The following is a 54,650-nucleotide window of genomic DNA, read 5'->3' as shown; positions in this document are numbered from 1 at the left end:
TCACCGACGAACAGGCAATGCTACGCGACACCGCGCGCGATTTCGTCGCCGAACATGCGCCTGTCAGCCATATGCGCGCGCTGCGCGACGCCAAGGACCAGACCGGCTTCAGCCGCGACCTCTGGAAGCAGTTCGCGGAGCTGGGGCTGACCGGCATTTTGATCCCGGAGGCTCAGGGCGGGCTGGGCCTCGGCCATGTCGAGGCGGGCGTGGTGCTGGAGGAAATCGGGCGCAACCTGTCCCCTTCCCCGTTTCTCGCCACTTCGGTCGGCGCGGTCGAGGCGCTGAAGGGCAGTGCCCACGCCGATCGCTGGTTTCCAGGCATCGTCGCGGGTGACATCGTGGCGGCGCTCGCGATCGACGAAGGGCCCAAGCATACGGGCCGCATCGCGATGAAGGCCGAGCGCGCCGGCAACGGCTTCCGCCTGACCGGCGCCAAGCAGTTCGTGGCGCATGGCCATGTCGCCGATCTGCTGCTGGTGGCGGCACGCACCGATGGCGGCACGACGCTGTTCGCGCTCCCACGCGACAGCGCGGGGCTGGTCGTCACGCCCGAACGGCTGGCCGATGCGAGCATCGCGGCACGGCTGGAGTTTGACGGCGTACAGGTCGATGCCGACGCGGTGGTCGGCGACGTCGACCACGGCGACGCGCCGCTTGCCCGGTTGCTCGCCGGCAGCCGGGTCGGCGCTTCGGCCGAGCTGCTCGGCGTGGGCGGCGGCGCGATGGACCGGACGGTCGCGTACCTCAAGGAACGCAAGCAGTTCGGAACGCTGATCGGCAGCTTCCAGGCGCTCCAGCACCGCGCGGCGCACCTGTACAGCGAAATGGAAGTCGCCCGCGCCGCCGTGCTCAAGGCCCAGCAGTTGCTCGACGCCGCCGACCCGCTCGCCGATCAGGCAGTGTCGGTCGCCAAGGCGATGACCAGCCTAGCCTCCACGCTGGCGGTGCAGGAGGGCATCCAGATGCATGGCGGCATCGGCATGACCGATGAATATGACATCGGCTTCTTCATGAAGCGCGCGCGCGTGCTGGCGGAGCTGTTCGGCGACGCCAATTTCCACGCCGATGCGCTGGCCCGGACGGCGGGCTATTGATGGCGGAGGATCTGCCGCCCGATGCGCTGGTCGCGCAGCTGACTGCGTTGCTCGATGTCGAGGAAATCGACACCGACCTGTATCGCGGCCCGCGCCTGCCCGGCGGCGTCGGGCGCGTGTTCGGCGGCCAAGTGATCGCACAGGCGCTCCAGGCCGCGCAGCGCTCGGTCGAGGGCGACAAGACCGCCCACTCGCTCCACGCCTATTTCATGCGGCCGGGGGATGAGAATCATCCGATCATCTACCGCGTCGTCCATGATTTCGACGGCCGCAGCTTTGCCAATCGCCGCGTGATCGCGATGCAGAAGGGGCAGCCGATCCTCAACATGATCGCCAGCTTCCAGCGGCCGGCAGAGGGGTTGCACCACCAATCCGACATGCCGGACGTCCCCGACCCGGACACGCTGCGCTCCGAGCGCGACCTGCGCGAAGCGATCCGTGACGAAGTGCCGGAGAAATTCCGCCGCTTCTTCCTGCGCGCCCGCCCGGTGGAGATCCGCCCGGTCAATCCGCGCAACTGGTTCCGCCCCTCGCCGCAGGAGCCCGTCCAGCACAGCTGGTTCCGCGTGGTCGCGCCCTTGCCCGACAAACCCGCGCTCCACCGGGCGATGCTCGCCTATGCCACTGACATGACGCTGCTCGGCACGTGCATGTTGCCGCACGGCTTCAGCTGGATGACGGGGCAGGTGCAGACCGCGAGCCTGGACCATGCCATCTGGCTGCACGAGCCGTTCCGCTTTGACGAATGGCTGCTCTACACCACCGACAGCCCCTGGTCGGGGCATAGCCGGGGCTTCAATCGCGGGCGCATCTATTCGCGCGACGGACGGCTGGTGGCAAGCGTTGCGCAGGAGGGGCTGATCCGGCTGAAGCGCGACGCGGACGAATAACGTCCGTCGAGCGCCCGGCTCGCTTCGACGAAAACGCGGATCAAATCGGCACCCGCCAAGTTCCTCTTGCAGCGGGCACAGGCGAAGTTCGTCGCAAATCCCCATTCCCCGACTAGGAATCTGTTCCGCCGGTTGTGGGATGGGGTAAAGTGCGGTCCCGCGCTGGCTGATGGAGGGTTGCCATGGTTCCTGCGTTTGCACTGCCGAACACCCTGTCGCTGGTCACGATCGGCGAACGCCAGTCCGCTCCGTTCAAGGTCCTGCTGTCCAGCGGATCGAAGGAACATATCGCCTATCGCGCCGATACCCGGACCGATCGCAACATCCTGGCCGCGAAGCTGGATGCGGCGGTGACGCAGGCCGATCGCGCCGTGCTGCTGGTGGCGCAGGGTGCGAGCTGCTTTGCCGCCGCATGGTGGGCGCGGCTGTCGCCCGCATCCTATGTCTCACGCGTCAGCGGCGCGGTATTCCTCCAGCCGGTGGAGGAGGAACAGGGCGGTATCGACCAGCTGATGCGCCTGTTCGCCTCGCCGCGCATTCCCCTGCCCTTCCCCTCGATCGTTCTCGAAGGCGACAAGGCCCGGGGCGACCTCTCCGAACAGGTCCGCCGGCTGGCCGAAGGCTGGGGCAGCGGCCTGGCCGCCGACCCCGTCGATCATGCGGCGCCGCGTCGCCCGTGGAGCCTCACACGCCGCGCCATCGAACGCTTCACCGCGGGCGTCGTCGAGCGCGACGTGCAGAAGGCCGAGCGCCTGATCGGACTGGTCCGGCGTTAACGCCCTTGCCAACTGTTGATATACCCGCCGCCGCGCGGTCTTTGGAGAATACGATGCAGACGCCCCTTTCCCGCCCCCTGACGACCCGCCGGGCGTTCCATGCGACGGTGATCGCGCTGGGCGTGGCCGCGCTGTCGCTGGGGGGGTGCTCCGGCAGCGACGGTGCCAAGGGCAATGCCAAGCAGCTGCTCAACGTCTCCTATGACCCGACGCGCGAGCTGTACCGCGACATCGACGCCGCGTTCGCGGCGAAGTGGAAGGCCGAGCATAACGAGGACGTGCGCATCAACCTGAGCCATGGCGGATCGGGTAAGCAATCGCGCGCCGTGATCGACGGGCTCGAGGCCGATGTCGTCACGCTCGCGCTGGGCTATGACATCGACGCCATCGCCGAGCGGACGCCGAAATTGTCCAAGAAATGGCAGCGCGCGCTGCCGGACAACAGCTCGCCCTATACCTCGACGATCGTGTTCCTGGTTCGCAAGGGCAACCCGAAGGGCATTCGCGACTGGGCCGATCTGGTGAAGCCGGGGGTTCAGGTCATCACGCCCAATCCCAAGACGAGCGGCGGCGCGCGGTGGAACTTCCTCGCCGCCTGGGCCTATGGCCGCACGCTCGGCAAGTCGGAGGCCGGCGCCGAGGACTATGTGAAGCGGCTCTACGCGAATGTCCCAGTGCTCGATTCGGGCGCGCGCGGCGCCACCACCACCTTTGTCGAACGCGGTATCGGCGACGTGCTGATCGCGTGGGAAAACGAAGCGTTCCTGGCGCAGAAGGAAATCGGCAAGGGCAAGTTCGACATCGTCGCCCCCTCGATCTCGGTCCTCGCCGAGCCGCCGGTGGCCGTGGTGTCGGGCAATGCCCAGAAGCACGGCACTGCCCAGCTTGCCGAGGCGTATCTCCGCTTCCTCTACACGCCCGAGGGGCAGGAAATCATCGCCCGCAACTATTACCGTCCGCGCGACGCGACGGTGGCCGCGAAGTACAAGGGCGTGTTCCCGGAGTTGAAGCTTGCGACGGTCGACAAGGATTTCGGCGGCTGGGCCTCCGCCCAATCGCGCTTCTTTGCCGATGGCGCGGTGTTCGACCGTATTTTCGCCGCGACCAAGCGTCGGTAAGCGATGGCATGGGGCACGCTCGCGCGGCGGCGTAATTCGATCGTACCGGGGTTCGGGCTGACGCTCGGCTTCACGCTGATCTGGCTGGGGCTGATCGTACTGATCCCGTTGGGCGCGCTGTTCCTGCGCGCCGCGGGGCTCGGCTGGACGGGGTTTGTCGAGGTCGGTCTGTCGGACCGGGCAATCGCCGCCTATCGGCTGAGCTTCGGCGCGGCGCTGCTCGCGGCGGCGATCAATGCCGTGTTCGGGCTTCTGATCGCATGGATTCTCGTGCGCTATGATTTTCCGGGCAAGCGCATCGTCAGTGCGATCGTCGACCTGCCCTTCGCGATCCCGACCGCCGTGGCCGGCATCGCGCTGACCGCGCTATATGCCCCCAATGGCTGGCTGGGCGCGACGCTGGTGCCGCTGGGGATCAAGGTCGCGTACAGCCCGCTGGGCGTGACGGTGGCGCTGGTGTTCATCGGCCTGCCCTTCGTCGTCCGCTCGGTCGAGCCGGTGCTCGCCGACCTCGGCGCGGATGTGGAGGAGGCGGCGGAGTCGCTGGGCGCGAGCCCGCTCGACACGTTTCGCCGCGTGATCCTGCCCGCGATCCTGCCGTCGCTGCTCACCGGCTTCGCCATGGCGTTTGCGCGCGGGGTGGGTGAATATGGCTCGGTCATCTTCATTGCGGGAAACATGCCCTATGTCTCCGAAATCGCGCCGCTGCTGATTGTGACGCAGCTTGAGCAATATGACTATGCCGGGGCGACGGCGATCGCGGTGGTGATGCTGCTGGCGTCATTCGCGATCCTGCTGGGCATCAACCTGCTCCAGGCATGGACGCGCAGCAGGATGGCCGATTGATGCGCGCGCGTTCTCCCTGGCGCTATGCGCTGCTGGCGCTGGGCTTTGCCTATCTGGCGCTGTTCCTGCTGATGCCGCTGGTGGTCGTGTTCACCGAGGCGCTGAAGGGCGGCCCCGGCGCCTATCTTGCCGCGATCACGGACCCCGACGCGTGGTCCGCGATCCAGCTGACATTGCTGGTCGCCGCCATCGCCGTGCCGCTCAACCTGGTGTTCGGCGTCGCCGCCGCCTGGGCGATCACCAAGTTCCAGTTTCCGGGCAAGAGCTTCCTCATCACGCTGATCGACCTGCCCTTTTCGGTGTCGCCGGTGGTGTCCGGCCTCGTTTTCGTGCTGCTGTTCGGCGCGCAGGGATGGTTCGGCCCCTGGCTGAGCGCGCACGGCGTCGAGATCATCTTTGCGGTCCCTGGCATCGTGCTCGCCACGGTGTTCATCACCTTCCCGTTCATTGCGCGCGAGCTGATCCCGCTGATGACCGAACAGGGCCGCACCGACGAAGAAGCGGCGCTATCGCTTGGCGCCAGTGGCTGGCAGACCTTCTGGCACGTCACGCTGCCCAATATCCGCTGGGCGCTGCTCTACGGCGTGCTGTTGTGCAACGCGCGCGCGATGGGCGAATTCGGCGCGGTGTCGGTCGTGTCGGGCCATATCCGGGGCAAGACCAACACTGTCCCGCTCCAGGTGGAGATATTGTACAATGAATATAATTTCGTCGCGGCCTTCGCCGTCGCGTCGCTGCTGGCACTGCTCGCGCTGGTGACGCTGGTGCTCAAAAGCGTGCTCGAATGGCGCTACGACGTGCATGGGAGGGCCGGACATTGAGCATCCGCCTGGACCATGTGACCAAGCATTTCGGCGAGTATCCCGCGATCCGCGACGTGAGCCTGGAGGCGCATCGCGGCGAATTCCTGGCGCTGCTCGGCCCCTCGGGCTCGGGCAAGACCACGCTGCTGCGGATCATCGCGGGGCTGGAATTCGGCGACGAAGGCACCGTGTCGTTCGACGACGAGGACGTCACCGGGCTGCGCGTGGCGGACCGGCATGTCGGCTTCGTGTTCCAGCATTACGCGCTGTTCAAGCACATGACCGTGGCAGACAACATCGCCTTCGGCCTGAACGTGCGCAAGCGGCGGAACCGCCCCGCCCGTGCCGCGATTGCCGCGCGGGTGGAGGAGTTGCTGGCGCTGGTGCAACTCGCGGGCCTCGGCAAGCGCTATCCCGCGCAGCTTTCGGGCGGCCAGCGGCAGCGCGTGGCGCTGGCCCGCGCGCTGGCCGTCGAGCCACGCCTGCTGCTGCTCGACGAGCCCTTCGGCGCGCTGGATGCGAAAGTGCGCAAGGAGCTGCGCGGCTGGCTGCGCGCGCTGCACGACCAGGTGGGGCTGACGTCGATCTTTGTCACGCATGACCAGGAAGAAGCGCTGGAGCTTGCCGACCGCGTCGTGGTGATGAGCAATGGTCGGATCGAGCAGATCGCGCCGCCGCGCGAAATCTATGAGCGGCCCGCCAACCCCTTTGTGTTCAAGTTCGTCGGGGAATCGAACGAAGTACCGGTCACGGTCGCGAACGGCACGGTGCGCTTTGGCGAGACGGTGCTCGACATTGCCGCACCGGCGGGCGTCGAGGGTGTGGCGAGCCTGTATTTCCGACCGCACGACGCGGAACTGGTCGAAACCGGCGCGGCGCTCTCGGCAAAGGTCACCGCGATCCGTCCGCGCGGCGGCACGCTGCGCGTCGAGGCGAGCGTGGAGGGCCTAGGCCAGCCGCTGGAGTTCGACACCCCGCGCGATGCCGCGCTGTCGATCGGCCAGACGGTTCTGGTCCGGCCGACCCATGCGCATGTCTTCGCTGCGGGCGGCTAGAAGGCGGTCTTGCCGAACACCTGCCGGGTGACCGGATGGCTGGACGAAAGCCCGCCATCCACCACCCATGCCTGCCCGTTGACATAGCTGGCATCGTCGCTGGCGAGGAACAGCGCCACCCGCGCGATTTCCTCGGGCACGCCGGCGCGGCGCAGCGGGTTGAGCTGGCCGAGCTTATCTTCCTTGCCCGCCTCGCGCGCATAATCGAACGCGCGCTGCGTCATCCCCGTTTCGATCAGGCCGGGGCAGATCGCATTGACGCGGACGTTGGAGGTCGCAAGCTGCTGCGCCGCCGTCTGCACCAGATTGATGACCCCCGCCTTGCTCGCGGAATAGGCCGGGCCGCCCGCGCCGGAGCGCAGCCCAGCGACGCTGGCGGTGCACAGGATCGCCCCGCCGCCCCGCGCGACGATGTGCGGCGCGGCATGCTTGATCGCCAGAAACGGCCCGATCAGGTTGACGCGCAGCACTTCGGTCCACAGCTCGACCGAGGAATCGAAAATCCCATCGGCCCCGCCCGAAATGCCCGCATTGGCGTAGAAGACATCGAGCCCGCCAAAGCGCGCGCATGCCGTCGCGACGAGCCGGTCGACATCGGCCTCATTGCCGGCATCCATCCGCACCGCGATCGCGCCATCGATACCGGCTACGGTTTCCTCGACGCTCTCGCTCAGGTCCGCCGCGACGATCTGCCCGCCCTCGGCTGCGAACAGCCGGGCGGTGGCGCGGCCAATGCCCGACCCCGCGCCGGTCACGATGATGGTCTTCCCCGCGAACCGCATCAGATCGTCACTCCCCCGTCGATCACCATCGCCTGTCCCGTCATGAACGCGCTGGCCGCACTGGCCAGATAGACCACCGCGCCGGCAATCTCCTCCGGTTCGCCGATGCGGCGCAGCGGGGTCGTGGCGTTCACCGCCGCCGCCCGCTCAGGGTCTTCCCACAAAGCGCGCGCGAAATCGGTGCGGATCAGGCCGGGCGCGATGCAATTGACGCGGACGTTATCCGGCCCGAACTCGACCGCATAGTTGCGCGCAAGCTGGAAATCCGCCGCCTTGGAGACATTATAGGCGCCGATCACCGGCGATCCGCGCAGGCCACCGATCGACGAGACAATGACGATCGAGCCGGAACGCCGGGCGCGCATTTCGGGCGCCACCATCTGGATCAGCCAGTGGCTGGACAGGATGTTGTTGTCGAGGATCTTGCGGAACTGCTCGTCCGCGATCCCCTCCATCGGGCCGTAATAGGGATTGGATGCGGCGTTGCAGACCAGCACGTCGACCGCGCCGAACGCCGCGCGGGTGGTGTCGACCAGCGCCTGCAATGCCGCCTTGTCGGAGATATTGGCCGCCACCGGGATGGCCGTACCCGCGCCGAAGCGGTCGTTGATCGCCGCCGCCGCAGCGTCGCACGCCCCCTGCTTGCGGCTGGAAATCGCTACCCGCGCCCCTGCTGCCGCCAGCGCCTCCGCCGATGCCAGCCCGATGCCGCGCGACGATCCGGTGACGATCGCCACCTTGCCCGTCAGGTCGAACAACCCGCTCATGCCCCTGCCTCCTGTGCGAAATGCCATGCTGCGGCGGCCAGGCCGGGCAGCTTCTCCACCGTCGCCGCCGCCTGGTCGCTGGAAGCATTGCCATCGAGGATGCGCTTCTTGATCCCCTGCACGATGCCCGTCAGGCGGAACAGGTTGTAGGCGAAATACCAGTTGAGGTCGGGCACGCCGTCGCGGCCGGTCGCGGCGCAATAGCGGGCGACCACCTGTTCCAGCGTCGGGATGCCCGTTTCGGCCCCGGTCAGCCCCTTCACCCCCGACCGCCCCTCCGGCTCGGTCACCCAGCTCATCAGGAAGTAGGAGAAATCGGCCAGCGGATCGCCGAGCGTCGACAGTTCCCAGTCCAGCACCGCCAGGATGCGCGGTTCGGTGGGGGCGAAGATCATGTTGTCGATGCGGAAATCACCGTGCACGATCGCGGTGCGCGTCTGTTCCGGCACGGTGCGCGGGAGCCATTCGATCAGGCGTTCCACCTCGGGCACCTCGTCGGTCTGGCTCGCCCGATATTGTTTGGACCAGCGCGCAACTTGTCGCTCGAAGTAATTGCCGGGCTTACCAAATTCACCGAGACCCGCCGCCGCATAGTCAATCGAATGGAGCGCGGCGAGCGTATCGACGATCGCCTCATAATGCGCAGTCCGGGCCGCCGGGGTCATGTCCGGCAGCGCGCCGTCCCACAGCGTCCGCCCCTCGACCATCTCCATCACGTAAAAGGGCGCGCCGAGCACCCCCGTATCCTCGCACAGCCCATAGGATCGCGCGACCGGGAAGCCGGTGGGATGGAGTGCCCGGATCAGCTGATACTCGCGCTCCACGGCATGGGCGGAGGGCAGGATGGGCCCGAACGGCTTGCGACGCAGGACATAGGATAATCCATCTGCATCAATGCGATATGTCGGATTGCTCTGCCCGCCTGGGAACTTGGTGACTGTGAAGGGGCCCGCAAAGCCCGCCACATTCGCCGCCAGCCAGTCGCCCAGCTTCGCTTCGTCCAGGTCGCTCATGCGAATTCGATCACCGAACGCACGCTGTGCCCGTCGCGCAGCTTTTGCAGCGCATCGTTCACCCCGCGCAGCGGGATGCGCTCCGCGACCATCGTGTCGAGGTCGAGCAGCCCGTCGAGATACATTTGCACCAGACGCGGCATGTCGATCGGGAACCGCGTGCTGCCCAGCAGCGACCCCTGGATTTTCTTGCCGGTCAGGAACGTCGGCCCCGGCAGGCTGACGCTGTTCCCCGGCGCAATCATGCCCAGGATCGTCGCCGTGCCGCCGCGCCGCAGGATGTTCCAGGCAAGCTCGGCGGTGTTGGGCCGCCCGACCGCCTCGATCGCGTAATGCACGCCGCCATCGGTCCGCTTCAGCACGTCCTTGACGATGGTCTCGTCACCGGGGTCGAGCACGTCGGTAGCACCCATTTTCCGGGCGAGTGCGCGCTTCTCCGGCATGGGGTCGATCGCCAGGATCTGCCCCGCGCCGGCGATCTTGGCGGCATTGATCGCCGCCAGCCCGATGCCACCCGCACCGATCACCGCCACGCTCTCGCCGGGCCGCACGCGGCTGTCGTTGAACACTGCCCCCGCGCCGGTAATCACTGCGCAGCCCAGCAGCGCCGCACGATCCAGCGGCATGTCCTTGCTGATCGCGACACAGGCATTTTCGTGCACCAGCATCATCTCGGCAAAGGCCGACAGGTTGAGGAACGGCGCGAGCGGCGTCGTGCCCAGCATCAGCCTGGGGTCCGCACCCGGCGGGCGCCGCGTCGAGGGATCGATGCACAGCGACGGGCGCCCGGTGACGCACATCTCGCACGATCCGCAGAACACCGTGAAAAAGGTTATTACATGGTCGCCCGGCTTCAGATGCGCGACGTCGCTCCCCACCACCTCGACCACGCCCGCGGCTTCGTGCCCCGGCACGGTCGGCACCGGATGCGGGAACGCGCCGTCGACGAAATGCAGGTCCGACCGGCACACCCCCACCGCCGCCGTGCGGATCAGCACTTCGCGCGGGCCGGGCTTGGAGACCTGCACCTCCTCGATCTGGAGCGGCGTCCGGGCCTCGAAGAGGACGGCGGCCTTCACCGGCTGACGCCCAAGTCGCCCGAGCTGGGCCGGTCGGCCTTGGCATCGCCATGCTTGCCGAATTCGGCGCGGGCGATGGCCCGGTTGTGCACTTCATCGGGCCCATCGGCCAGCCGCAGCGTGCGCACGCCGGCCCAATCATCGGCAAGGTAAAAGTCACCCGACACCCCCGCCCCGCCATGCGCCTGGATCGCGTCGTCGATGATCCGCAGCGCCATGGTCGGCGCCTGGACCTTGATCATCGCGATTTCCAGCTGGGCAACCTTGTTGCCCGCCTTGTCCATCATGTCCGCCGCCTTGAGGCACAGCAGCCGCGTCATCTCGATGTCGATCCGTGCGCGGGCAATGCGCTGTTCCCATACCGAATGGTCCGACAGCCGCTTGCCGAAAGCGACCCGGCTGACGAGCCGCCTGGCCATCGCTTCGATCGCCTCTTCGGCCACGCCGATCGTGCGCATGCAGTGGTGGATGCGCCCCGGCCCCAGCCGCCCCTGCGCGATCTCGAACCCACGCCCTTCCCCAAGCAGGATATTGTCCGCCGGCACGCGGACATCCTCCAGCACGATCTCGGCATGGCCATGGGGGGCGTGATCGTACCCAAACACCGAAAGCATCCGCTCGATCTTCACGCCCGGCGCGTCGAGCGGCACCAGGATCATGCTTTGCTGGGCGTGACGCGCGGCGCCGAAATCGGTCTTGCCCATCAGAATTGCAATCTTGCAGCGCGGATCGCCCGCGCCCGACGACCACCATTTGCGGCCGTTGATGACATAATCGTCGCCGTCGCGCGTGATCCGCGTCTCGATGTTCGTAGCGTCGGACGAAGCCACAGCAGGCTCGGTCATCAGGAAGGCGGATCGCATCGCGCCCTCCATCAGCGGCGCGAGCCAGGCGTCCTTCTGCGCGCGGGTGCCATAGCGATGCAGCACCTCCATGTTGCCGGTGTCGGGTGCGGAGCAGTTGAAACACTCCGACGCCCAGCCGATCCGCCCCATCTCCTCGGCGCACAGCGCATATTCGAGGTTGCTCAGCTGCGTGCCGGTGAATTCGAAACTGTCATCGACATGCGCGCGCCCCGACTGGGGCGGCATGAAGAAATTCCACAGGCCGGCCGCCTTGGCCCTGGCCTTGATCTCCTCGATCACGGGCAGGACTTTCCAGCGCTCGCCCTCCGCCTTTTGCGCGTGATACTCGCCATCGCGCGGGCGGATTTCCGCGTCGATGAACGCCTTCACCCGATCGCGGAAATAGGTTTCGCGATCATTCAGCGTGAAGTCCATGACATCCCTCTCCGACAAGCTTTGGGTCCGGCTTAAAGCGTACCGGATATTCGGTAAAGGGTCTTGGACACAGATCAACGCACGAAATCCGCAGCGTTTGGCCAACATTCCCGAATCCCAAAAAATGCGTTTTCGGTTTGTGACGTTTTGGCTAAGCTGCCCGCATGACTCCCGATGACACCCCGCCGACCGAGCGCAGCACCAAGCGGTTTCAGGCGAAGCGCGACGCGATCCTCTCCGCCGCGGCCGAGGCGATCAACGAACAGAGCGCAAAGGGCATGACCTTTGCCGACGTGGCGCGCCGGGTCGGGCTCAACACCACGTCGGTCACCTATTATTTCAAGCGCAAGGAAGACCTGGCGGCGGCGGCGTTCGACCACACGCTGGGGCGGCTGGACGCAATGCTCGACGAAGCGCTGGAAGAGCCCACGCCCGAGGCGCGGGTCGCGCGCTATCTGAACATCAACATGGAACGGCTCGCCCGCATCCGTCGCGGCGAGGAGCGCGACTTTGCGATCCTGTCCGATCTGCGGGCGATGGAAGAGCCGATGAAGAGCCAGCTCATGACCGGCTGGCGCAACGTCTTTCGCAAGACCCGCAGCCTGTGGGGCAAGGAGGGCTCGCGCGCCGAAACCGACCTGCGCGGCGCGCGGGCGCATGTGCTGCTGGAGAACACCTTCTGGCTGACGGCGTGGCTCCCCCGCTACGAAGTCGACGAGTATCCGCGCGTCGAAGCGCGACTAATGGACGTGTTCCGCTCGGGCATCGCCGCGCCGGGGCAGGTTTGGGCGCCGGAGATCTTCGGGCTGGAGCATGACGAGCCCGAGCCGGGGCGCGAGGCGTTCCTGCTCGCGGCCACCCGGCTCATCAACGAACTGGGCTATCGCGGCGCATCGGTGCAGCGCATCGCGTCGGAACTGAATGTCACCAAGGGCAGCTTCTACCACCATCTCGACGCCAAGGACGACCTCGTCACGGCCTGTTACAAGCGCAGCTTCGACATCATCGCCGATGCCCAGCGCCTGGCCGAAAGCCATGCCGGGTCGCATTGGGACCGGCTGGAAAGCACGATCGCGACGCTGCTCGACGTCCAGTTTTCGGAGCGCGGGCCGTTGCTGCGCACCACCGCCCTGTCCGGCCTGCCGCTACAGGTGCGCAGCACGATGATCGATCGATCCAACCGGATTGCGCGCCGCTTTGCCGGCATGTTGTCCGACGGCATCGCCGAAGGATCGATCCGGCCGATCGACCCGCTGGTCGCGTCGCAGGCACTGATGGCGCTGCAGAACGCGGCGTTCGACATGCGCAAATGGGCCGGCACGATGCCGCGCGATCGCGCGGTCGCCTATTACGCATCGACGCTGGCGTTCGGGCTGTTCGACGATCGCGCGCTGGCGGCGTGATCCGCCGACTTGCGCTTCGGGCGCGGTGCCGCTAGGTGGAGGCGCAGTTGGGGAGTAGCTTCCGGCGGATGCCGGGGTAGCGTCAACATACTCGCGCTGCGGCGCGTGGCGCACCGACGGCGATATGCCGCTTAGCAAGACCAGCGCGTTCGGGGCCGAGCCGGCCGACCCGAGTGCGCTGAGCCTTGTCCGGTGGAATCCTGCCCATGACTCCCGTTTCGCTCGCCGTCCTCGCCTTCAGCATGTCCGCCGATGCCTGTGCCGCCGCCGTCGCGCGCGGCGCCGCGCGCCGCCCCAGCATTGGCCAGGCAGTGCGCGCGGGGCTGGTGTTCGGCGCGGTGGAGACCGTGACGCCGATCATCGGCTATGGGCTGGGCTTCCTCGCGGCGGGGCTGGTCGCTGCGGTCGATCACTGGATCGCATTCTTCCTGCTCGCGGCAGTGGGCGGCAAGATGATCTGGGAAGCCGCACGCCGCGATCCCGATGCACCAGCGGAAGAAGGCAGCAAGGCGCGCGGGCTGATCGGGCTTGTCGCCACTGCAATCGGCACCAGCATCGATGCCGCAGCCGTGGGCGTGACCCTTGCGTTTCTGGGGGCGGATATATTGGTGATCGCGCTGGCGATCGGTTGCGCCACCTTTGCCATGGCGACGCTCGGCATGCTCATCGGGCGCGCGGTCGGCGTCCGCTTCGGGTCGGCGGTAGAGTTGCTGGGCGGCGTGGGTCTGATCGCGATCGGCGCGACTATCCTGGCCGAGCACACCGGCTTCCTCGGCTGACGCGAAAACGGGCCCGCGGTTTCCCGCAGGCCCGTCTTGCGCTGGCGTTCAGGTCAGAAGCGCGAGCGCAGCGTCACGCCATAGGTGCGCGGTTCGGCCAGATAGGACGAAAAGATCTGGCGGCCGCCCGGATATTGCGGGTCGGTGAACGGCGCGCCGGTGGCGCCCTCCTGGAACGGCGAGTTGAACGCGACCTGCTGGTAATTCTGGTTGAGCAGGTTTTGTGCCCACAGCTCGATGGCCCATTTCTGCTCGGGCCCGCGGATGCCGATGCGGCCATTCACCAGCGCATAGCTATCCTGTTCCTTTTGCGGGAACAGGTCCGAGCCGGTGTTATAGTCGTCGGTCAGGCGGGTGTCGAAATAGACCAGGCCGCTGAGCCCCGAGCCGCCAAGGTCCGGCGTCCACGACACCGAAGCCGTCGCGACGAATTCCGGCGCGTTGGACAGGTTGTCGCCCGGCAGCTTGCGCAGCGCCTGGTCGAGCGGCGCGCCCGATGCGTTGCCCACCAGCTGCTCGCGATACTTGGTGTCCGAATAGGTCAGGCCAAGCCCGACGCGAAGATCGCGCGCCGGAACCAGCGAGGCTTCGAGTTCGACACCCTGCGACAGCACGCCATAGCCGACATCGCCCGAGCTGCACGCCCCTGTCGTGCCCGCCGCAGCGTTGTAGTTACCCGCCGTGGTGAACTTGCTCTGATCGCGGTCGCCGCCGTTCAGGCCGGTCGTGCAACCATTGATGTTCTGCACCAGGAAGACCGTGCCGTTGAACGTATTGAGCTGGAAGTTCTTGAACTCCTGCCGGAACGCCGCGACGTTGAGGCTGAACGCGCCGGTCGAGTATTTCGCCCCGATTTCGAACGCGTTGACTGTCTCCGGATCGAACTGCAGGCCCCTGGCCAGCGCCTGCGCACCGCCGGCCGAGGCGAAGGTGGCGATCGGCGCCTTGAGCGCGGAGCGATCGAGGTTGAAGCCGCCCGCCTTATAGCCGCGCGAATAGCTGCCGTACACGAGCAGGTCGTCGATCGGTTTCCACGAGACCACGGCGGTGCCGGTGAACTTGTGCTCGCTGCGGCGATCGTTGATCGAAACGCCGTTCAGCTCCGCCGTCGAATTGCCCTGGCACGATAGCCCCACGATCGCATCGACGATCCCGGTCAGTGCCGCGGTGGAGCGTAGCGGCAGCAGCGCCGCCTGGTTCGCGGTGCAGCCAACATTGTCGTTGCCGAAAGTCGCGTCGAACTTCTTGCGCTCATTGGTGTAGCGCACGCCCAGCGTCAGGTCGAAATTCTTCGCCAGATGGACGATGTTGTGCGTGAACAGCGCCCAGTTGCGGCTGTTCTGGAAATAGCGGTCGCTAGTCGTGCCCTTGTTGTTGATCGCGTCCAGCCGATCGAACGCCGCATAGACCAGCGGCGACGCTGCACCGAATGCCGCCGGCCGCGCCGCAAGGCACCCCGCCGACGTTGGGGAATAGAGCGCCGCCAACGCGCTGCCCGAAACGATGCGGCACGTGGCGAAGCGGCCATACTGGTTGCCGAAGCGGAGATTGTCGGTGACGGTGAGGTCCTCGTTCGCGAAGTACCCGCCGATCAGCCAGTCGAGCTTCTCGTCGAACGCCGTGCCCTGGAGCCGCAGTTCCTGGCTGAACGTCTTGAACTCACGCGCATTCCCGCCATCGGCAGCGCGATACAGGATGTCGACATAGCTATAGTCGGTGTCCGAACCCTGGTCCGAATGATATTTACGATAGCCGGTAATCGACGTCAGGTTGGCGCCGCCCAGGTTCCAATCGACCTGGACCGAACCGCCCCAATCCTCGGTCTTGCCGGAATAGCTGCGACCCGGCGTGACATAGATGTCGCGATTATAGCCGTTGGTGAATGCCGCCATCGGCTGGCCCAGGTCGCGCAGCACGCGCACGATGCTGTTCTGCGCCGGATCGTTCAGCCCGCCGATGAACTGGTTCATCGACCCGTTCACATAGGTCGCGGCACAGCAATCCTCGTCGCGCTTGGTATAGTCGCCGATGATGCGGATGCTCAGGTCGCTGGACGGCTCGTACATCAATTGCCCGCGCACGAAATAGCGGTTGCGGTTGTTGATGTCGTTGCCCGTGGGCACGTCGTTATAGAAGCCGTCGCGCTTGTTGTAGACGCCGTCGATCCGCGCGGCGAGCGTGTCGCCCAGCGGCGCGTTCACATAGCCGGACAGGCGGATATTGTTGTAATTGCCATAGGTTGCCTCAGCACCCGCACTGAACGTGGGGGCCGGCGCCTTGCTAACGATGTTGATGAGACCCGCCGAGGCATTGCGCCCGAACAGCGTGCCCTGCGGCCCGCGCAGCACTTCGATGCGCTCGATCTCGCCCAGTTCGTTCAGGCCGATGCCCGAGCGCGAGCGATAGACGCCGTCGATGAACACCGCGACCGAGCTTTCGAGGCCGGGATTGTCGCCCACCGTGCCGATGCCGCGGATACGCGCCGAACCATTGGCTTCGCTGCCGGTCGAGGATACCAGCAGCGAGGGTGCGATCTGGTTGAGTTGCCGGATGTCGTTCGCGCCGCTTTGTTGCAGCGCCTCCGCGCTGATTGCCGACACGGCCAGCGGCACATCCGCCAGGACCTGGGCACGCCCCTGCGCGGTGACGACGATATCGTTGGTATCATAGGTCTCGGGCGTCTGATCCTGCGCCGACTGGCCCCCGGCGGGGGTGGTCTGCGCATGTGCGGGCGCTGCGAGCGCCATGATCAATGCCGGGACCGCACAGGCCGACAAAAGGCGTAGCCGCATAATAGTCTCCTCTCCACCAGGGCTGGAACACTCGACGGGTTCCATACCCTATCCTCGAATAACAACCCTTTCGCTCTATGCCGTCAAGCGTAACAAAGGTTGCAAACTGGGACCTACGTAGAGATGTTGCCTAAAAGACACGGTCGTATCAGGATAAATACAGTGGTTTGTCCGCGCTTTGCCGCTCAATAGCCGTTGAGGCGCGCGAAACGGTCGCGATGCCATGCCGCGTTACCCCACATCGCCTCCAGCACGCGGGCCCGTTTCAAGTAAAATCCCGCGTCATGCTCGTCGGTCATGCCGATTCCGCCGTGGAGCTGCACCATTTCGCGACTCACCAGGTGCAGCGTCTCGCCCGCGACCGCCTTGGCGAGACTGACGTCCTGCCGGACATCGGCTTTCCCGGAATCGATCGCCTCCAGCGCCGCCTCGACCACCGAGCGCATCAGTTCGAGTTCAGTGAACATCTTTGCCATCCGGTGCTGAAGCGCCTGGAACGACGCGAGCACCTGCCCGAACTGGACGCGGGTCTTCAGATAGTCGTTGGTCTGCTGGAACGCGGCCTCGGCCATGCCGAGCATCTCGGCGCAAAGTGCCGCCGCCGCGCGATCGGCGACCCGGCCGATCAGGTCCACGCCGCCTGAAAGCGGCTCGGCCGGCGCCGCATCGAAGCGCAATTCCGCGTGGCTCCGGGAATCGGTGAGGTGGCGGGGCGACCGCGACACACCCGTGTCGCCGGTGACGAGGTACAACCCGTCGGTCGCCGCGACGACGAACAATTGCGCGCTATCGCCCTCCGCGACGAACGCCTTGGTGCCCGACAATTGCCCATTGTCGACCCGCGTGGCGATCTTGTCGGGCGCAAAGCGCGGTCCCTCGTCCACCGCCAGCGTGGCGACGACGTCGCCGGCGGCGATCCGGGGCAGCCACTGCGCCTTCTGCGCCTCCGATCCGCCCAGCAGGATCGCGCTGGTCGCCGCCGCCGTCGCCGCCAGCGGAGTGGCGGTAAGGGTGCGCCCCAGCGCCTCCAGCACTAGACCGAGCGACAGATAGCCCATGCCCGATCCGCCCTGTACCTCTGGCACCAGGATTCCGGCCCAGCCCATTTCGGCCTGTGCGCGCCACGCCGCCGCATCATAACCCGCAGCGGCGCCGGCGTTGCGCATCTTTCGGAATGCAGTGACCGGCGACTCATTGTCCGCCCATTCGCGCGCCATGTCGCGCAGCATCGTCTGTTCTTCGGTCAGGATGGCCATGGGTATTTCCTTGGGTGTCCCGGCCGCGCCGGGAATGCGTTCGACGGGAGCCGCTGGCGCCGGGTTACTGGTGGTCCAGCATCCCCAGGATGCGCTTGGCGATCACGTTGTTCTGGATCTCGCTCGACCCGCCATAGATCGACACCGCCTTGCCGAAGAGCCAGCTGCGGACATCGTGCAGTTCCTCCTCGGTAAAGCCATCGCCTTCCCAGCCGAGCCCGGCGAGTCCGCGGATTTCGATCAGCAGTTCGGACCGCTCCTGCATGATCCGCGCGCCGACATTCTTCATGATCGAGGTTGCCGCCGAGGGCCCCTGGTTGGACTTCGCCTCCTGCGCCGCGCGGCGCAGCGTGAGCATGAAGGCGCGCAGGTCCATGTCGTGGCGAATGATCCGGCTGCGCAGATCGGCATCCGCCAGCCGGCCCTCCGCATCCTCGCCCAGATAGTTTTTGGCGACCTGCGACAGCGGCATGCCCGCGAACATCCGCCCCGCAGCGCCGCCACCACCCGACAGGCTGGACCGTTCGTGCTGGAGCAGCCTCTTGCCGATCGTCCAGCCCTGCCCCTCCTCGCCGACGCGATTGGTCTTGGGTACCTTCACATTGGTGAAGAAGGTCTCGCAAAAGGGCGAGGAGCCCGAAATCAGCCGGATCGGGCGCACTTCGACGCCGGGCGTGTCCATGTCGACGAGCAGGAAGGTGATGCCCTCATGCTTGCGCGTCTTGTCGGTGCGGACGAGCATGAAGCATTTGTCCGCCCATTGGCCGCCACTGGTCCAGGTCTTTTGCCCGTTGACGACATAATGGTCGCCATGGTCCTCGGCAAAGGTCTGGAGCGAGGCAAGGTCCGATCCGGCGCCGGGTTCGGAATAGCCCTGGCACCAGCGCACGGTGCCGTTGGCGATGGCCGGGATATGTTCGCGCTTCTGCGCCTCGCTGCCATATTCGAGCAGCGTCGGGCCGAACATCATCACGCCCATGCCGCCGATCGGGTTCCACGCCCCGATCCGCGCCATTTCCTCCTGGAGCACGCGCGCCTCGGCCCGGCTCAGCCCGCCGCCGCCATAGTCGCGAGGCCAGGTGGGCACACCCCAGCCCTTCTCGCCCATCGCCGCCTGCCACGCATCCTCTTCGGGCGAGTTTTCGTGCGGCCCCTCGACCGCCGACATTGCATTGTCCTTACCCTTCAGCGAGGGCGGGAAATGCGCCGCCAGCCATTCGCGCACATCCGCACGAAAACCGTCGAGCGCGTCGGCCGGCGCTTCGGCATCCAAGGTGGTGGCCATCCTGTCTCTCCCGGAGTCTTCGGTTTAATTAGAAGTTGCGGTATGGCAGCCGCGCCGTCAAGCGCCGTAATTTCCATGGGCCCCGTCCTAACTGCCGCAACCGAAGATGTGCGACTTGCCACTCTATTTTCGAGACTGGCGTATGGAAATCGCCGCACCGCTCGCGTACGCATTGCCGCACCGCTGCGACCAAGGGACCAAGTTTTGACGCCGATTGCAGAGATCATCGCCGCCGCCGAACCCTGTGAAAACGGATTCCGCACGACGGTCCAGCCCGATTGGATGCAGGGACGCACCGCGTTTGGCGGACTGTCCTCCGCGCTGGCGTTGCACGCCGCCACGGCGATCGAGCCCGATTTGCCGCCGCTGCGCTCGGCGCAGGTCGCGTTCATCGGGCCCCTGGCAGGCGACGTGACGATTACCGCGACCCGGCTGCGGCGCGGGCGCAACGCCGCGTTCCTTCAGAGCGATGTCGCGTCCGAGGCGGGGCTGGGGATGCGCGCAACCTTCGTCTTCATGGCGGCGCTGCCCTCGGTGCTCCAGCACGACACCACGGCCGCCGCCCCGATCGCGGCTCCCGCGCCGGATACAGAGGTGTACACGGGGCCGGACAATTTCTTTACGGGCAACTTCAACTTCGTCGATCGCCCGGAGGGGCTGGGACCGGCCGAATGGCTGCGCTGGGCGCGGCTGCGCGGGCGCGAGGGGCTGGACCCGATGGTCGAGCTTATGGCGATCGGCGACGCGCTTCCGCCCGCCGCGTTCAAGCTGATCGGCGATTTCCGCACACCGCTCAGTTCGCTCAACTGGCAGATCAATTTCCTCAACCCCGCACCCCAGACCCGCGACGGCTGGTGGCTGCTCCACGCCCGCGCGGATGCGGCGCATGACGGGTATAGCAGCCAGCGCATGGCGATCTGGAGCAGCGATGGCGAGATGGTGGCCGAAGCGATGCAGGGAGTCGCGATCTTCGGGTAACATGGCGACAAATTGCGACACTTTCCCCCGCGACTGACAAACTGCTGAGACGGAATGCCCCCAGAAAGGCATCCGTCGCGGAAACACCGCCAGTAGAAGACAGGAGTTTGGTCGCATGAAGAAAGCTATGGTCGCAGCGCTGCTGGGCGCATCGCTGCTCGCGGGGAGTGCGAGCGCCTCCCAGACGACGCCCGGCGCTGCCCCCGGAAACCGCCCGCCCCGCCCCGATCCGATGATGCGCGCCGACGCCAACAAGGACGGCATCCTGACGCGCGACGAAGTGATCGCCGACGTCACCGCCACTTTCTCGCGGATCGACGCCAACAAGGACGGGACGATCAGCCCGGACGAGCGCGAAGCCGTGCTGGCGCTGCTCCATGCCGGTCCCGGAGGCCCGCCTCCCGGTGGCCCGCGCGGTCGCCGCGGTCCGGGCGGCCCCGAAGGCCCCCATGGGCCAGGTGCCCCGGATGGCCCCGGCAAGCATCGCATGGACGGCCCCCCGAAGCCCCCCGTGCTGACGATCGAAGAGGCAAAGGCGCAGGCGCTGCGCCGCTTCGACCGGATCGACACCAACCATGACGGCAAGATCGACGCGGCAGAGCGCGAAGCCGCCCATCAGCGGATGCGAGAGATGCGCATGCGCCGCGCCGATCGCGGCCCGGGCGACATGCCCCCGCCGCCGCCCCCGCCCCCTCCGGCCGACGCCTCGAACTGACCGTAGGCCGGATTTTGCCGGGCGGGTCCACTCCTCGATCCGCCCGGCACTTTCTTCCTGCCCATGAATTGGTACGTTGCCCCGATGTCAGACCTGCCCCACCTCCTCCTCGTCGATGACGAGCGCTCGATCCGCGAACCGCTGGCTCAATATCTGAGCAAGCAGGGGTTTCGCGTGACGCAGGCAGGCGATGCCGAGGGCGCACGCGCGCGGATGAGCGCCTATGCGATCGACCTCGTCATCCTCGACATCATGATGCCCGGCGAAGACGGGCTGAGCCTGTGCCGCCACATTCGCGCAACCAGCGAGACGCCCGTGATCCTGCTGACCGCGCGCAGCGAAGAGACGGAGCGCATCGTCGGGCTCGAAATGGGCGCCGACGATTATGTGGTGAAGCCCTTTTCCCCGCGCGAGCTGGCCGCGCGGATCAAGGTCGTGCTGCGCCGCATGGCCGCCGGCGGGACCAAGCAGCACGCGCCCGAAAGCGGCAGCTTTGCGTTCGCCGGATGGGTGCTCAAGACCGGCGAGCGTGCGCTGGTCGATCGCGAAGGCGTGTCGGTGCCGCTGTCCACGGGCGAATATAATTTGCTCCACGCTCTGGTCACGCGCCCGCGCCAGGTGCTGACGCGCGACCAGCTTCTCGACCTGACGCAAGGGCGCGAGGCGGCGGCGTTCGATCGCGCGATCGACAACCAGGTCAGCCGGCTGCGCAAGAAGATGGAGGCGGACGCCAAGAACCCGTCGATCATCAAGACCGTATGGGGCGGCGGCTATACGCTCGCCGCCGAAGTGACTCGCCTGTGAGCGCGCTGTCGGCGGCACCGCCGATGATCCGCCGCTTTCTTCCCACCAGCCTGGCCGGACAGATCGCGGTCCTGGTCGCGATCGCGCTGTTTGTCGCACAGGCGATCAATTTCGGGCTGTTGCTGCGCGAGCGACGCAATGCGCGGTTCGCCCAGTTCATCGTGCCCACTGTGACGAGGCTCGCCGACGCGTCCGAACGGATGACGCTGCCGCCCGAGGGGCCGGGCGCGCCGCCGCTGCGGATCGAGCGCGAGGGCGCGCGCGTGTTCCGCTCCGATCCGCGTACGCGGGTCCAGATCCATGCCGAGAATCCGATCCCGCCGCCCGCGCCGCGCCGCGCGGACCTGGAGCGCGATGTCCGCCAAGGCCTCACGGACGCCGGGATAGGCTTTGGCGACGTGATCGCGTCTGTACGGCCCGTCGACGAACCGCAGCTGCGCCGGATGAACCCGGTACGCGCCGAGCGCCTCCGCCGGCTGGGCGCCGAACTGGAAATCGCTGTCGAAATCCCCGGCAAGGGCTGGCTGGCGCTGCGAACACCCTGGCCGCGTGTCGAGGGGTCGCTGATCTGGCAGCTGCTCGCGCAGACGCTGATACTGTATATCGTGGTGCTGATCCCGGTGCTGGTCGCCGGGCGCCGCATCGCACTGCCGCTGCGCAGGCTGGCAACGGCGGCGCGGGCATTCCGCCCCGGTGACGGCACGCCGCCGCTCGCCGAGGAGGGGCCCGGCGACGTGCGCGCAGTGATCGGCGCCTATAACGCGCTCAGCCTGCGCGTGAACGCGATGATCGACGAAAAGGACCGGATGCTGGGCGCGATCGGCCACGATCTGCGCACACCGCTGGCCGCACTGCGCGTGCGGATCGAATCGGTCGAGGATGACGACGACCGCAATCGGATGGCCGACACGATCGACGAAATGAACCGCACGCTGGACGACATCCTGTCGCTCGCGCGGCTGGGCCGGCCCAGCGAGCCGCCTACCGATGTCGATCTGTCGGCGCTGATCGACGCGGTGGTCGAGGATTTTCGCGATCTCGACCACGCAGTGAGCTTCGAAGAAGCGCCGCGGCTCAAGATGCGGATGCGCCCGTCGCTGATGCGTCGCGCAGTGCGCAACCTGATCGAGAACGCCGTCAAGTATGCCGGCGGGGCGGAAGTGCGGCTGGTTCCCGGCGATACGAGCGTCGCGATTGAAGTCACCGATCGCGGCCCGGGCATCCCTGCGGACAAGCTGAACGCGGTGTTCGATCCGTTTACCCGGCTTGAGACGTCGCGGAATCGCGACACCGGCGGCATCGGGCTGGGGCTGGCACTTGCGCGGGCGATCGTGTCCGACGCCGGCGGCGAAGTGACGCTCGCCAATCGCGAGGACGGCGGCCTGCTGGCCACGATCCGGCTGCCGCGCAGCTGAGAGGCCGTTTGAAATTCGCGAAAGAGCGAATTTCAGCGCGGCGCCGGCCCGCTCCCCCACCCGGCCACCCAACACCAGTATCCTATGGGTGGCCGGGTGGGGGAGCGGGCCGGCGCCGCGAAATGCGCATCAGCGCGTGTCCAAACAGACTCTGACGCGCATACGAAAAGGGCCGGGAAACCCCGGCCCTTTCCTGTTCTGTCGATGCCGCTCCGAATGGAGCAGGCGCCGGATCAGCCGACGATTTCTTCCGGCTTGAAGAAGAACGCGATTTCGATCGCGGCATTCTCTTCGCTGTCCGAACCATGGACCGAGTTCGCCTCGATCGATTCGGCCAGTTCCTTGCGGATCGTGCCGGGCTCGGCGTTCGCCGGGTTGGTCGCGCCCATGATGTCGCGGTTCGCTTGCACGGCGTTCTCGCCTTCCAGAACCTGCACGACCACCGGGCCGGAGATCATGAACTCAACGAGGTCGTTGAAGAAGGGACGCTCACGGTGCACGCCGTAAAAGCCCTCGGCCTGTTCGCGGGTCATCTGGATGCGCTTGGAAGCGACGACGCGGAGGCCCGCTTCTTCCAGCATCTTGGTGACGGCGCCGGTCAGGTTGCGGCGGGTTGCATCGGGCTTGATGATCGAAAAGGTCCGGGTCGCGGCCATGGCCGTGCGGCTCCTGTGTTTTAAGGTTGGGAGAAAGTCGCGGCTCCCCTAGTCCGCAGGGCGATCGGATGCAAGCGGCACCATCCCGCGCCCTTCGCCGACATGTCCCATCAGGCGACTTTTTCCCATTTGCCGGAGTCGTTCTGCTTCCAGTAATTGCGCTCCGCCTCGGGATGTGCGGCCAGCGCCCGCCACGCCGCGCGCGCCTCGGCGATGCGGTCCTCGTCGAAAAAGTGAAAGACGCGGTCGAAACTCAGGGCGTCGTCGCGCCAGACGCCATCGGCCAGCGCGACGTTGCGCGCGCCGTTGGCGGCAGTCACCGCCTCTGCGATCAGCACCGGCTGGCGGGCATCGTCCTCGCCCCCCTCCTGGGCATGGGGCAGGAAGCTCTCCGCCGAATAGGTCCATAAAAGCTGGTCGAGCGCCGCGCGACGATCTGCGCTGTCCGCAACAACCAGCAACCGGCCGCCGCCAGCCACGACTTTTTCGGCGATTTGCGGCAATACCCGTTCGAGCGGGCGCTGGGTGAGGTGGTAGAAATCGACTTTCATGGGCTCCTGTTAGCCTTTCGGAGCGTTCGGGCCAACGCGCACGACATTGCGGTGCCGCAACCGCTGCGATAGGGCGGGTATCCGCGTGCCGGGGAGTAGAAGAAAAGGTGGGAATGGTCGTTTCGCGCAAGGCCTTGATGGTGTCGGCCGCGCTTGGGCTGTGCCTTGCGGCACAAGCCCGGGCTCAGGAGACGGCAGACCCGCGCCAGTCGCCCGCCCGGCAACCCGATCTGGCGCAGGCGCCCGCGCCGGCGCAGGACGTGCCCGCCGCGGATCTCCAGGATCGCCCCGCCGATCCGGCGCCGCCGCTGGCGACCGCCAGCTCGGACGATCCCAACGAGATCCAGTTCAACGCCGACCAGCTCGATTATGATTACGAGAACGAGGTCGTCACCGCGAATGGCGACGTGCGCCTGTATCGCCAGAGCGACCGCCTGCGTGCAGACCGCGTGGTGTGGAACCGCAAGACCGGCCAGGTGGTGGCCGAGGGCAATATCGTCATCATCAATCCGGAAGGCGACGCCGCCTATGGCGACCGGATCGAACTGACCGACACGCTGAAGGACGGTGTGGTCCAGAACATGCTCGTCGTGCTCGACGCCGGCGGGCGCATCGCCGCGCGCAGCGGCCGCCGCGACAACGGCATCGTTACGGTGGAGAACGCCGCCTACACGCCCTGCGCCGTTACCGACACGACCGGCTGCCCCAAGGAGCCGTCGTGGAAGATCACCGCGAAGCACGTGGTCTACAATCCGGCCCGCGGCCGCATCCGCTACACCGGCGCGCGCATCTCGGTGTTCAACATCGCGACGATCCCCCTCCCTGCCTTTTCGCACCCGGTGGGCGGCAAGAGCGACGACGGATTCCTGACCCCGGACCTGCGCTACAGCCGTACAAACGGCTTTCAGATCGCCCTGCCCTATTTCTTCAGCCTTGCGCCCAATCGCGACCTGACGATCACGCCGCGCGTGTACAGCGGTACGCTGCCGATGCTCCAGGCCGAGTATCGCGCGCTTACGGGCTCGGGAGCGTATCGGATCACCGGCTACGGCACGTACAGCCGACGCGCCGACGACCTGACCGTACCCGTCACGGACGCCACTTCGCGGAACGACTTTCGCGGCTATCTGGACGCCGTGAGCCGCTATCAACTCGATCCGAACTGGAGCGCCAGCGCGTCGTTTCGCCTGACCACCGACCGGACGTTCCTGCGCCGCTATGATATCTCGCGCGACGACCGGCTGCGGAACAACCTGCGCGTCGAGCGAATCGACCAGGACAGCTATTTCTCGATCAACGCCTGGGCCGTGCAGACGCTGCGCGTCGGCGACAGGCAGGGTATGCAGCCGGTGGCGCTGCCCGAAATCGATTATCGCCGCAGGCTGGACGAGAACATCGTCGGCGGCCGCATCGAGCTTCAGCTCAACACGCTCGCGATCGCGCGCTCGGAAGGCCAGGATTCGCAGCGTGCCTTTGCGAGCGCGCAGTGGAACCTGCGGCGGCTCACCGCGTGGGGCCAGGAAATCACGCTGACCGCCTATGGCCGGGCGGATGCGTACAACACGCATGACACCTTGCTGACGACGGTGGAGAGCTATCGCGGGCTCGAGGGATTCCAGTTCCGGGGCGTCGGTGCAGTGGCCGCCGACATGAAATGGCCGTTCGTGGGCGATTTCCTGGGCGGCACCCAGCGCATCTCGCCGCGCGTGCAGATCGTCGGCGCGCCGCGCGTCAAGAACCTCGAAGTGCCGAACGAGGACGCCCGTGCGGTCGACCTGGAGGATTCCAACCTTTTCGCGCTGAACCGCTTCCCCGGTTACGACCGGTTCGACGATTCGAGCCGCGTGACCTGGGGCCTCGACTACGCACTGTACCTGCCGGGGTTCAGCATCGACGCCAATGTCGGCCAAAGCTATCGCCTGACGACCTCGCCCGGTGTGTTCCCGGAAGGGACAGGGTTGTCCGGCCGGGTTTCGGACATCGTCGGGCGTACGGTGGTGCGGTTCCGCGACTTCATTTCCTTCACGCACCGATATCGGCTCGACAAGGACAACTTCGCCGTCCGCCGCAACGAGATCGACGCCACGGTCGGCTCGCGCAACACCTATGTCGAAGTCGGCTATCTTCGGCTCAACCGCGACATCGACGCGTCGCTGGAGGACCTGCAGGATCGCGAGGAAGCCCGGCTTGGCGCCCGCGTCCAGCTTGCCCGCTTCTGGTCCGTCTCCGGCTCGATCCTGATCGACCTGACCAATCGGCAGGAAGACATATTGTCGCAATCCGACGGGTTCGAGCCGGTGCGCCATCGCCTGGGCGTCAGTTACGAGGATGATTGCCTTCGCCTGGGCCTGACGTGGAAGCGCGACTATGCGACCACCGGCGATGCCCAGCGGGGCAACAGCTTCCTTTTGTCGCTGGCGTTCAAGAACCTTGGCCGCTAGTTTCGCGGTCGCAAGGAGCCGCCGCTAAGCCTTGGTTCAGGCACAATTGGCAAGTAAGCGGCTCGATCTCCGGATGGATGAGGGTACGGGTTCACGTGAACATTGGTGTTGCAAAGGCGGCCCGCTTCGGCCGCAAAGCCGTTCTGGCACTTGGCGTTGCGGGTCTCGCGTCGATCGGCATGGCCCAGACTGTGCCGGATCAGCAGGTGCCGAACACCGGCCTTGACCTGCCGGCGAACCTCCAGATCTTCGGCAAGGCCGACCCCAACATCCGCAAGCCGACGGCGATCGTGAACGACCTGGTCATCACGGGCACGGACGTGGACCAGCGCGTCGCGCTGATCGTCGGGCTGAACAAGCTCGCCGTGAAGCCGGAGGAGCGCGATCAGCTGCGCCTCACCGTGCTGCGCCAGCTGATCGACGAGACGCTCCAGATCCAGGAGGCCAAGGCCAACGAGATCACCGTCGATCCCAAGGAAATCGATTCCAGCTTCTCCAGCGTCGCCAAGCGTTTCAACAACACGCCGGACCAGTTCCGTGCGATGCTGAAGCAGATCGGCTCGTCCGAACGCTCGGTGCGCCGCCAGATCGAGGGCGATCTTGCCTGGAACCGCCTGCTGCGCCGCCGCGTCAACGTGAACGTGAGCGAGCTGGAAGTGAAGGCGATGATCGATCGCATGATGGCCCAGAAGGGCAGCGACGAATATCACGTGTACGAGATCTACATGAACGCGACGCCCGATCGCGAGCAGGAGGTCTTCACCGCGATGCAGAAGATGATCCAGCAGATGCGCGAAGGCGCGCCGTTCGATTATCTAGCCAAGACCTATTCGGAGGCATCGACCAAGTCGGTCGGCGGTGATCTGGGCTGGATCCGCCCCGGCATGCTGCCCGACGCGCTGGCGCAGGCCGCGCAGGAAATGCAGGCTGGGCAGGTCGCGGGGCCGATCAAGCTGCCCACGGGCTTCTCGATCCTGTACCTCGCCGAAAAGCGCCAGGTGCTGATGCCCGACGCGCGGGACGCCAAGCTGAGCCTGCGCCAGCTGACAATCACCTTCCCCAAGGGGATGACCGAGGCGCAGGCGACCGGGCGCGCCGGCAAGTTCGCGGAAGCGACGCGCACGATCAAGGGCTGCGGCGACGTCGCCAAGGTCGCGGCGGCGGAAAATGCCGAAGTCGTCGACCGCGACGGCATCGTCATCCGCGACTTGCCGCCGGCGCTCCAGACGCTGATCCTGCCGCTCCAGATCGGCCAGTCGACCCAACCCTTCGGCTCGGTCGAGGATGGCGTGCGCGTGCTGGTGATCTGCGGGCGTGACGATCCCAAGGACGTCAACATGCCGTCGGTCGAGGCGATCCAGTCGCAGCTCGAAGAAGAGCGCGTGAACCTGCGTGCCCAGCGGATGCTGCGCGACCTGCGCCGCGACGCGCTGATCGAGTATCGCTGACATCGTGGCCGAGCGGACGCTGATACGCCCGCTCGCCATCGCGATGGGGGATTCCGCCGGAATTGGTCCGGAAATCACGGCCAAGGCCTGGGCCGCCCGCGCGGCACACGCGCTGGCGCCTTTTTGCGCGGTCGGCGACCCTCGCGCGGTGGAACAGGTGTGGGGCGGCCCCATCGCCCGCGTCGGATCGCCGGAGGAAGCCGCCGCAGTCTTTGACGAGGCCCTGCCGATCATCTCGGTCGGCGCCGGCGGCGCGGTTACGCCCGGCAGGCCCGACGTGGAGGGCGCCCGCGCCGCGCTGGAATCGCTGGAACTGGCCGTGGGCCTGACGCGGTCGGGCGCAGCCGGCGCGCTGGTCACGGGGCCGGTGGCGAAGTCGCAGCTCTACGCGATCGGCTTCACGCACCCCGGCCAGACCGAGTTCGTCGCGGAGCGGTGCGGCGTGTCCGGCGAGAATGCAGTGATGATGCTGGCCGGCCCGACACTCAGGGTCGTGCCGATCACGATCCATGTGCCGCTGGCGGATGTGCCCGGCATGATCTCGCACGAGCTGATCCTCGCCAAGGCGCGCGTCACGGCGCGCGGGCTGCTGCGCAATTTCGGGATCGAGCGCCCCCGGCTCGCCTTTGCCGGGCTCAACCCCCATGCGGGCGAAAGCGGGGCACTGGGCCGCGAGGAAATCGACATCGTGGCACCCGCCATCGAGCAGCTGCGCAGCGAAGGCATCGACGCCGTCGGGCCATTCGCAGCCGACGGCATGTTCCATGCCCGTGCCCGTGCCGGCTATGACGCGGCGATGTGCCTGTACCATGACCAGGCGCTGATCCCGATCAAGGCACTGCATTTCGACGATGGCGTCAACACCACGCTGGGGCTGCCGATCGTGCGGACCTCGCCCGATCATGGCACGGCGTTCGGCATCGCCGGCCGCAACGAAGCCAACCCGGGCGCGATGATCGCCGCGATCCGCATGGCCGCCGCCCAGGCGGAACAGCGCGCGCAGGCTGCCGCTACAGGAACCTTGTGACTCCCCTTCCCCCGCTCCGCGACGTCATCAGCCGGTACGGACTCAGCGCGAGCAAGGCGCTGGGCCAGAATTTCCTGTTCGACCACCAGTTGCTCGCCCGCATCGCCAAGGTGCCGGGCGACCTCGAGGGTGCGGACGTGTTCGAGGTCGGGCCCGGCCCCGGCGGGCTGACGCGCGCACTGCTGGGTGCGGGCGCCAATGTCATTGCCGTCGAGCGCGACCGGCGGTGCATCCCCGCGCTGGAGGAACTGGGCGGCTACTACCCCGGCAAGCTCAGCGTGATCGAGGGCGACGCGCTGGAGGTCGACGCGCCGGCGCTGTTCTCCACCAAGCCGCACATCGTCGCCAACCTGCCCTATAATGTCGGCACCGCGCTGCTCGTCGGCTGGCTGTCAGCAGCGTGGGAGCCGTGGTGGGCCAGCCTGACGCTGATGTTCCAGAAGGAAGTCGCCGAGCGGATCGTGGCGCCGGCGGGCAGCGATGCCTATGGCCGGCTGGCCGTGCTGGCGCAGTGGCGGTCGACGCCGCGCATCGCGATGACGGTCCATCGCTCCGCCTTCACCCCGCCGCCCAAGGTCATGTCGGCGATCGTCCATATCGTCCCCGCCGAGGCGCCGCAGGGCGTGAAGATGGCCGTGCTGGAGCGGATCACCGCCGCCGCCTTCGGCCAGCGGCGCAAGATGCTGCGCCAGAGCCTGAAGGGGATGCCCGGCGCGATCGAGGCGATGGAGACGCTGGGGATCGACACCAGCCGCCGCGCGGAGACGGTGTCGGTCGAGGAGTTCGTCGCGCTGGCCCGCGCGCTCAGTTGAGCTTCGGCGTGGGGGTCGGCGTCCCTGCCGGCGAGGGCGTCGCGGTCGCGGCGGGCTCGGCGGCGACGGTGACGGGCGGGCCCTTGGCGATTGCGGCGGCCAGCACCGTTGAATCCGTGCAGGCATTCGCGCAGATCGTATTGATCTTGGCCAGGTTTTCCTTCGCCTTCAGGATCGCGCCCTTGGCCACCAGCGCTTCGCCCTGCCCGCGTAGTGCCGCCAGGTCGTTGGGCTCCAGCGTCAGCGCCTCGCGGTAGAGCCGGATCGCCTTGCCCGGCAGCCCGCGCCCGCGCGAGATGTCGGCCAGCACGACGAAAGCCTCGCGGTTGCGCGGATCGGCGGCCAGCGCGCTTTCCAGCGCGTCTTCGGCGGCGTCGACATTGCCCGCCGCCTGCGCGGCCCGCCCCTGTTGCAGCAGCGCCAGCGACCGGGGATCGATCGCGTCATCGGGACGCTGCGCCATCAGCGAGGTGGAAACCGAAAGCGCCATCAAGGCGAAGGCAGCCGAAATCGCAGTGACGCGCATTGTTTTCTCCGAGAGCGAGAGCGTTCCGGCTATCATGGCCGCACCATCTTCGCGACAAAAAAGCCATCGGTCGAGTCCGCCAGCGGCGTAAGGCGCACGCCCGGCCCCCGCGCATGGCCGACGCCGAGCGCCAGCGGATCGACCCGCCAGCCCGGGTGCCGCGCCAGAAACGCTTCGGCCTGCCCCGCGCCTTCGTCGTCGAGCAGCGAGCAGACGATGTGCACCAGCACCCCACCGGGGCGCAGCAAGGTGGCTGCGAGATCGAGCAACGCCGCCTGTACGCCCGCCGTGCGCGCGAGGCGATCGGGGGTGAGCCGCCAGCGCGCCTCCGGGTTACGGCGCCACGTGCCGGTGCCCGAACAGGGCGCATCGACCAGCACGAGATCGGCGCGACCGACCTGATCCGCCAGCGCTTCGGCCTCGCGATTGGGGTTGAGCAGCCGGGTCTCGGCGATCGTCACCCCGGCGCGGACCGCGCGCGGCGCCAGCCGCGACAGCCGGTTGCGATCGATGTCGCACGCAAGGATGCTGCCCCGGTTCGCCATCGCGGCGGCCAGCGCCAGCGTCTTGCCGCCGCCGCCCGCGCACAAATCGATGACATGCATGCCCGGCGTCACCCCCGCCGCGAGCGCCACGGCCTGGCTGCCCGCATCCTGCACTTCGATCCCGCCATCGGCAAAGGCCGAGAGCTTCTCGACATTGGTATCGCCCGGCAGGCGCAGGCCATCGGGCAGGAACGCGATCGGCGCGGCTTCGGGCAAAGCGGCGCGGATCGTCGCCATGTCGGTCCGAAGCGTGTTGACGCGCAAGTCGAGCGGCGCGCGTTCGAGCAGCGCCGCCTGTTCGGCTGCACCCAGCCCCGAGCGATCGAACGCCTTTGCAAGCCATGCGGGCAGCGCCCCGGCCTTTGCAACCGGCTCGCCCGCCACGATCGGAGCGGGGCCATAGGGCGATCCGTCGAACGCATCGGCAAGCTCCGGCCGCTGCTGGACCAGCGCGAGCATCGCCGCCCGCCCGCTATCGGGCCGTTCCCCACACAGCCGGATCGCGTCGTAGATCAGGTCGCGGATCGCGCGCCGGTCCTTCGACCCGGCATAGCGCCGCTCGGCAAAGCCTCGTGCGATCAGCGTGTCCGCCGCCGCGCCCTGATCGCGCGCGGCGGCGATGATCCGGTCGAGCAGGTCGATCGCGGCCTGAACGCGCGCGCCGGGCGTCATGTTCGCGCCCGCGACGCGCCACCAGCGCGCCAAATATGTTTAGGAAGTTTAGGCTCCCCCCCAGGGCCCTCCGCCGGATCGGCACCGTCCCAGCAGCGCAGGGCAATCGTATAGGGGAACAGGCCACCATCAACGCCGTCATCCCAGCGCAGGCTGGGACCCATTTGGCGCTCCGTTACGGCAAATAGCGCAGGCGGAGAGGAGAATGGATCCTGACTTTCGTCAGGATGACGCCGTGCTTCCCGCCACGATTGCCCCGCCCAGCGAGGTGCGCACGCTGATTCGGGCTGAGCTTCGACCATCATGGATGGAACAAAAGCAGATCAAATCCTACTTGAAAAGCCCCTTTCACCGCGTTGGGTAATTCGGCGCTTCGCGGGTGATCGTCACGTCGTGGACATGGCTTTCGCGCAGGCCCGCATTGGTGATGCGGACGAAGCGCGCCTTTTTCTGGAACTCGGGGATGGTGCCCGCGCCGACATAGCCCATCGCCGCCTTCACGCCGCCGACCATCTGGTGGATGATGTCCTTGGCCGGGCCCTTGAACGGCACCTGGCCCTCGATCCCCTCAGGCACCAGCTTGAGCTGGTCCTTGATGTCCTGCTGGAAATATCGGTCCGCCGAACCCTTGGCCATCGCGCCGACCGATCCCATGCCGCGATAGGATTTGTAGGCGCGCCCCTGATACAGGAACGTCTCGCCCGGCGCCTCTTCGGTGCCGGCGAGCAGCGATCCGACCATCACCGCGCCCGCGCCCGCCGCAATCGCCTTGGCAATGTCGCCCGAGGTGCGGATGCCGCCATCGGCGATCACCGGCACGCCGGCCTTCTGCGCTTCCTTGGCGGCGTCCATCACGGCGGTCAGCTGCGGCACGCCGACGCCCGCGACGACGCGCGTGGTGCAGATCGAACCGGGGCCGATGCCGACCTTGATCCCGTCCGCGCCGGCATCGATCAGCGCCTTGGCCGCGTCGCCGGTGGCGATGTTGCCCGCGATCACCTGGACGCTGTTCGACAGCTTCTTCACGCGCTCGACTGCGCGGCTCACGTCCTTGTTATGGCCGTGCGCGGTGTCGATCACGATGCAGTCGACGCCCGCATCGACCAGCGCCTCGGTGCGGGCAAAGCCCTTGTCCCCCACGGTGGTCGCGGCGGCGACGCACAGGCGGCCGGCGGCGTCCTTGGTCGCGTTGGGCGACGTGACGGCCTTTTCGATGTCCTTCACCGTGATGAGCCCGACGCAGCGATAATCGGCATCGACGACGATCAGCTTTTCGATCCGGCGCTGGTGCAGCAGGCGGCGGGCATCGTCCTTGGCGAAATCGACGGGGACAGTCGCCAGATTTTCGTGCGTCATCAGCTCGGACACCGGCTGATCGGGGTTCTCGGCGAAGCGGACGTCGCGGTTGGTGAGGATGCCAACCAGCTTGCCGCCGGCCTCGATGATCGGGATGCCGCTGATCCGGTGCTGCGCCATCAGCGCCTGCGCCTGCGCCAGCGTGCCATCGGGGCGCATCGTGATCGGATTGACCACCATGCCGCTTTCAAAGCGCTTGACCTGGCGGAGCGCCGCGACCTGCTCTTCGACTTCGAGGTTGCGGTGGATCACGCCGATGCCGCCCAGCTGCGCCATGACGATCGCCATGTCCGCTTCGGTCACCGTATCCATCGCCGACGACAGCATCGGGATGTTGAGCGCCAGCGTCTTGGTCACGAAAGTGCGGGTATCGGCCATGCTCGGGACGATTTCGGACTCGCCCGGATAGAGGAGGACGTCGTCGAAGGTAAGGCCGAGAGGGATTTCCATGGGTGCGCCAGCAGTCCTGAGTCGGAGGATGGCGGCCCATGTAACCGCGAGGGTGGCAAAACGCTAGTGGGCGAGCGCAGCCCGGGTCGCAGCCATGCGATTATACGCTTCGACATGGCCGCGGATTGCGGAAATCAGCGCGCGGGAGTCCGTGCAATAGGCGGGCCATTGCGTCCCGATCGCAGCGGGCGTCCATTTGCCGACATGGGCGGTATAGCGCTGGCGCAGCGCCAGTGCCGCCTCGACCATGGAGCTGTCGAGTGCCGGGCGATCGTTCACGATCTTGTGCCGCGCCGCCATCGCGCGGGATATGCGATAGCGTAGCTGGGGCAGCGCCGACCAGTCGGGCGCGGGCAACGCCACCTGCGCCGCCAGCAGCCGCAGCGCGGTGAGCAGCTCTTCGTCGGCAGCGTGCAGAATCCCCATCCTCTATCTATAGGATGGCGGCACGACCGCGGCGGCGACAGGCGGGATTTTAGTGCGCGCGCTCCAGCAGCGCGCGGGCCTGCGCGACGTGCATCGCTTCGATCATGCGGTCGCCGAACCGCTCGGCGCCGCCGGTGGCCGCCTCGATCAGCGCGCGGGCGTCGGCCAGCTCCGCCGGGGTCGGGCCGAAGGCGCGCGCGGCGGGCTCGATCTGGTTGGGGTGGATCAGCGACTTGCCGTCGAACCCCAGCATCCGGCCGTGATGGCATTCGTTCGCGAGGCCATCGGCATCGTCCAGCCCGTTATACACGCCGTCGATCGCCCAGCCGCCGCCCGCGCGCGCGGCAAGCACGATCGTCTGGAGCGCCAGCGCCAGCCCTTCGCGCCCCGCCGCCGCCGGAATGCCCAGCGTCGCCTTCAGGTCGTTCACCCCGGCGAGCAGCCCGCCGACACCGGGCGCCGCAGCGATTGCCGCCGCCTCCAGCACGCCGCGCGGCGTCTCGATCATGGCCAGCAGCGGGCGCGCGCATGCCGCAGCGATGGCCGCCGCCTCGCGCGCGCTTTCGACCTTGGGCACCACGACGAAATCGGCTGCGGACGCGGCGACTGCTTCCACATCGGCGGCATGCTCGGGCGAGTCCGCGCCATTGATGCGGATCGCCACCAGCCGATGGCCAAATCCCTGCGCCGCCGCCGCGACCGCCGCCGCCCGCGCCGCCGCCTTGGCATCGGCGCGCACCGAATCCTCCAGGTCCAGGATCACCATGTCGGTATCCAGCCTCCGCGCCTTCTCGATGGCGCGCGGATTGGAGGCGGGCAGGAAAAGCGCGGTGCGCGGCGCAAGGCGGGCTGTGGTCATGTGCCCTCTCTATGCTAGCAAGGGCCTGAATAGCGAGGGGAGTCGATCGCGATGGATGTCGTATCTGCGTTTCTGGTGGCGCTGGCGCTGCTGGCGTTTTTCTACATCGTCTCCAGCGTCAAGATCGTCACCCAGGGCTATCAGTACACGATCGAGCATTTCGGCCGGTTTACGACGGTCGCCGCGCCGGGCTTCAATTTCTACCCCGCCTTTTTCTATCGCGTCGGGCGCAAGGTGAACATGATGGAGCAGGTGATCGATATTCCGGGGCAGGAAATCATCACCAAGGACAATGCGATGATTTCCACCGACGGGGTGGTGTTCTTCCAGGTGCTCGACGCGGCGAAGGCCGCCTATGAGGTGTCCGACCTGTATGTCGCGCTGCTCCAGCTGACGACGACCAACCTGCGCACCGTGATGGGGTCGATGGACCTCGACGAGACGCTGTCGAAGCGCGACGAGATCAATGCGCGGCTGCTATCGGTGGTGGATCACGCCACCACGCCGTGGGGAGTGAAGATCACGCGCGTCGAGATCAAGGACATCCGCCCGCCCGCCGACATCGTCAACGCGATGGGCCGCCAGATGAAGGCCGAGCGCGAGAAGCGCGCCAACATCCTCGAGGCCGAGGGCAGCCGCCAGTCCGAAATCCTGCGCGCCGAGGGCCAGAAGCAAGCCCGCATCCTGGAGGCCGAGGGGCGCCGCGAATCGGCGTTCCGCGACGCCGAGGCGCGCGAGCGCGCGGCGCAGGCCGAGGCGGAGGCGACCCGGCTGGTCTCCGACGCGATCGAGGCGGGATCGAGCCAGTCGCTCAATTACTTCATCGCCCAGAAATATGTCGAGGCCGTGGGGAAGTTCGCGACTTCGCCCAATGCCAAGACGATCCTGTTCCCGGTAGAGGCGACGCAGCTGATCGGGACGCTGGGCGGCATCGGCGAGCTGGCCAAGGAAGCGCTGGGCAACGGCAATGCGCCCAAGCCGCCCCAGCCCCCCGCCCCGCCGCGCCGCGCTGGTCCGTTCGAGCAACAGGGCTGAACGGCGCGATGGGCTGGATGCAGAACGCGGGCGTGCTGTGGCTGATCGCCGGCATCGTGCTGGCGATCACCGAATTGCTGGTGCCGGGGGTGTATCTGGTCTTCTTCGCGCTGGCCGCCGCGATCACGGGCGCCATCGCGCTGCTGCTGCCCGATCTGTCGGCGGGCGGGCAGGTGCTGGGCTTTGCCGCATGGTCGCTGGTCGCGGTGCTGGTCGGCAAGCGCTGGTATCGCGACTTTCCGGTGCCGACCGACGATCCGATGCTCAACGATCGCCTTGCCCGCCTGATCGGTGAGAGCGTGACCGTGGTGCAGGCGATCGAGGGCGGTTCGGGGCGAGTGCGCGTGGGCGACGGCGAATGGCTGGCGCGCGGACCGGACCTGCCCGTGGGCGCGCGGGCCCGCATCACCGGCGGCACCGGCGCGACGCTGACCGTCGAGCCCCTCCCTTCCCTTACTGCCTGACCGTTCGGAGCCTTTCATGGAAACCACTCGCCGCCAGCTGATGCTGGGCACCGCAGCCACGTTCGCAGCCGGTGCGCTGCCCGCCCGCGCTTTTGCCGCAGGCGGGGATGCCGCCGCCAACGCGCTGCTGACACGCACTGCGGAAGCGATGCTGAAGGTCTATCCCGAGGGTGCCACCACGCTGGGGATCGACAAGGATGCGCGCGCCGGGCTCAAGCGCCGGCTGACCGATCGGTCGCCGCAGGGCGAGCGCCGCATCGCCGCGCTGCTCAAGACGACGCTGGGCGAGATCGCCGCGCTCGACCTCAACGCGCTCAGCCCCACGGTACGCACGCATATCGACGTGGTGCAGGCATCGTTCGCGAACGCGCTCCAGGGCTTCGGGTTCGGCTATGGCGACGTTGCGGTCGGCGGCTGGCGCAATTCGCCCTATGTCGTGGCGCAGAATGTCGGCGCGTATCTCGATATCCCCCGGATGCTCGACAGCGACCACCAGATCGCCGGCATGGCCGATGCCGAAGCCTATCTCGACCGGCTCGAATCCTATGGCGACCAGCTGGACGGCGAGACCGAGCGGCTCAAAATCGCGGCGGACAAGGGCGTGATCGCGCCCGATTTCCTGCTCGACAAGGCGCTGCGCCAGATGCGGCTGGCGCGCAGCGGGAACACCGCCGGGTGGGATCTGGTCACATCGATCGCGAACCGCACCGCCGGGATGGGCGGCGATTTCGGCGAGCGCGCGTGGATGCTGTGCAACGAACGCACCGCCCCCGCGCTCGACCGCCAGCTCGCCGAGCTGGAGCGGCACCGCAAGCGCGCGACCGGCGATGCGGGCGTGTGGAAATTCAAGGACGGCGACGCCTATTACGCCTGGGCGCTCAGCGCGGGCACCACGACCACGATGACTCCCGCCGAGGTGCACCAGATGGGGCTGGACCAGCTGGCGCAGCTTCAGGCCGAGATGGACGTGATCCTGAAGGCGCAGGGATATAGCCAGGGCAGCGTCGGCGCGCGCATGACCGCGCTGGGCAAGGACCCGCGCTTCACCTTCCCCGACAATGACCAAGGGCGCGCGCAGATCATGGCGCTGCTCAACGACCGCATCGCCGATATCCGCGCGCGGATGCCGCAGGCGTTCCACACGCTGGTGAAGGGCAATGTCGAAGTGAAGCGCATCCCGCTGGTGGAGGAAGCAGGCGCGCCGGGCGCCTATGGCGGGCCGGGGACGATCGACGGCAGCGTGCCGGGGCGGTTCTGGATCAACCTGCGCAGCACGGGCCTGTGGACCAGCTATGGCCTGCCCGATCTTGCCTATCACGAAGCGATTCCGGGCCATGCATGGCAGGGCGAGTATACGTTCGCGATGCCGCTGATCCGATCGCTGCTGCAGTTCAACGCCTATTCCGAAGGCTGGGCGCTCTATGCCGAACAGCTGGCCGACGAGCTGGGCGTCTATGCCGCCAATCCCGTGGAGAAGCTGGGCTACCTCCAGTCGCTGAGCTTCCGCGCGTGCCGGCTGGTGGTGGACACCGGCCTGCACGCCAAGCGCTGGACCCGCGCGCAGGCGATCCAGTGGTTCGTCGAGACGAACGGCAGCAGCGAGGACGAAGTACAGGGCGAAGTCGACCGCTATTGTTCGTGGCCGGGCCAGGCGTGCGGGTACAAGGTGGGGCACAGCGAGATCAACCGGCTGCGCGATCGCGCCAAGGCTGCGCTGGGCAGCCGCTATGATTTCCGCAGCTTCAACGACGCGGTGGTGCTGGGCGGCAATGTCCCGATGACGGTGCTGGGGCACATCGTCGATCGGCATGTGGCAGAACGCAAGGGCTGACGCCCCGGGGCGTCACGCCTTGGCGCGGGCATCCAGCGATTGCAGCACGCGATCCAGCCCGGCCTGGCTTTCGACCGCAAGGTCGATCGGCCGGGCGCCGAGCGCGTCGTCGTGCGTGTTGAGGAACGCCACGACCTGATCCCGATCGCGCAGGCGATCCCAGGCGAGCGTGGCGACCTTGCCCTGACGCTGCGCCGCTTCGGGCGACAGGCGGGGCGTGTCGAAGCGCTTGCGAAAGCGCTGCGACTGCGGCTTCTGGTTGGTCGGGGCGGCAACCGGATCGACTGGTGCCGCTTCCACGACCGCATCCTCGACGGGCGCGCTGTCCAGAGGCTCGCTCATCGACGGATGCCCCGGCGTTGCGATGGCCCGGTGCTGGCCACGCGTTCGCGGAACACCAGCCGGCCCTTGTCGAGATCATAGGGGGACATTTCCACCTGGACGCGATCGCCCGCGAGCGTGCGGATGCGGAACTTGCGCATCTTGCCGGCGGTGTAGACGATCACGCGGTGGTCGTTTTCTAGCACGACGCGAAAACGGCCATCGGGCAGCACTTCCTCGACGAGACCGTCGAGCGTCATCAGATCTTCCTTCGCCATGGCTCAGGCCACCATGACCGACGCATCGGCGCCGACATCCTGCTGGAACGCGCGGATACGCGCGGCATAGCCGCGTACGAACCCACGGTGCGCGCTGCGCGCCTCGACACCGGTTGCGGCGAGCGAGCGCATCAGCGAAACCTGATGGCGGTGCAGAAGATAATTGAGGTCCAAAGGGCAGCCTCCCGGGCTTGTAAGCGGGAGCGCGTTGGTCTCTCAGTCGCGGGCGCCTACGAAAACGTGCCGTGCGATGCCGGTGATATAGGGATGCAGCCGCCTAAAAGCCAGCACCCGGCAGCGGCGCCAGGTCCGGCGGCACGAATTTCCGCCGTGCCGCTACGGAAAACAGGCGCTCCCGGCTGTAAAAGCGCAGCGGCCAATCGCGCCGGCCCGCCGGCGACAGCAGCAGCGCATTGACCGTCTCGGTCAGCGAGCCTGCCGGCGACTGGGCCAGAAAGGCGCGGACGCCGGCGAGATAGGCGCAGGTGATGGTGTCGTGATAGCCGCCATGGTCGTCGTTGATCCCCCCGACGCTCTCGTTGAAGCGCGAGATCAGCCCGGCAATCTCCCGGTCCACGTCAATGTCGGGCCGCGCGGTGAGCAGATACGCGCAGGCGGCGAGATGTGCCTCGTGCGTCCAGTCGTCCTTGGACAAGTCGCACGCGATCAGCCCCTCGCCCAGCCGCACGATCTCCGCATCGGCATGGAACAGGCGCGGTTCGGGGTCGGTCATCGATCGGGCTCCATTGGTGCTGGCCCGATCGATGACCGGACCATGTCAGGCAGGCGTCGGCGCGTGCGGGGCAGCCTGGCGCACCCCTTCATCGACATGCTCGGCGAACTCGGCGAAATTGTCGACGAACAGATCGACCAGCTTCGCGGCGGTGGCATCATATTCCGCCTTGTTGTCCCACGTCGCGCGCGGATCGAGGATCGCGCTGTCCACGCCCGGCACGCGCACCGGCACCTTGAACCCGAAATTGGGATCGTTGCGGAACTCGGCATCGTTGAGGCTGCCGTCGAGCGCGGCGCTGAGCAGCGCGCGAGTCGCCTTGATCGGCATCCGCCGCCCGACGCCATATTTGCCGCCAGTCCAGCCGGTGTTGACCAGCCAGCAATGCACCCCGCCCTTCGCGATCCGCTCCTTGAGCAGATTGCCATAGACCGACGGATGGCGCGGCATGAACGGCGCACCGAAACAGGTGGAGAAAGTGGCGGTCGGCTCGGTCACGCCGATCTCGGTCCCGGCGACTCGCGCGGTATAGCCCGAGAGGAAGTGGTACATCGCCTGTTCGGGCGTGAGCTTCGCGATCGGCGGCAGGACACCATAGGCATCCGCCGTCAGCATCACGACATTCTGCGGCACGGGTCCCAGATTGTCTGCGCTGGCGTTGGGAATGAAATCGATGGGGTACGAGCCGCGGCTGTTTTCCGCGAGGCTGTTGTCGTCGAGGTCGAGTTCGCGCGTCTCCGGGTCCATCACGACATTCTCGAGCACCGTGCCGAAGCGGCGGGTGGTCGCGAAAATCTCGGGCTCGGCCTCTGCCGACAGGTTGATCATCTTGGCGTAGCAGCCGCCTTCGAAATTGAAGACCGCGGTGTCGGACCAGCCATGTTCGTCGTCGCCGATCAGCGTGCGGCTGGCGTCGGCGCTCAGCGTCGTCTTGCCGGTGCCGGACAGGCCGAAGAACACTGCGGTGTCGCCGGCGGGGCCGATATTGGCCGAACAATGCATCGGCATCACGCCCTTGAGCGGGAGCAGGTAATTGAGCAGCCCGAACACGCTCTTCTTCATCTCGCCCGCATAGGCGGTGCCGCCGATCAGGATCAGCTTCTCGGTGAAGTTGACCGCGATCACCGTCTCGCTGCGCGTGCCATGCCGCGCGGGATCGGCGCGGAAGCTGGGCAAATCGATGATGGTGTATTCGGGGACGAATCCGGGCAGCACGTCCTCCTCGGGGCGGACCAGCAGCGTGCGGATGAACAGGTTGTGCCAGGCAAGCTCGTTGATGACGCGCACCTGCACCCGGTGTTCGGGCTGCGACCCGCCGTACAGGTCCTGGACGAACAAGGTATCGCGGTCGGCCACTTCCGTCAGGAAATCGGCCTTCAGCGCGGCGAAATGTTCGGGCGTCATGCCCTTGTTGGTCTTGCCCCACCAGACGCTATGCTCGGTCTCGGCGTCGCGGACGATGAACTTGTCCTGCGCGGAGCGTCCCGTGTGCTTGCCGGTGGCGACGACCAGCGGGCCGTCCTTCGCAAGCCGGCCCTCGCCGCGCAGCAGCGCGTGCTCGACCAGGGGGGCAGTGCCCAGATTCCAGTAGATTGCGGCATCGGTGCCGATCCCCTGGGCCTCTAGCCCGTGGCGGGGGGTGCGCTCGCTCAAAATTCATCCTCCACTGTGCGGCCTGCTCTTCGCGGCCTTATTTGTCGGAGTATCTTTGCCGGGGGGCACAAAGTCCGTCAATCTGGGTAAGCGGTGTCACCGATTGAGCCGCGCCCGACTTTGCTTTAAGTCGTTCGACTGATGCTTATCCGCCACGCGCAGCCCGCCGCATGACCGCCACGATCGCGCTGGTCGATGACGATCGCAACATCCTCACTTCGGTGTCGATCGCCCTCCAGACCGAAGGCTTTCTGACGCGCGTCTATTCGGACGGCGAAAGCGCGCTGAAGGCACTGATCGAGAACCCGCCCGACCTGGCCGTGCTCGACATCAAGATGCCCAAGATGGACGGGCTGGAGCTGCTGCGAAGGCTGCGCGAGAAGAGCGCCATCCCCGTCATCTTCCTCACCAGCAAGGACGACGAACTGGACGAGGCGCTGGGCCTCGCGATGGGCGCCGACGACTATATCGCCAAGCCGTTCAGCCAGCGCCTGCTGATCGCCCGCATCCGCGCGATCCTGCGCCGCACCGAGCCGGCGCAGCCGGTGGCGGAGGGCGTCGAGCCCGAGCCGGCGGAGATATTGGAGCGCGGACGGCTGACCATGGACCCGGCGCGCCACCGCGTGACCTGGGCCGGAACCAACGTCACGCTGACGGTCACCGAATTCCTGATCCTGGAGACGCTGGCGCAGCGCCCCGGCATCGTGAAGACGCGCAACCAGCTGATGGATGCCGCCTATCAGGACGATATCTATGTCGACGACCGCACGATAGACAGCCATATCAAGCGCGTGCGACGCAAGTTCCGTCAGGTGGATCCGGAGTTCGATGCGATCGAAACGCTCTATGGGGCCGGATACCGTTTCTCGGACGAGTAGCGGTGAGCCAGACCTCGCGCTGCGATGGTCGAACCGCATCAGCCTGACCCCGCGCATCCTGGCGGTGAACATCTTCGCGCTCGCAATGCTGGGCGGCGGATTCTCGTACCTCGATTCGTATCGCAGCCGGATCGTCGACAGCCGCGTCGAACAGGCCGAGCGCGAAGTGCGGCTGGTGGCGCAGGCAATCGCCTCTGCCACCGGCAAGCGCCGCGACCTGCTGGTGCTCAGCCTCGCGCGCGACACCGGCACGCGCATCCGGCTGTACGACGAAACCGGCAAGCTGCTGGCCGACAGCCGCGCGCTGGGGCTGCGCAACATGATCCTGCGCGACCCGGACAAGGACCCGTGGGGACAGGAAATCGCCCGGTTCCTGGACGCCGTGATCGATACCGTCGCGGGCGCCGACCGCGCGCCGCTGTACCGCGAGCATGACGGCGACAGCGGCCTGGAATGGCCCGATGTGCGTACCGCCCGCGCCACCCACGGCACGCCCGCGACGGTGTGGCGCGCCCCCGATCGCACCCCCGTCATCACCGCCGCCGCGCCGATCACCCAGCTGGGCGTCGTAATGACGACGATCAATGCGCGCGACATCACCCAGACGGTGCGGTCGGAGCGCTATCGGCTGGGCGTGGTGCTGGCGATCGTGGCGCTGGTGTCGATCCTGCTCTCGCTGTTCCTGGCGCGCACGATCGTCCGTCCGCTGCGCCGGCTGGCGCGGGCGGCGGTGCGCGTGCGGCTGGGGCGTGCCCGCGAAGTCGTGGTGCCGCGCCTGCCCGAGCGCAACGACGAGATCGGGATGCTGGCGCGGGCGCTGTCCGACATGAGCCAGGCACTGCGCGCGCGGATCGATGCGACCGAGAGCTTTGCCGCCGACGTAACGCACGAACTGAAGAACCCCCTCGCCTCGCTCCGCTCCGCCGTCGAGGGGCTGTCGCGGGTGAAAGACCCGGAATTGCAGGAACGGCTGCTGGCGATCGTGCGCGACGATGTGCACCGGCTCGATCGCCTGATCAGCGACATTTCCGATGCCTCGCGTCTCGACGCGCAGTTGAGCCGCGCGACATTCGAGCAGATCGACCTGGAGCAGATGCTCCAGGCGCTGCTGGACCAGCGCGCCGCGCGCGGGCTGCCCAACGGCATCCGGATCGCGTTCGACCGGCACGACGCCAGCCCGCTGGTCGTGCTGGGCGAAGGCGCGCGGCTGGAGCGGGTGTTCGAGAATTTGATCGAGAACGCGATTTCGTTCTCGCCCCAAGGCGGCCTGATCACCCTGTCCGCCGACAGCGACGGCGACATGCTGACGATCCGGGTGGAAGACGAAGGACCCGGCGTCCCCGACGAAGCGCGCGAGGCGATTTTCCGCCGCTTCCATTCGGTGCGCCCGCAAAGCGAAGCGTTCGGCCAGCATTCCGGGCTGGGCCTTGCCATCGCGCGCACCATCGTCGAAGGCCATCAGGGGAGCATTTCGGTGGAATCGCGGGAGGACAGAGTGGGCGCACGGTTCGTGGTTCGCCTGCCCATGGCGGATCTGGCGTGATGGCGCTGCTGCGGACGCCCACGCTGTCGACGGAGACCGTGCAGGCCGTGTGCGTGGCCATCGACGGACGCGGCGTGCTGATCGAAGGGCGATCGAGCGAGGCGCGCGTCGATCTGGCGCTGCTGCTGCTCGATCGCGGGGCGATGCTGGTATCGGGCGAGCGCACGCTTTGCGAACGCAAGACGAAGGCGCTGCGCGCCAGCGCGCCACCGGGCAGTGCCGGAAAGATCGAAGTGCGCGGACTGGGCGTGCTGTCGATGCCGCATGTCGCCGATGCGCCGCTCGATCTTGTCGTGGTCCTGCTCGACACGCCGCCGCGCTTTCCCGAGGACGTGCGTTATCGCAATATCGCGGGCATCGACGTTCCGGTACTCGCGCTGGGCGCACAGGATTTCGCCGCGCCGGTAAAGGTCGCGCTTGCACTGAGGAAGAAGCTTCGATGAGTCGCCGCAAGCCCAAGACGATCCTGCTGGTGACCGGCATGTCCGGCGCGGGCAAATCGACCGTGCTGCGCACGCTGGAGGATATGGGGTGGGAAGTCGTCGACAACCTGCCGCTGATCCTGCTCAACCGCCTGCTCGATACCGATCCGGGCGAAGGCGACGACCATGACACCGATCGCCCGCTCGCACTGGGCATCGGCCCCCAGACGCGCGGGTTCGATGCCGAGAGCATCGTGCGCCGCATCAAGAAGCTGCGCGAGGATCACGGCCATCAGGTGAGCACGCTGTTCCTCGAATGCTCGGGCATCGAGCTGGCGCGCCGCTATTCCGAGACGCGGCGCCGCCACCCGCTGGGGCAGGACCGCCCGGCGGCGGACGGCATCGCCCGCGAGCGCGAACTGCTGACGCCGCTGCGCAACTGGGCGAACCGGCTGATCGACACGACCGACCTGACCGCCAACGCGCTCCAGCATCAGATCCGCTCGGCCTTCTCCGCACAGGCGCACAGCGGCACCGTGCTCACCATCCAGTCGTTCGGATTCTCCCGCGGGCTGCCGCGCGACGCGGACCTCGTGTTCGACATGCGATTCCTGCGCAATCCGCACTGGGTGGAGGCGCTGCGCCCGGGCACGGGCAAGGACGCCGACGTCTCCGCCTATATCGCCGACGATCCCGCTTATGGACAGGCGATGGCGCAGATCGAGGCGTTGCTGCTGCTGCTGCTGCCGCGCTATGAGGCCGAGGGTAAAGCATATGTAACGGTCGCGATCGGGTGTACCGGCGGGCGGCATCGATCCGTGCATGTTGCGGAGCGTATGTACCGCAGGTTGCGCGAAGAGGGATTTTCGCCCACGGTGCTGCACCGCGATTTGCAAGCCGCGCCGCAGGACTCGCTGGAGGGGACGCCGGTGACCATATGAAGGGGCGGAGTTCGAAATGATCGGTCTGGTACTCGTGACGCACGGACGACTCGCCGAAGAGTTCGTCGTCGCGATGGAGCATGTAGTGGGCAAGCAGGAGCGGATCGAACCGATCTGTATCGGGCCCGACGACGACATGGAAGGCCGCCGCGCCGACATCGCCGCCGCCATCGCGCGCGTCGATGAAGGGCGAGGCGTGATCGTGCTGAGCGACCTGTTCGGCGGCACGCCGTCCAACCTTGCCATTTCGCTGATGGAAGCGGGGCGGATCGAAGTGATCGCGGGGATCAACCTGCCGATGCTCATCCGTCTGGGGAGCGCACGCAAGACGATGAAGGTGACCGAGGCAGTGGCGGCGGCGCGCGATGCGGGCCGAAAGTACATCACCATCGCGTCCGAAGTCCTGGGAGAAGCCGCCGCATGAGCCGGAGCGCCCGCACCGTCACGATCGTCAACCGTCGCGGCCTGCATGCACGCGCCAGCATGGCGTTCGTCACGCTTGCCAGCAACCAGCCCTGCGAGCTGACCGTCGAGAAGGATGGATCGAGCGCATCGGGCACGTCGATCCTCGACCTGATGATGCTGGGCGCGGCCAAGGGCGACAGCATCACGATCAGCGCCGAGGGCGATGATGCGGAGGCCGCCGTCCAGGCGCTGGCCGAACTGGTCGAGGCGCGCTTCGGCGAGGAATGACGCGGCGGCGCTTGCAGGCGCGTGCCCGCGCAGGCATGGACGCGGCGTGACCTGTCTCCCCCTTCCCCGCCCCATGGGCACGCGCTGATGCCGCGCGAGATCACGGCCTTTTCCAACCCGCTCATCAAGCGCGTCCGGCTGTTGCGCGACAAGCGCCACCGCCGCGAAGAGGGGCTGTTCCTGGCCGAGGGCTTGCGCATCCTCACCGAAGCGCGCGAGGCCGGGCGGTTGCCCGACTATCTGTTCTTCGCACAGGACAGCGCGAACCATCCGCTGGTGCAGACGCTGGTCACCGCGACCGAGGCGGCGGGCGGCGAGGCGATCCAGACCAATGCCGACATCCTCTCCAAACTGTCGGGCAAGGACAATCCGGGCGCGGTGGTCGGCGTCTATCCCGAATTCGGGCTGACGCTGGACCAGCTCGACCGCAGCACCGCGCCGATCTGGCTGGTGGCGGAGCGGCTGCGCGATCCGGGCAATCTGGGGACGATCCTGCGCACCGGCGACGCGGTGGGTGCAGGCGGGCTGATCCTGCTCGACGAGCATGTCGATCCGTTTTCGGTCGAGGCGGTGCGCGCGAGCATGGGCGCGCTGTTCACCGTGCCGGTGGCGCACGCCAGCTGGGAAGAATTCCGCACCTGGCTGCGCAGCGGGCCGGGGCAGCTGGTGGGGCTGAGCCTCGACACCGACCACGACTATCGCGGCCCGCGCTATGCCGCCCCCACCTTCCTGCTGACCGGCAACGAGGCGCAGGGGATGCCCGATTTTATGGCGGCGGAATGCGACCTGCTGGTCAAGATCCCGATGCTGGGCAAGGCCGACAGCCTGAACGCCGCAGTGGCGACGGCGGTGATGGCGTATGAAGTGCTGGCCCAGCACCGGGGCTGAGGCGCCGCGCAAGCCTGTGTTCAGCCGCGCCGGGCAATCAGGCGCGGAGGGAGACTATATATGCGCATTTCGACACTAACTGCCGCCGCCGTCCTGACGCTGGGCGTCGCCATGCCGCTGTCCGCGCAGGCACAGACGCCAGCCGAGCCGTATCGCGCGGCGGGCGACCGCCCGGCCTGGACGCTGACGATCGACGGGCGGACGATGCGGTTCGAGACGCCGGGGCGTGCGCCAGTCAGCGTTGCGATGCCGCGCGTGATCCACGGCTTTGCCGGCGAAATCTACCAGACGCGGCGCGTGAACGTGAACCTCGTCCATAACGGCTGCCGCGCGGGCGGGCGGGATGCGGGGGCCACCGATGGCGTGACCGTGCGCGTCGATGGCCGGACCTATCATGGCTGCGGCGGCGCAGTGGCCGCGGCATCGTTGGCACTGCTGGAGGGAAGCTGGACCATCGAGTCGATCGACAGCCGCCGGGTCCGCGCGGGCACGCATCCCGAGATCCGGTTCGAGGGCAAGCGGATCAGCGGCGATTCGGGCTGCAACCGCTTCATGGGCGACTTCACCTTCGCGCGCGGCCAGCTGACCGCCGGTCCGCTGGGCAGCACTCGCCGGATGTGTGCCGATCGTGGGGCCAGCGCGCAGGAGGCCGAAATCCTGCGCGTGCTGGGGCAGCCGCTCCGCGTCAGCCGCAACCGCGCGGGCAAGCTGGTGCTGAGCGGACGCGGCGGGAAGACGCTGGTGCTGGCGCCCAAGCGGTAAGGCGCCGGGTTTTTAGAAGCGGCATCGCCCACCGCCCCCTCCGTCAGGCTGCGCCTGCCACCTCCCCCTTGCGGGGTAGGATTGACACAAATCCTCCCCCGCAAGGGCAGGGCTATCGCATTTGTGCTTAAGCCCCCTCACCCTTCCCACCGCCTTCGGCGGCGGGCCCCTTCCCTCTCCCACAAGGGGAGAGGGAAAGACGGCGCCATGCTCCCTCTCCCCTTGTGGGAGAGGGAGGGAGCCGCGAAGCGGCGGAAGGGTGAGGGGGATGGGCCACCATATGCGATTGCCCTGCCCTTGCGGGGGAGGATTGACACAAATCCTCCCCCGCAAGGGGGAGGTGGCGCCGAAGGCGACGGAGGGGGCGGTGGGCGATGCCGTCTCGAAAAGCCCCCTACTCCGCCCGCTCGGCTTCGGTCTCCGCTTCCACCTCCGGCGCCGGCAGCATTTCCGACGTCGGCGCACGCGCCACCACATCCACGCTGTCGATGCTGTCGAGCGAGGCATTGCCCGTGTCGATGTTGAGCGCCTGGAACCGGCGGGCCGAGACCATCACGCGGCCCTCGAAACTCGCCACGAACTTGTTGTAGTTCTCGACCGCGCTGTTGAGCCCGCCGCCGACGCGCTTGAGGTGCGTGGCCGCCGTCGCGAGCCGTTCGTACAGTTCCTTGCCGATGCGGCCGACTTCGCGGGCATCCTCGGTCAGCTTCTGCTGGCGCCACATCGACGCGACGGTGCGCGCAAGCGGCAGGAAGCCCGAGGGGCCGACGATGATGACGCGGTTGCGCGCGGCGCGCTCCCACAGCTCCATGTCGATTTCGAGCGCGCTCGACAGGAAATTGTCGCCCGGAATGTACATGATGACGAAATCGGGCGCCTTGTCGAACTGTGCCCAATAGGCCTTGCGCGAGAGCGCGTCGGCATGCGTCCGCACCGCGCGGGCGTGCGAGACGAGCGCGGCCTGGCGCTCCTCCGCCGACGTCGCTTCCGCCGCCTGGAGATAGCCGTCGAGCACGCATTTGACGTCGACGATCAGCTGCTGGTCGCCCGGCAGGCGGATGATGAAATCGGGGCGCAGCGCGCCCTCCTCGGTCGCGACCGAAACTTCGGCGGCGAAATCGACATGACCCGACAGCCCGGCGATCTCGATCAGGTTGCGGAACTGCTGCTCGCCCCAGCGGCCACGCGTCTTGGGCGCGGCGCGCAGTGCATTGACCAGCTTGGCGGTCTCGGTGCGCGTCTCGCCCAAACCAGCCTGCACTGCCGTGATCGCCTCGCGCAGCGCGCCATAGCTGTCGTTGCGGTCCTTCTCGACGCGCTGAAGCCCCTCTTCATAGCGCTTGAGCGTGGATTCGACCGGCTGGAGCAGCGCCTTGAGCTTCTCCTCGTTCTTCTCGCCCGACTGGTTGAAGCGCGCCTCGGCACGTTCCAGAAACGCCTTTTGCGTCTCGCCCAGCATCGTGGTGGCCAGCTCGCGAAACTGGCCCGCCATCGCTTCGCGGGCGTGGATGAACTCGGCCAGACGATCCTCGAACGCCCCGGCCTTTGCCTTCAGCTCGGCCAGCTCGATCCGGGCGGCGTCGCGCTCGTCGCGCAGGATCGCAGCCTCCTCGCGCAGCGCAGGAACTTCGCGCGCGCGCTCGTCCGCCGACGCCAGATCGCTGATCGCCCGCTTGAAATCGGCCTCGCGCGCGTCACGCTCGGCGCGATACTGGATCGCCGGACGGCTCCCCAGGAACCAGCCGAGCAACAGTCCGGCGAGCAATGCAATGACGATACTTCCCAGAACCACGGGATCCACGTTTTCCCCTTTCAGAACAGAGCGCGAACCTAGAGGCGGCAGGTTTTCCGGGCAAGCGGAACCTGTCGCGGCTGGCCGCAGGCGCGGGGCCGCCCGGCGGGGTTGCGACCGACGCGCGCGACGCTAAGGCTGCGCGCGTGCTGACCGACATCGACATTTCGCGCGCTGCGACGCTGCGCCCCATCGCCCAGATTGCCGACCAGCTTGGCGTCCCCGACGACGCCGTCGAGCCCTATGGCCGGTACAAGGCCAAGATCGACCTGAACTGGCTGGCCGCGCAGGCGCCGGGGCGCGCGGGGAAGCTGATCCTGGTGACCGCGATCAACCCTACGCCGGCGGGCGAAGGCAAGACCACGACGTCGGTGGGGCTGGCCGACGGGCTGCGGCGGATCGGCAAGCGCGTGGCTTTGTGCCTGCGCGAGCCGTCGCTGGGGCCGTGCTTCGGGACCAAGGGTGGCGCGGCCGGCGGCGGCTATGCGCAGCTGGTGCCGATGGAGGACATCAACCTCCACTTCACGGGCGATTTTCACGCGATCACCAGCGCGCACAACCTGCTGGCGGCGATGATCGACAACCATGTCCATTGGGGCAATGCGCTGAACATCGACGTGCGCCGGATCACCTGGCGGCGCGTGCTGGACATGAACGACCGCGCGCTGCGCGACATCGCGCAGTCGCTGGGCGGGCCGGCCAATGGCTTTCCGCGCGAATCGGGGTTCGACATCACCGTGGCGTCGGAAGTGATGGCGATCCTGTGCCTCGCCACCGGGCTGGAGGATCTGGAGGAGCGGCTTGGCCGGATCGTCGTGGCGCAGACGCGCGACAAGCAGCCGGTCACTGCGCGCGACCTGAAGGCCGATGGCGCGATGGCGGTGCTGCTGAAAGAGGCGCTCAACCCCAATCTGGTCCAGACGCTGGAGGGTACGCCCGCCTTCGTCCATGGCGGGCCGTTCGCCAACATCGCGCATGGCTGCAATTCGGTGATCGCGACGCGCGCCGGCCTCGCGCTCGGCGATTATGTGGTGACCGAAGCCGGGTTCGGCGCCGATCTGGGCGCAGAGAAATTCTTCGACATCAAGTGCCGCCAGGCAGGGCTGACGCCGGCGGCGGTCGTGGTGGTCGCCACCGTGCGGGCGCTGAAAATGAACGGCGGCGTCGCCAAAGGCGCGCTGGGCACGCCCGATGCAGAGGCGGTGCGGCGCGGCGGTGTGAACCTGGCGCGGCATCTGGAGAATATCCGCCAGTTCGGCGTGCCCGCGGTGGTCGCGATCAACCGCTTCGGCACCGATACCGAAGAGGAACTGGCCGTGGTGCGCGAGATCGCGGCGGCACAGGCGGCCGAGGCGATCCTGTGCACCCACTGGGCGGACGGCGGCGCGGGCGCCGAGGCGCTGGCCGAGCATGTCGTCGCGCTGACGACCCAGCCCGCGCAGTTCGCGCCGCTCTACGATGACGATCTGCCGCTGTTCGAGAAGATCAACACCGTGGCGACCCGCATCTATCGCGCCGAGGCGGCGGTGGCCGATCCCGGCGTCCATGCCCAGCTCGCGCGGTGGGAGGCTGCGGGCTATGGCCATCTGCCGGTGTGCATGGCCAAGACGCAGTACAGCTTTTCCACCGACCCGACCGCGCTCGGCGCCCCGACCGGGCATATCGTGCCGGTGCGCGAAGTGCGGCTGGCGGCGGGGGCCGGGTTCGTGGTCGCGATCTGTGGGGAGATCATGACGATGCCCGGCCTGCCCCGCGTGCCCGCAGCGGAAGCGATCCGGATCGATGCCGGGGGACTGGTCCAGGGGCTATTCTGAACGCCGCGCGCCGAAATCGGCAAATGCGCGCTGCGGCGCGGCAGCCTGCATTTTCACGGGATTGTCGCACAGCCTGGCGCCGGTTAGACCTGCCGACAGGTTGATCGGGGTGGATCGATGGCAGAGATTTTCGTTTTCTTCTACGCGATGACGGCGGGGTTCGTGTTGCTGGCGATGCAGCGCAATGCGCGTGCGCAGCGGCCCAATCCGCAGATGGTGACGCTGGTCGGCTGGGGGCTGTTCTCGCTTTCGTCGACGCTGGCGCTCCTGCTGGGGGCCGTCGCGCTCGCGCTCGCGCTGGGGCTGCACATGCCGCTGCCCGCCGGCTTCGACGCATCGCCGTTCTGATCGTGCCCCGCTACGCACTGGGCGGCAAGGCGCCGCAAATCGCCGACGATGCCTGGGTCGCGCCGAGCGCCGACCTGATCGGCGACGTCCATCTGGGGCCGCTGGCCAGCATATGGTTCGGCGCCGTGATCCGCGCCGACAACACGCCGATCACGGTCGGCGCCCGCAGCAACATCCAGGACGGGGCGATGCTCCATTCCGATCCAGGCGTGCCCTGCATCGTCGGCGAGGACGTGACGGTGGGGCACCACGCGATCCTGCACGGCTGCACCATCGGCGACCGCACGCTGATCGGCATGGGCGCAACGATCCTGAACAACGCCGTGATCGGCGAGGACTGCCTGGTCGGCGCCGGCGCGCTGGTGACCGAGGGCAAGGTTTTCCCCGCCGGCCACCTGATCGTCGGCGTGCCCGCCAAGGCGATCCGCCCGCTGGACGACGCGCAAAAGGCGATGCTGAAGGCGAGCGCGGCCGTCTATGCTGCCAAGCAGCGCGACTATTCCGCAGGGCTGGAGCGCGTCGACGACCCTGCCTAGGGCCGGGACTCGCTGCGCCGTTTGCCCCGATTCGCGCGAGTCGCGGCGCTAATGGCCCGCAACGGCGGACACCGCCCCGCCCTGCCGTAGCGTCGGGAGCCCCGGGATAGACAGGCATTCCGGTTGCGGTAAGAAACGGACATGGCCCTTCCCGCTCTCTTCGATCGTCTGCGGCTTCCCGTGATCGGCTCGCCGCTGTTCATCATCTCGGTGCCCGACCTGGTCATCGCGCAGTGCAAGGCGGGGATCGTCGGGTCCTTCCCGGCGCTGAACGCCAGGCCGCAGAGCCTGCTCGACGAATGGCTGCACCGGATCACCGAGGAACTGGCGGCGTGGGACCGCGACCATCCCGATACGCCTGCGGCGCCCTATGCCGTCAACCAGATCGTTCACCGATCGAACGACCGGCTGGAACAGGACGTGGCGACCTGTGCCAAATGGAAGGTGCCGATCGTCATCACGTCGCTGGGCGCGCGGCCCGAGCTGAACGATGCGGTGCATGGCTGGGGCGGGATCACGCTGCACGACGTCATCGACAACCGCTTTGCCCATAAGGCGGTGGAAAAGGGCGCCGACGGGCTGATCCTCGTCGCGACCGGCGCCGGTGGACATGCGGGCAAGCTCAACCCCTTCCCGCTGGTGCAGGAAGTGCGCGAGTGGTTCGACGGGCCGGTGATCCTGTCGGGCGCGATTTCCACCGGGCGATCGATCCTGGCGGCGCAGGTGCTGGGCGCGGACCTGGCCTATATCGGCTCGCCGTTCATCGCGACCGAAGAGGCGAACGCCGCGCCCGACTACAAACAGGGCATCGTCGAGGGCAGCGCGGAGGACATCGTCTATTCCAACCTGTTCACCGGGGTGCACGGCAATTACCTGCGCAGCTCGATCGTGCGCGCGGGGCTCGACCCCGACAATCTGCCCGAGAGCGACCCCAGCGCCATGAACTTCGGCGGGGCCAAGGCGTGGAAGGACATCTGGGGATCCGGCCAGGGGATCGGCGCGGTGCACGCCGTCGAGCCGGTGGCGGTCAAGATCGATCGGTTGAAGGCGGAATATGCCGCCGCCAAGGCCGCCGTCGCGGCGCTGCCGTAACCCGCCCGCTCAAAAGGCGGCGGCGAGCCGTTCCATCATCGTGCGGGCCGGGCTGGACGCCGATAGCGGCGTATCGAGCGAGTCGTCGATCCGGGCGATACGGCGGTGCAGATCGATGCTGGTGCGGATGATCGCTTCCGCCGGGCCGGGCATCGCGGCGAGAACCTCGTCATCGGTTCGCGGCGCGTGTCCCAGCCGGCGGGAGGGCAATCGCGCATCCCCCGACGAAATCTCGCCGGCATGGACCGCACGCTGCGTCAGCAGCCACGCGATGATGTGCATCAGCCGCGTCGTGACTTTCAGCGATTCACACGAGAAGGTGACGCGATCCAGCGCCCCGAGCGCATCCCGCTCGCCCCTGCCCGCCTCGTCGAAATAGGCGCGGGCCTCGTCGGCGAGCAGCATCGCCTCGACATAGAGCGAGTCGATCAGCCTGCGATGGATCTGGGGCGGGTCGAAGGAGCGTATCATTGCCCCAAGCGGTGCCACAGCGAACGGGGCAACAAAATGGTTAATCTACGGGGTGTTGCGTCCCGTTCCGGGAGTGATTTGTGACGTTTCGCAACGTCGTCAGGCGATGATATCCGGGATCAACTGATCCTCGAGCATCGCGATCTCGTCGCGGAGGAGCAGCTTGCGCTTCTTGAGCCGTGCGGCCTGGAGCTGATCGACCGTCGCGGTGCCCAGCAAAGCGGCAATAGCGGTATCGAGGTCGCGATGTTCGGTGCGCAGCGCCTCTAGACGCCGCTGGATCTCGCCCTCTTCCATTCTCGCTCCCGTCGCCTTCACACTGCCCGATGGTGCGGTGCCGCGCAACGGACCATCCCGTCTTTTCCGCAGCCCATCGCTACGCAATTACACGGAGGGCGACAATCGCAGGGAAAGATGTTCTATTTGGTCCCCCCGGCAGCCCCTTAAGGAGGAACGCTTCCATGTATAGCGCACATTTATCGGCACTTACGGCCAAGCACTCGAATCTCGACCAGCGAATCGCGGCCGAGTCGCAGCGGCCGTTACCCGACCAAGTGGTGCTCGCCGAATTGAAGAAGCAGAAGCTGCGCGTCAAGGAGGAGCTGACCCGCTAGTCCGCACGAAAGCGCCTTTGTCGCGGGGTGTGGCCTTCGCGCCGCACCCCGTATGGTGCCGTGAAAACCAAGCCGGGCGCGACGTCGCCGCCTGGCCGTGGCAACCGAAAAATCCCAGAACATCCGAACGATAAAATGCCGCCGCGCGACTGCGCGAGGCCGCCGCGATCAACGCAGCGGCAGGATCGGCTTCACATAGACCGGGGTGTGCGCGCCCTTGCCCACGGGCTTGCGCGCCAGCATCGGATCGATATCGCCCGCGAACGCCACGCCGACGCGGCCATCGGTAGCCCAGGCAATCCTGCCCCGGACCCAGCCCACGCCACGCACTTCGACTTCGACCGGCGTATCGCGCGCCACCGGCAGCGCATATTCCGCCATCAGCCCGCCCGGCGAGAGATTGCGGACGCGCACCTGCACCGTGTCGCCGCCGTCCACACGAAACTGCGCGGTCAACATCAGGCTGTCGCGCGAACCGCTGCGCTGTCCGCTGAAATCATCTGCAGACAGAGTCGTCATCGGATCGTTCGAATACTGGTCCATGGTTGTTGCTCGTACGCCAAATGCACTTGCGCGTCACTAGAGCAGCAATCCCTGTCGAAAGGGTTAATCGCGCGCGACAATCGGGTCCGCAATGGGCCGGTGCCGCGCGCGACCGGACGCTATTCCTCGCGCGATACCTTTTCATTCCGCTCGTGGCGCTCCTGCGCCTCGACCGTCATCGTGGCGATGGGCCGCGCTTCGAGCCGGGCGAGCGAAATGGGCTCGCCGGTGACTTCGCAATAGCCATATTCGCCTTCGTCGATCCGGCGCAACGCCGCGTCGATCTTGGAAATCAG

The 54,650-nt window shown here is 67.3% G+C and carries 58 protein-coding genes (2 of these 58 cut by a window edge); 33 read left to right on the top strand and 25 right to left on the bottom strand.

The genetic code is table 11. The annotated features are described in order from the left end of the window. From ACG3SL_RS06525 to ACG3SL_RS06495, 7 genes are all read left to right on the top strand, one after another. Window positions 1–1,097 carry the 3' portion of an acyl-CoA dehydrogenase family protein gene (locus ACG3SL_RS06525; RefSeq protein ID WP_448664328.1) on the top strand. Its footprint begins 13 nt before the window's first position, so 1,097 of the gene's 1,110 nt are visible here — the last part of the coding sequence; its start codon lies beyond the left edge, outside the window; the stop codon is at window positions 1,095–1,097. Beyond that, a complete protein-coding gene (locus tag ACG3SL_RS06520; RefSeq protein WP_448664327.1) occupies window positions 1,097–1,987 on the top strand; it encodes an acyl-CoA thioesterase in 891 nt (296 codons plus the stop codon). Before ACG3SL_RS06525 ends, ACG3SL_RS06520 begins: the two co-directional genes overlap by 1 nt. A 182-nt stretch (window positions 1,988–2,169) precedes the next feature. Beyond that, window positions 2,170–2,763, top strand: a complete 594-nt coding sequence (locus tag ACG3SL_RS06515; protein WP_448664326.1) for an alpha/beta hydrolase — start codon at window positions 2,170–2,172, stop codon at window positions 2,761–2,763. A 53-nt stretch (window positions 2,764–2,816) separates the two neighbouring features. After that, complete coding sequence (locus tag ACG3SL_RS06510; protein ID WP_448664325.1) at window positions 2,817–3,881, top strand: sulfate ABC transporter substrate-binding protein; 1,065 nt, start codon at window positions 2,817–2,819, stop codon at window positions 3,879–3,881. A 3-nt stretch (window positions 3,882–3,884) separates the two neighbouring features. Then, window positions 3,885–4,727, top strand: coding sequence for a sulfate ABC transporter permease subunit CysT (gene cysT, locus ACG3SL_RS06505; RefSeq protein ID WP_448664324.1), 843 nt, complete (start codon window positions 3,885–3,887; stop codon window positions 4,725–4,727). Then, complete coding sequence (cysW, locus tag ACG3SL_RS06500; protein ID WP_448664323.1) at window positions 4,727–5,548, top strand: sulfate ABC transporter permease subunit CysW; 822 nt, start codon at window positions 4,727–4,729, stop codon at window positions 5,546–5,548. Before cysT ends, cysW begins: the two co-directional genes overlap by 1 nt. Continuing rightward, window positions 5,545–6,585 carry a sulfate/molybdate ABC transporter ATP-binding protein gene (locus ACG3SL_RS06495; RefSeq protein WP_448664322.1) on the top strand — a complete coding sequence of 347 codons (1,041 nt, stop codon included), beginning with the start codon at window positions 5,545–5,547 and terminating at the stop codon, window positions 6,583–6,585. The genes cysW and ACG3SL_RS06495 overlap by 4 nt, the downstream gene beginning before the upstream one ends. Here ACG3SL_RS06495 and ACG3SL_RS06490 read toward each other — a convergent pair. The 5 genes from ACG3SL_RS06490 to ACG3SL_RS06470 are packed head-to-tail and all read right to left on the bottom strand — an operon-like array spanning window position 6,582 to window position 11,506. Continuing rightward, window positions 6,582–7,367, bottom strand: a complete 786-nt coding sequence (locus ACG3SL_RS06490; RefSeq protein WP_448664321.1) for an SDR family NAD(P)-dependent oxidoreductase — start codon at window positions 7,365–7,367, stop codon at window positions 6,582–6,584. The genes ACG3SL_RS06495 and ACG3SL_RS06490 overlap by 4 nt on opposite strands. Next, window positions 7,367–8,134 carry an SDR family oxidoreductase gene (locus tag ACG3SL_RS06485; RefSeq protein WP_448664320.1) on the bottom strand — a complete coding sequence of 256 codons (768 nt, stop codon included), beginning with the start codon at window positions 8,132–8,134 and terminating at the stop codon, window positions 7,367–7,369. Before ACG3SL_RS06485 ends, ACG3SL_RS06490 begins: the two co-directional genes overlap by 1 nt. After that, entirely contained in the window at window positions 8,131–9,147 is a 1,017-nt protein-coding gene (locus ACG3SL_RS06480; RefSeq protein ID WP_448664319.1) for a phosphotransferase family protein, read from the bottom strand. The genes ACG3SL_RS06485 and ACG3SL_RS06480 overlap by 4 nt, the downstream gene beginning before the upstream one ends. Continuing rightward, entirely contained in the window at window positions 9,144–10,226 is a 1,083-nt protein-coding gene (locus tag ACG3SL_RS06475; RefSeq protein WP_448664318.1) for a Zn-dependent alcohol dehydrogenase, read from the bottom strand. Before ACG3SL_RS06475 ends, ACG3SL_RS06480 begins: the two co-directional genes overlap by 4 nt. Next, window positions 10,223–11,506 carry an acyl-CoA dehydrogenase family protein gene (locus tag ACG3SL_RS06470; protein WP_448664317.1) on the bottom strand — a complete coding sequence of 428 codons (1,284 nt, stop codon included), beginning with the start codon at window positions 11,504–11,506 and terminating at the stop codon, window positions 10,223–10,225. The genes ACG3SL_RS06475 and ACG3SL_RS06470 overlap by 4 nt, the downstream gene beginning before the upstream one ends. Before the next feature lie 164 nt (window positions 11,507–11,670). Between ACG3SL_RS06470 and ACG3SL_RS06465 the strand changes: the two genes are divergently transcribed. Both ACG3SL_RS06465 and ACG3SL_RS06460 read left to right on the top strand, forming a co-directional pair. Then, window positions 11,671–12,909, top strand: a complete 1,239-nt coding sequence (locus ACG3SL_RS06465; protein WP_448664316.1) for a TetR/AcrR family transcriptional regulator — start codon at window positions 11,671–11,673, stop codon at window positions 12,907–12,909. 206 nt (window positions 12,910–13,115) lie between these two features. Continuing rightward, window positions 13,116–13,688, top strand: a complete 573-nt coding sequence (locus ACG3SL_RS06460) for a manganese efflux pump MntP (RefSeq protein ID WP_448664315.1) — start codon at window positions 13,116–13,118, stop codon at window positions 13,686–13,688. A 53-nt stretch (window positions 13,689–13,741) separates the two neighbouring features. Here ACG3SL_RS06460 and ACG3SL_RS06455 read toward each other — a convergent pair whose 3' ends face one another. The 3 genes from ACG3SL_RS06455 to ACG3SL_RS06445 form a co-directional block, all read right to left on the bottom strand. After that, entirely contained in the window at window positions 13,742–16,480 is a 2,739-nt protein-coding gene (locus ACG3SL_RS06455) for a TonB-dependent receptor (protein WP_448664314.1), read from the bottom strand. A gap of 185 nt (window positions 16,481–16,665) precedes the next feature. After that, window positions 16,666–17,736, bottom strand: a complete 1,071-nt coding sequence (locus ACG3SL_RS06450; RefSeq protein WP_448664313.1) for an acyl-CoA dehydrogenase family protein — start codon at window positions 17,734–17,736, stop codon at window positions 16,666–16,668. Between the two features lie 64 nt (window positions 17,737–17,800). Then, entirely contained in the window at window positions 17,801–19,021 is a 1,221-nt protein-coding gene (locus ACG3SL_RS06445) for an acyl-CoA dehydrogenase family protein (RefSeq protein ID WP_448664312.1), read from the bottom strand. Window positions 19,022–19,225: 204 nt separating this feature from the next. Here ACG3SL_RS06445 and ACG3SL_RS06440 point away from each other — a divergent pair, with 204 nt between their 5' ends. From ACG3SL_RS06440 to ACG3SL_RS06425, 4 genes are all read left to right on the top strand, one after another. Beyond that, window positions 19,226–19,999, top strand: a complete 774-nt coding sequence (locus ACG3SL_RS06440) for a thioesterase family protein (RefSeq protein WP_448664311.1) — start codon at window positions 19,226–19,228, stop codon at window positions 19,997–19,999. 115 nt (window positions 20,000–20,114) lie between these two features. Beyond that, on the top strand, window positions 20,115–20,714 hold the full coding sequence (locus tag ACG3SL_RS06435) for an EF-hand domain-containing protein (RefSeq protein WP_448664310.1): 600 nt from the start codon (window positions 20,115–20,117) through the stop codon (window positions 20,712–20,714). Between the two features lie 84 nt (window positions 20,715–20,798). Continuing rightward, window positions 20,799–21,518, top strand: coding sequence for a response regulator (locus ACG3SL_RS06430; protein WP_448664309.1), 720 nt, complete (start codon window positions 20,799–20,801; stop codon window positions 21,516–21,518). 23 nt (window positions 21,519–21,541) lie between these two features. Beyond that, the gene (locus ACG3SL_RS06425) at window positions 21,542–22,933 is read left to right on the top strand and encodes a sensor histidine kinase (RefSeq protein WP_448665084.1); all 1,392 of its coding nucleotides are present in this window, start codon (window positions 21,542–21,544) and stop codon (window positions 22,931–22,933) included. Between the two features lie 233 nt (window positions 22,934–23,166). On the opposite strand, the gene ndk is transcribed toward ACG3SL_RS06425, so the two are convergent. Together ndk and ACG3SL_RS06415 are read right to left on the bottom strand one after the other, a co-directional pair. Further along, on the bottom strand, window positions 23,167–23,589 hold the full coding sequence (gene ndk / locus ACG3SL_RS06420; RefSeq protein ID WP_448664308.1) for a nucleoside-diphosphate kinase: 423 nt from the start codon (window positions 23,587–23,589) through the stop codon (window positions 23,167–23,169). A 110-nt stretch (window positions 23,590–23,699) separates the two neighbouring features. Then, complete coding sequence (locus tag ACG3SL_RS06415; RefSeq protein ID WP_448664307.1) at window positions 23,700–24,140, bottom strand: DNA polymerase III subunit chi; 441 nt, start codon at window positions 24,138–24,140, stop codon at window positions 23,700–23,702. A gap of 113 nt (window positions 24,141–24,253) precedes the next feature. On the opposite strand from ACG3SL_RS06415, the gene ACG3SL_RS06410 reads away from it, so the two are divergent. From ACG3SL_RS06410 to rsmA, 4 genes are all read left to right on the top strand, one after another. Then, a complete protein-coding gene (locus ACG3SL_RS06410; RefSeq protein ID WP_448664306.1) occupies window positions 24,254–26,581 on the top strand; it encodes an LPS-assembly protein LptD in 2,328 nt (775 codons plus the stop codon). A 77-nt stretch (window positions 26,582–26,658) separates the two neighbouring features. After that, window positions 26,659–28,029, top strand: a complete 1,371-nt coding sequence (locus ACG3SL_RS06405; protein ID WP_448664305.1) for a peptidylprolyl isomerase — start codon at window positions 26,659–26,661, stop codon at window positions 28,027–28,029. Between the two features lie 43 nt (window positions 28,030–28,072). Continuing rightward, window positions 28,073–29,056, top strand: coding sequence for a 4-hydroxythreonine-4-phosphate dehydrogenase PdxA (gene pdxA / locus ACG3SL_RS06400; protein WP_448665083.1), 984 nt, complete (start codon window positions 28,073–28,075; stop codon window positions 29,054–29,056). Next, window positions 29,053–29,868 carry a 16S rRNA (adenine(1518)-N(6)/adenine(1519)-N(6))-dimethyltransferase RsmA gene (gene rsmA / locus ACG3SL_RS06395; protein WP_448664304.1) on the top strand — a complete coding sequence of 272 codons (816 nt, stop codon included), beginning with the start codon at window positions 29,053–29,055 and terminating at the stop codon, window positions 29,866–29,868. The genes pdxA and rsmA overlap by 4 nt, the downstream gene beginning before the upstream one ends. Here rsmA and ACG3SL_RS06390 read toward each other — a convergent pair. The 5 genes from ACG3SL_RS06390 to ACG3SL_RS06370 form a co-directional block, all read right to left on the bottom strand. Continuing rightward, the gene (locus ACG3SL_RS06390; protein WP_448664303.1) at window positions 29,861–30,394 is read right to left on the bottom strand and encodes a tetratricopeptide repeat protein; all 534 of its coding nucleotides are present in this window, start codon (window positions 30,392–30,394) and stop codon (window positions 29,861–29,863) included. The genes rsmA and ACG3SL_RS06390 overlap by 8 nt on opposite strands. Before the next feature lie 32 nt (window positions 30,395–30,426). Then, entirely contained in the window at window positions 30,427–31,611 is a 1,185-nt protein-coding gene (locus ACG3SL_RS06385; RefSeq protein ID WP_448664302.1) for an RsmB/NOP family class I SAM-dependent RNA methyltransferase, read from the bottom strand. Between the two features lie 348 nt (window positions 31,612–31,959). After that, window positions 31,960–33,417, bottom strand: a complete 1,458-nt coding sequence (gene guaB / locus ACG3SL_RS06380; RefSeq protein ID WP_448664301.1) for an IMP dehydrogenase — start codon at window positions 33,415–33,417, stop codon at window positions 31,960–31,962. A 63-nt stretch (window positions 33,418–33,480) separates the two neighbouring features. Further along, window positions 33,481–33,843 carry a hypothetical protein gene (locus ACG3SL_RS06375; protein ID WP_448664300.1) on the bottom strand — a complete coding sequence of 121 codons (363 nt, stop codon included), beginning with the start codon at window positions 33,841–33,843 and terminating at the stop codon, window positions 33,481–33,483. A gap of 49 nt (window positions 33,844–33,892) precedes the next feature. After that, complete coding sequence (locus ACG3SL_RS06370) at window positions 33,893–34,702, bottom strand: HpcH/HpaI aldolase/citrate lyase family protein (RefSeq protein WP_448664299.1); 810 nt, start codon at window positions 34,700–34,702, stop codon at window positions 33,893–33,895. 51 nt (window positions 34,703–34,753) lie between these two features. Here ACG3SL_RS06370 and ACG3SL_RS06365 point away from each other — a divergent pair, with 51 nt between their 5' ends. The 3 genes from ACG3SL_RS06365 to ACG3SL_RS06355 are packed head-to-tail and all read left to right on the top strand — an operon-like array spanning window position 34,754 to window position 38,032. Beyond that, complete coding sequence (locus ACG3SL_RS06365; protein WP_448664298.1) at window positions 34,754–35,737, top strand: SPFH domain-containing protein; 984 nt, start codon at window positions 34,754–34,756, stop codon at window positions 35,735–35,737. An 8-nt stretch (window positions 35,738–35,745) separates the two neighbouring features. Continuing rightward, window positions 35,746–36,201: an NfeD family protein gene (locus tag ACG3SL_RS06360; RefSeq protein WP_448664297.1), complete on the top strand. Its 456-nt coding sequence runs from the start codon at window positions 35,746–35,748 to the stop codon at window positions 36,199–36,201. A gap of 16 nt (window positions 36,202–36,217) precedes the next feature. After that, a complete protein-coding gene (locus ACG3SL_RS06355) occupies window positions 36,218–38,032 on the top strand; it encodes a DUF885 domain-containing protein (protein WP_448664296.1) in 1,815 nt (604 codons plus the stop codon). A gap of 12 nt (window positions 38,033–38,044) precedes the next feature. Here ACG3SL_RS06355 and ACG3SL_RS06350 read toward each other — a convergent pair whose 3' ends face one another. The 5 genes from ACG3SL_RS06350 to ACG3SL_RS06330 form a co-directional block, all read right to left on the bottom strand. Beyond that, window positions 38,045–38,374 (bottom strand): hypothetical protein, encoded by a 330-nt coding sequence (locus tag ACG3SL_RS06350; protein ID WP_448664295.1) that lies wholly within the window; start codon window positions 38,372–38,374, stop codon window positions 38,045–38,047. Next, the gene (infA, locus tag ACG3SL_RS06345) at window positions 38,371–38,631 is read right to left on the bottom strand and encodes a translation initiation factor IF-1 (protein WP_448664294.1); all 261 of its coding nucleotides are present in this window, start codon (window positions 38,629–38,631) and stop codon (window positions 38,371–38,373) included. The genes ACG3SL_RS06350 and infA overlap by 4 nt, the downstream gene beginning before the upstream one ends. Window positions 38,632–38,634: 3 nt before the next feature. Next, complete coding sequence (locus tag ACG3SL_RS06340; protein WP_448664293.1) at window positions 38,635–38,805, bottom strand: hypothetical protein; 171 nt, start codon at window positions 38,803–38,805, stop codon at window positions 38,635–38,637. A gap of 103 nt (window positions 38,806–38,908) precedes the next feature. After that, window positions 38,909–39,364 (bottom strand): hypothetical protein, encoded by a 456-nt coding sequence (locus ACG3SL_RS06335; protein ID WP_448664292.1) that lies wholly within the window; start codon window positions 39,362–39,364, stop codon window positions 38,909–38,911. Window positions 39,365–39,409: 45 nt separating this feature from the next. Beyond that, on the bottom strand, window positions 39,410–41,017 hold the full coding sequence (locus ACG3SL_RS06330; RefSeq protein ID WP_448664291.1) for a phosphoenolpyruvate carboxykinase: 1,608 nt from the start codon (window positions 41,015–41,017) through the stop codon (window positions 39,410–39,412). 170 nt (window positions 41,018–41,187) lie between these two features. Here ACG3SL_RS06330 and ACG3SL_RS06325 point away from each other — a divergent pair, with 170 nt between their 5' ends. The 8 genes from ACG3SL_RS06325 to ACG3SL_RS06290 all read left to right on the top strand — a co-directional run bounded on the left by ACG3SL_RS06325 (window position 41,188) and on the right by ACG3SL_RS06290 (window position 47,144). Next, window positions 41,188–41,895: a response regulator gene (locus ACG3SL_RS06325; protein WP_448664290.1), complete on the top strand. Its 708-nt coding sequence runs from the start codon at window positions 41,188–41,190 to the stop codon at window positions 41,893–41,895. Then, window positions 41,864–43,438, top strand: coding sequence for a stimulus-sensing domain-containing protein (locus ACG3SL_RS06320; RefSeq protein WP_448664289.1), 1,575 nt, complete (start codon window positions 41,864–41,866; stop codon window positions 43,436–43,438). Before ACG3SL_RS06325 ends, ACG3SL_RS06320 begins: the two co-directional genes overlap by 32 nt. After that, the gene (locus ACG3SL_RS06315) at window positions 43,438–43,881 is read left to right on the top strand and encodes an HPr kinase/phosphorylase (RefSeq protein ID WP_448665082.1); all 444 of its coding nucleotides are present in this window, start codon (window positions 43,438–43,440) and stop codon (window positions 43,879–43,881) included. The genes ACG3SL_RS06320 and ACG3SL_RS06315 overlap by 1 nt, the downstream gene beginning before the upstream one ends. Continuing rightward, window positions 43,878–44,801, top strand: a complete 924-nt coding sequence (gene rapZ / locus ACG3SL_RS06310; RefSeq protein ID WP_448664288.1) for an RNase adapter RapZ — start codon at window positions 43,878–43,880, stop codon at window positions 44,799–44,801. Before ACG3SL_RS06315 ends, rapZ begins: the two co-directional genes overlap by 4 nt. Window positions 44,802–44,817: 16 nt before the next feature. Continuing rightward, entirely contained in the window at window positions 44,818–45,225 is a 408-nt protein-coding gene (locus ACG3SL_RS06305) for a PTS sugar transporter subunit IIA (protein WP_448664287.1), read from the top strand. Continuing rightward, window positions 45,222–45,494, top strand: a complete 273-nt coding sequence (locus tag ACG3SL_RS06300; RefSeq protein WP_448664286.1) for an HPr family phosphocarrier protein — start codon at window positions 45,222–45,224, stop codon at window positions 45,492–45,494. Before ACG3SL_RS06305 ends, ACG3SL_RS06300 begins: the two co-directional genes overlap by 4 nt. Window positions 45,495–45,581: 87 nt before the next feature. Then, the gene (locus ACG3SL_RS06295) at window positions 45,582–46,382 is read left to right on the top strand and encodes a TrmH family RNA methyltransferase (protein ID WP_448664285.1); all 801 of its coding nucleotides are present in this window, start codon (window positions 45,582–45,584) and stop codon (window positions 46,380–46,382) included. A 60-nt stretch (window positions 46,383–46,442) separates the two neighbouring features. Next, entirely contained in the window at window positions 46,443–47,144 is a 702-nt protein-coding gene (locus ACG3SL_RS06290; protein ID WP_448664284.1) for an META domain-containing protein, read from the top strand. A gap of 394 nt (window positions 47,145–47,538) precedes the next feature. Here the strand turns inward: ACG3SL_RS06290 and ACG3SL_RS06285 are convergent, their stop codons facing one another. Next, a complete protein-coding gene (locus ACG3SL_RS06285; protein ID WP_448664283.1) occupies window positions 47,539–48,945 on the bottom strand; it encodes a DNA recombination protein RmuC in 1,407 nt (468 codons plus the stop codon). A gap of 137 nt (window positions 48,946–49,082) precedes the next feature. Here ACG3SL_RS06285 and ACG3SL_RS06280 point away from each other — a divergent pair, with 137 nt between their 5' ends. From ACG3SL_RS06280 to ACG3SL_RS06265, 4 genes are all read left to right on the top strand, one after another. Continuing rightward, window positions 49,083–50,750, top strand: coding sequence for a formate--tetrahydrofolate ligase (locus ACG3SL_RS06280; protein WP_448664282.1), 1,668 nt, complete (start codon window positions 49,083–49,085; stop codon window positions 50,748–50,750). A 117-nt stretch (window positions 50,751–50,867) separates the two neighbouring features. Next, window positions 50,868–51,098: a hypothetical protein gene (locus ACG3SL_RS06275; protein WP_448664281.1), complete on the top strand. Its 231-nt coding sequence runs from the start codon at window positions 50,868–50,870 to the stop codon at window positions 51,096–51,098. Between the two features lie 2 nt (window positions 51,099–51,100). Next, window positions 51,101–51,634, top strand: coding sequence for a gamma carbonic anhydrase family protein (locus tag ACG3SL_RS06270; RefSeq protein WP_448664280.1), 534 nt, complete (start codon window positions 51,101–51,103; stop codon window positions 51,632–51,634). 141 nt (window positions 51,635–51,775) lie between these two features. Continuing rightward, complete coding sequence (locus tag ACG3SL_RS06265; RefSeq protein WP_448664279.1) at window positions 51,776–52,726, top strand: NAD(P)H-dependent flavin oxidoreductase; 951 nt, start codon at window positions 51,776–51,778, stop codon at window positions 52,724–52,726. A gap of 9 nt (window positions 52,727–52,735) precedes the next feature. Here the strand turns inward: ACG3SL_RS06265 and ACG3SL_RS06260 are convergent, their stop codons facing one another. Both ACG3SL_RS06260 and ACG3SL_RS06255 read right to left on the bottom strand, forming a co-directional pair. Beyond that, complete coding sequence (locus ACG3SL_RS06260) at window positions 52,736–53,197, bottom strand: DUF1465 family protein (protein ID WP_448664278.1); 462 nt, start codon at window positions 53,195–53,197, stop codon at window positions 52,736–52,738. A gap of 99 nt (window positions 53,198–53,296) precedes the next feature. Beyond that, window positions 53,297–53,494: a YdcH family protein gene (locus tag ACG3SL_RS06255; RefSeq protein ID WP_448664277.1), complete on the bottom strand. Its 198-nt coding sequence runs from the start codon at window positions 53,492–53,494 to the stop codon at window positions 53,297–53,299. Between the two features lie 164 nt (window positions 53,495–53,658). On the opposite strand from ACG3SL_RS06255, the gene ACG3SL_RS06250 reads away from it, so the two are divergent. Continuing rightward, a complete protein-coding gene (locus ACG3SL_RS06250; protein WP_448664276.1) occupies window positions 53,659–53,811 on the top strand; it encodes a YdcH family protein in 153 nt (50 codons plus the stop codon). A gap of 168 nt (window positions 53,812–53,979) precedes the next feature. Here the strand turns inward: ACG3SL_RS06250 and ACG3SL_RS06245 are convergent, their stop codons facing one another. Further along, window positions 53,980–54,354, bottom strand: a complete 375-nt coding sequence (locus ACG3SL_RS06245; RefSeq protein ID WP_448664275.1) for a PilZ domain-containing protein — start codon at window positions 54,352–54,354, stop codon at window positions 53,980–53,982. A gap of 119 nt (window positions 54,355–54,473) precedes the next feature. Continuing rightward, window positions 54,474–54,650, bottom strand: the 3' portion of a protein-coding gene (gene dksA, locus ACG3SL_RS06240) for an RNA polymerase-binding protein DksA (RefSeq protein ID WP_448665081.1). It continues 288 nt past the right edge of the window; the window shows 177 of its 465 coding nt (coding positions 289–465); its start codon lies beyond the right edge, outside the window — the gene reads right to left on this strand; the stop codon is at window positions 54,474–54,476.

The sequence above is a fragment of the Sphingomonas degradans genome (assembly GCF_053502645.1).
The sequence above is the reverse complement of the archived record's forward strand: the minus strand, read 5'-3'. Positions and strand labels throughout refer to the sequence as shown.

What these genes read in the sequence shown, in the direction of transcription:
- ACG3SL_RS06520 (WP_448664327.1), top strand. Translation starts at nt 1,097, where the DNA reads ATGGCGGAGGATCTGCCGCCCGATGCGCTGGTCGCGCAGCTGACTGCG.
- ACG3SL_RS06515 (WP_448664326.1), top strand. Translation starts at nt 2,170, where the DNA reads ATGGTTCCTGCGTTTGCACTGCCGAACACCCTGTCGCTGGTCACGATC.
- ACG3SL_RS06510 (WP_448664325.1), top strand. Translation starts at nt 2,817, where the DNA reads ATGCAGACGCCCCTTTCCCGCCCCCTGACGACCCGCCGGGCGTTCCAT.
- cysT (WP_448664324.1), top strand. Translation starts at nt 3,885, where the DNA reads ATGGCATGGGGCACGCTCGCGCGGCGGCGTAATTCGATCGTACCGGGG.
- cysW (WP_448664323.1), top strand. Translation starts at nt 4,727, where the DNA reads ATGCGCGCGCGTTCTCCCTGGCGCTATGCGCTGCTGGCGCTGGGCTTT.
- ACG3SL_RS06490 (WP_448664321.1), bottom strand. Translation starts at nt 7,367, where the DNA reads ATGCGGTTCGCGGGGAAGACCATCATCGTGACCGGCGCGGGGTCGGGC.
- ACG3SL_RS06485 (WP_448664320.1), bottom strand. Translation starts at nt 8,134, where the DNA reads ATGAGCGGGTTGTTCGACCTGACGGGCAAGGTGGCGATCGTCACCGGA.
- ACG3SL_RS06480 (WP_448664319.1), bottom strand. Translation starts at nt 9,147, where the DNA reads ATGAGCGACCTGGACGAAGCGAAGCTGGGCGACTGGCTGGCGGCGAAT.
- ACG3SL_RS06470 (WP_448664317.1), bottom strand. Translation starts at nt 11,506, where the DNA reads ATGGACTTCACGCTGAATGATCGCGAAACCTATTTCCGCGATCGGGTG.
- ACG3SL_RS06465 (WP_448664316.1), top strand. Translation starts at nt 11,671, where the DNA reads ATGACTCCCGATGACACCCCGCCGACCGAGCGCAGCACCAAGCGGTTT.
- ACG3SL_RS06460 (WP_448664315.1), top strand. Translation starts at nt 13,116, where the DNA reads ATGACTCCCGTTTCGCTCGCCGTCCTCGCCTTCAGCATGTCCGCCGAT.
- ACG3SL_RS06455 (WP_448664314.1), bottom strand. Translation starts at nt 16,480, where the DNA reads ATGCGGCTACGCCTTTTGTCGGCCTGTGCGGTCCCGGCATTGATCATG.
- ACG3SL_RS06450 (WP_448664313.1), bottom strand. Translation starts at nt 17,736, where the DNA reads ATGGCCATCCTGACCGAAGAACAGACGATGCTGCGCGACATGGCGCGC.
- ACG3SL_RS06445 (WP_448664312.1), bottom strand. Translation starts at nt 19,021, where the DNA reads ATGGCCACCACCTTGGATGCCGAAGCGCCGGCCGACGCGCTCGACGGT.
- ACG3SL_RS06435 (WP_448664310.1), top strand. Translation starts at nt 20,115, where the DNA reads ATGAAGAAAGCTATGGTCGCAGCGCTGCTGGGCGCATCGCTGCTCGCG.
- ACG3SL_RS06430 (WP_448664309.1), top strand. Translation starts at nt 20,799, where the DNA reads ATGTCAGACCTGCCCCACCTCCTCCTCGTCGATGACGAGCGCTCGATC.
- ACG3SL_RS06425 (WP_448665084.1), top strand. Translation starts at nt 21,542, where the DNA reads ATGATCCGCCGCTTTCTTCCCACCAGCCTGGCCGGACAGATCGCGGTC.
- ndk (WP_448664308.1), bottom strand. Translation starts at nt 23,589, where the DNA reads ATGGCCGCGACCCGGACCTTTTCGATCATCAAGCCCGATGCAACCCGC.
- ACG3SL_RS06415 (WP_448664307.1), bottom strand. Translation starts at nt 24,140, where the DNA reads ATGAAAGTCGATTTCTACCACCTCACCCAGCGCCCGCTCGAACGGGTA.
- ACG3SL_RS06410 (WP_448664306.1), top strand. Translation starts at nt 24,254, where the DNA reads ATGGTCGTTTCGCGCAAGGCCTTGATGGTGTCGGCCGCGCTTGGGCTG.
- ACG3SL_RS06405 (WP_448664305.1), top strand. Translation starts at nt 26,659, where the DNA reads ATGAGGGTACGGGTTCACGTGAACATTGGTGTTGCAAAGGCGGCCCGC.
- pdxA (WP_448665083.1), top strand. Translation starts at nt 28,073, where the DNA reads ATGGGGGATTCCGCCGGAATTGGTCCGGAAATCACGGCCAAGGCCTGG.
- ACG3SL_RS06390 (WP_448664303.1), bottom strand. Translation starts at nt 30,394, where the DNA reads ATGCGCGTCACTGCGATTTCGGCTGCCTTCGCCTTGATGGCGCTTTCG.
- ACG3SL_RS06385 (WP_448664302.1), bottom strand. Translation starts at nt 31,611, where the DNA reads ATGACGCCCGGCGCGCGCGTTCAGGCCGCGATCGACCTGCTCGACCGG.
- guaB (WP_448664301.1), bottom strand. Translation starts at nt 33,417, where the DNA reads ATGGAAATCCCTCTCGGCCTTACCTTCGACGACGTCCTCCTCTATCCG.
- ACG3SL_RS06375 (WP_448664300.1), bottom strand. Translation starts at nt 33,843, where the DNA reads ATGGGGATTCTGCACGCTGCCGACGAAGAGCTGCTCACCGCGCTGCGG.
- ACG3SL_RS06370 (WP_448664299.1), bottom strand. Translation starts at nt 34,702, where the DNA reads ATGACCACAGCCCGCCTTGCGCCGCGCACCGCGCTTTTCCTGCCCGCC.
- ACG3SL_RS06365 (WP_448664298.1), top strand. Translation starts at nt 34,754, where the DNA reads ATGGATGTCGTATCTGCGTTTCTGGTGGCGCTGGCGCTGCTGGCGTTT.
- ACG3SL_RS06360 (WP_448664297.1), top strand. Translation starts at nt 35,746, where the DNA reads ATGGGCTGGATGCAGAACGCGGGCGTGCTGTGGCTGATCGCCGGCATC.
- ACG3SL_RS06355 (WP_448664296.1), top strand. Translation starts at nt 36,218, where the DNA reads ATGGAAACCACTCGCCGCCAGCTGATGCTGGGCACCGCAGCCACGTTC.
- ACG3SL_RS06350 (WP_448664295.1), bottom strand. Translation starts at nt 38,374, where the DNA reads ATGAGCGAGCCTCTGGACAGCGCGCCCGTCGAGGATGCGGTCGTGGAA.
- infA (WP_448664294.1), bottom strand. Translation starts at nt 38,631, where the DNA reads ATGGCGAAGGAAGATCTGATGACGCTCGACGGTCTCGTCGAGGAAGTG.
- ACG3SL_RS06335 (WP_448664292.1), bottom strand. Translation starts at nt 39,364, where the DNA reads ATGACCGACCCCGAACCGCGCCTGTTCCATGCCGATGCGGAGATCGTG.
- ACG3SL_RS06325 (WP_448664290.1), top strand. Translation starts at nt 41,188, where the DNA reads ATGACCGCCACGATCGCGCTGGTCGATGACGATCGCAACATCCTCACT.
- ACG3SL_RS06320 (WP_448664289.1), top strand. Translation starts at nt 41,864, where the DNA reads ATGGGGCCGGATACCGTTTCTCGGACGAGTAGCGGTGAGCCAGACCTC.
- ACG3SL_RS06315 (WP_448665082.1), top strand. Translation starts at nt 43,438, where the DNA reads ATGGCGCTGCTGCGGACGCCCACGCTGTCGACGGAGACCGTGCAGGCC.
- rapZ (WP_448664288.1), top strand. Translation starts at nt 43,878, where the DNA reads ATGAGTCGCCGCAAGCCCAAGACGATCCTGCTGGTGACCGGCATGTCC.
- ACG3SL_RS06305 (WP_448664287.1), top strand. Translation starts at nt 44,818, where the DNA reads ATGATCGGTCTGGTACTCGTGACGCACGGACGACTCGCCGAAGAGTTC.
- ACG3SL_RS06300 (WP_448664286.1), top strand. Translation starts at nt 45,222, where the DNA reads ATGAGCCGGAGCGCCCGCACCGTCACGATCGTCAACCGTCGCGGCCTG.
- ACG3SL_RS06295 (WP_448664285.1), top strand. Translation starts at nt 45,582, where the DNA reads ATGCCGCGCGAGATCACGGCCTTTTCCAACCCGCTCATCAAGCGCGTC.
- ACG3SL_RS06290 (WP_448664284.1), top strand. Translation starts at nt 46,443, where the DNA reads ATGCGCATTTCGACACTAACTGCCGCCGCCGTCCTGACGCTGGGCGTC.
- ACG3SL_RS06275 (WP_448664281.1), top strand. Translation starts at nt 50,868, where the DNA reads ATGGCAGAGATTTTCGTTTTCTTCTACGCGATGACGGCGGGGTTCGTG.
- ACG3SL_RS06265 (WP_448664279.1), top strand. Translation starts at nt 51,776, where the DNA reads ATGGCCCTTCCCGCTCTCTTCGATCGTCTGCGGCTTCCCGTGATCGGC.
- ACG3SL_RS06260 (WP_448664278.1), bottom strand. Translation starts at nt 53,197, where the DNA reads ATGATACGCTCCTTCGACCCGCCCCAGATCCATCGCAGGCTGATCGAC.
- ACG3SL_RS06255 (WP_448664277.1), bottom strand. Translation starts at nt 53,494, where the DNA reads ATGGAAGAGGGCGAGATCCAGCGGCGTCTAGAGGCGCTGCGCACCGAA.
- ACG3SL_RS06250 (WP_448664276.1), top strand. Translation starts at nt 53,659, where the DNA reads ATGTATAGCGCACATTTATCGGCACTTACGGCCAAGCACTCGAATCTC.
- ACG3SL_RS06245 (WP_448664275.1), bottom strand. Translation starts at nt 54,354, where the DNA reads ATGGACCAGTATTCGAACGATCCGATGACGACTCTGTCTGCAGATGAT.